We start from the raw sequence: 56,392 nt of genomic DNA on the forward strand, positions 1-56,392 counted from the left end.
TGATCGGCCAAGGCCAGGTCGCCAACTACATTCCAGCCCTGGCCGATGTGCCGGCCAATCAGCTGGGGATTGCCGTGTATGGCAACGACGGCCAGGTGTTCAGCGCCGGTGACGCCGATACGCCGTTTTCAGTGCAGAGTATTTCCAAGGTCTTCAGTCTGGTGCAGGCCATCGGCCATTCCGGCGAGGCGATCTGGGAGCGCCTGGGTCATGAGCCTTCGGGGCAGCCGTTCAATTCCCTGGTGCAGCTGGAGTTCGAGCGTGGTCGGCCACGCAACCCCTTTATCAACGCCGGGGCTCTGGTGATCTGCGACATCAACCAGTCGCGGTTCGCCGCGCCGGCCTTGTCCATGCGCGACTTTGTCCGGCGTCTGTCGGGCAACAGTCAGGTGATGGTGGATGGCCGGGTGGCCGATTCGGAATACCAGCACCGTGCCCGCAACGCGGCCATGGCCTACCTGATGCAGTCCTTCGGCAACTTCCATAACGATGTGGAGGCGGTACTGCGCAGTTATTTCAGTCACTGCGCCTTGCGCATGAGCTGTGTCGATCTGGCCCGAGCGTTCTGCTTTCTGGCCAACGACGGTTTCTGCAAGCACAGCGGCGAGCAGATCCTCAGCCGGCGGCAGACTCAGCAGGTCAACTCGATCATGGCCACCAGCGGGCTCTACGACGAAGCCGGCAATTTCGCCTATCGGGTCGGCTTGCCGGGCAAGAGCGGGGTGGGCGGGGGGATTGTCGCGGTGGTGCCGGGGCAGTTCACGGTCTGCGTCTGGTCACCGGAACTCAACAGCGCCGGCAACTCCCTGGTGGGCATGGCGGCCCTGGAACTGCTCAGCCAGCGCATCGGCTGGTCGGTGTTCTAGGACTTACCAGGCGCCCGGGTTGCTCAGGCTGATCTGCCCGCGATCGATGAAGCGCTGGGTGCCGAACAGGCCGCCGGCCAGCTTGCCTCGTAGTACATAGGGCAGGTTGTCCAAGGTCTGGGTCTGGCTCAGGCCCAGGGTCTGGCGCAGTACGGAAAACGCCGAGACGCTGACTGGAATCACCAGGATGTCCTCCGAGTAACGGCCGATATGCCCGCGCTGGTCGCTGACCCCGGACGCCAGCGGGCGGCCGTTGACTTCCAGGTCCAGGGCGACGCCGTTGTAGTCGATGGCGTTTTCGTTGGGGTTCTGCAGGCGCAGTTTCACCGCGAAGCGCATTTCCAGTTCCTGGCTGGGCAGCGGCTCGATGCCCACCACGTTGATCGCCAGGGGATCGCGGTTGGGCAGCAGGGCACAGGCGCTCAGACTGAGCAGTACCAGGGTCAGGGCGATGAGTTTGCGCATGGAGCACCTGCTTGCAAAAAAAGGGCGGGGTGTACGACGGGCGCCGCGCACGCAGCATAGACGCCCGCCAGCCTCAGGAGTTCGCTTTGCCGCTCATGTCCGGGTCCTGCATGACCTTGAGGGTCGCCGCTTCGGGGTCGAATTCATCCTCCTCCAGCTCGAGGAACTCCTCCGGCAGGAAAATGTTGAGGAAGATCGCGCAGAAGGCGCCCACGGTGATCGGCGATTCGAAGATGTTATGCAGCGCCTTGGGCAGCTCACGCAGGACTTCCGGCACCGCCGCCACCCCCAGGCCCATGCCTAAGGAAATGGCCACGATCAGCACGTTGCGCCGATGCAGGCCGGCTTCGGCGAGGATCTTGATCCCGGCCACGGCCACGGTGCCGAACATGATCAGGGTGGCACCGCCCAGCACCGGCTTGGGCATCAGTTGCAGCACCGCGCCGATCACCGGGAACAGCCCCAGCAACACCAGGAGCCCGGCAATGAAGTAGGCCACGTAGCGGCTGGCCACGCCGGTCAACTGGATCACGCCGTTGTTCTGGGCAAAGGTCACCATCGGCAGGCTGTTGAACACCGCTGCCACCGCCGAGTTGAAACCGTCTGCCAGCAGCCCGGACTTGATGCGTTTGATGTATAGCGGACCCTTGACCGGCTGCTGGGAAATCATCGAGTTGGCAGTCAGATCGCCGGCCGCTTCCAGGGGCGAAATCAGGAAGATCACCGCCAGAGGAATGAAGGCGATCAGGTCGAAGGAAAAACCGTACTTGAACGGCACCGGCACGCTCACCAGCGGCACCTCGGGCATGGCCGCCATGTCCACCCGGCCGAGCATCCACGCCACCACGAAGCCCAGGGTCAGGCCGATGACGATCGAGCCCAGGCGCAGCATCGGGTGGTTGAAGCGGTTGAGCACGACGATGGTCAGCAGCACCAGGGCCGCCAGCCCCAGGTTGCTCGCCGCGCCCAGGTCGCTGGCGCCGTAGCCGCCGGCCATGTCGGTGACCGCTACCTTGATCAGCGACAGGCCCATCAGGGTAATGATGGTGCCGGTGACTACCGGGGTGATCAGCTTGCGCAGCTTGCCGATGAACTGGCTGAGGAACATCTCGATAAAGGCTGCGACAAAGCAGATGCCGAAGATGGTGGAGAGGATCTCGTGGGTGTCGCCGCCACGGCCCTTGACCATGAAGCCGGCGCTGAGCAGCACGCTGATAAAGGAGAAACTGGTGCCCTGCACGCACAACAGGCCGGAACCGATGGGTCCCAGGCGCCGGGCCTGGACGAAGGTGCCCAGGCCGGAGACGAACAGCGCCATGCTGATCAGGTAGGGCAGTTCGCTCTCAAGCCCCAGCACGCCGCCGAAGATCAGGGTCGGGCTGATGATGCCGACGAAACTGGCCAGCACGTGCTGCAGGGCGGCGAAGATCGCCGCGCTGAAATGCGGACGGTCATTGAGGCCGTAGATCAGGTCGGACTTGTAACGGGGAGGGGAACGATCAGGTGCGGTCATGGGAGAAGGCCTGCCAGTGGCGTGCGAATACAGCAAGGCGCACGCCGGAATGTGGACGGGACTTGGGCCGCAACGTCATGTCATCGGACAAGACTTGCGCACCCGGTCAGAAAAAAGGAGGCGCAGGATGCCAGAAAGGTACCGCTGTCAGAAGGGCAAACAGGCGGAAAAGCGCAACTTTGCAGGGATACGAAAGATACTGTTTCTCATTTGCTGTTGTGGAATAATCCGCTTCCCCGATTTGCGGACCTTCCCTCGATGCTGCCCATACCCAGCCTGCTGCGCAGCTTTCAAGAGCACTACGACGACTTGCTGAGGTTTCTCACCCGGCGTATGAGCGATCGCCAACGGGCGGCGGACGTGGCCCAGGAGACCTACCTCAAGCTGCTCAAGGTCGACCAGCAGACAGTGGCGGTGCAGAACGATCGCCGTTTCATTTTTCGCGTTGCCGGCAACCTGGCCATCGATACCCTGCGCCGCGAGCAGCGCCTGGCGGCCAATCTCAGCGACACCCAGGAACACCGTGAAGTGGTGGACCCGGCACCGGCGCCGGAAGCGGTGCTGCTGGCCAAGGAACGCCTGGCAGTGCTCGACGAGGCCCTGCAGCAACTTTCGGAGAATGCCCGTCAGGCCTTGCTGCTCAATCGCCTGGAAGGCCTGACCCAGGCGCAGATTGCGTTACGGCTGGGCGTTTCCGAAAGCATGGTGGCAAAATACATCGGCCAGGCCCTGCGCCATTGCCGCGACTGGTTGCAACAGCATCATGAGTGATTCCCCCTTGCCAGTCGCCGACACCCCCATGACCGAACACCCCGAAAGCCTTGAAGACGCTGCGATCCAATGGCTGGTGTTGCTGCACTCCGGCAGCGCCACGGCGGCCCAGCGCATGGCCTATCAGCAATGGCGCCAGACCAGCCCGGCCCACGCGGCAGCAGCGCAAGCGGCGCAGCAGTTGTGGAGCGACCTGGGCCAGACCCAGGCCGCCCAACAGCACCGGGCGGCGACGCCCCCCCGTTCCTGGCGTGGGTGGCCGGCGCTGGCGGCTTCCCTGGTACTGGCCGTGGCCAGCGGCGTCGGCTGGTTGCAGTGGCCGGCCCTGACCTCGGACTACCACACCGCTGTCGGCCAACAACAGAACATCACCCTGGCGGACGGTTCCAGGGTCACGCTCAATAGCGGCAGCGCATTGTCGGTGGCTTATTCGGCGGGTGAGCGCCGGGTGATCCTGCAAGCTGGCGAGGCGCTGTTCGAGCCCGTTGCCGACCCGCAGCGGCCGTTTGTGGTGCAGGCCGACGCCCAGTCTCTGCACAGTGCCGCCAGCGCCTTCAGCCTGCGCCGCGACGGCAGCCGGTTGACGGTGGTGGTGCGCGAAGGCCAGGTGCAGTTCACTGGCGATCATGCGCCGGTGCTGCTCCAGGCCGATCAGCGTCTGCAGTATCAATCCGGCCAGCCACTGCTGGCCCAGCAAGCCGTGGACGCTGCCAGTCTCACCGCCTGGCAGCGGGGCAAGCTGATTTTCAACGGTCGCCCCCTGGGGGAGGTGATCGGCGAGCTGGAGCGTTATCAGCACGGGCGCATTCTGATCTCCGATAGCCAGCTGGCGGCCCTGGCCATCAGCGGTGTGTTCGATCTGCACGACCCTCAGGGTTCGCTGCAGGCCTTGCAGCAGCGCTATCCGCTGCAGGTGACCTACCTGCCGTGGCTGGCGGTTTTGCACTGAGTCGATTTTTTTTGCTTGGGGCACTGCAAGTTCTTTCCCGGCCAATCGTCGTAGTGAGACTGAGAAGACAATCATTCTCATTGACGTCATTTCAACGGGCTGGGAAGGAACACGTGAAAGCTATGTTCAAGCTGTCGATACTGGGGCGCGGTCAACACATCATGCGCCGCACATTACTGGCCCAGGCGCTGTTCGCCGGCGCCGTGAGCCCGCTGCTGGCCCAGGCACAGGACGCCAGCTCTGCCAGCCAGGGCAGCAGCACCCAGGAGCGCCGGGTGGCGCTCAAGCTGCCGGCCCAGTCCCTGGATCAGGCGCTGACCCGTTTTGCCGATCAGGCCGATCTGCGCCTGCTGTACACCACCGCTGATGTGGACGGCCTGCAAGCGCCGGCCCTGAACGGTGAGGTTACGGTGGCCCAGGCCCTGCAGACGCTGCTGGCCGGCAGCGGCATGAGCTGGTCCTTCAGCGATTCGCGCACGGTGATCCTGCGTCGCGCCACGGCCCCGGCCGCCAGCCTCAACCTCAAGCCGACCCAGGTCAGCGTGGCGTCGCGTACCAGCACCGCCATCAGTGAGATCCCCGGCACGGTGTGGGTGGTGGAGCAGAGCCAGCTGCGTGAGCAACTGAGCACCGGAGTCAGCCTCAAGGAAGCCATCGGCAAGCTGGTGCCGGGCCTCGACCTGGCCCCTGAAGGGCGCACCAACTATGGCCAGAACATGCGCGGGCGCAACGTCCTGGTGATGATCGACGGGGTCAGCCAGAACAGTTCCCGGGGCTTGTCCCGGCAGTTCGACAGCATCTCGCCGTTCAACGTCGAGCGCGTCGAAGTGCTGTCCGGGGCCAGCGCCATCTACGGCGGCGGCGCCACCGGCGGCATCATCAATATCGTCACCAAGAAAGGCGAACCGGGCCCGGCGCGTTTCGAGACCCAGCTGGGGGCCAGCAGTGGCTTCAACAACAGCGACGACCTGAGCACCCGCATTGCTCAGTCGGTGAGCGGCGGCAACCAAGCCATCAGCGGCCGGCTGGCGGTGGCGGGGGAGCAGAACCAGGCGTTCTATGACGGCGCCGGCAAGCAGATCTTCATCGACAACACTCAGACCGACCTGCAGTACAACCGCACCCTGGACCTGATGGGCAGCCTGGCCCTGCAGTTCAACGAAGAGCAGAGCCTGGACCTGCTGGCCCAGTACTACGACTCCGGCAACCACGGCAGCACCGGTATCTATTTCCCCAACCTCAAGTACAAGGCACCGTCCAACCTGGAAGACGCCGAGCTGCGCGGCGGCTATTCCACGGACCTGGAGCCGCGTACCAAGCGCCTGCTGCTCAACGCCAACTATCACCACAGTGATGTGCTGGGCCAGGACTTCTACCTGCAGGCTTCGTACCGCAAGGAAGACAACAACTTCTTTCCGTTCCCCTACTACAACAGCGGCAGTCCGGCGGGCTCCAAAGGCGTGTATTTTGCCGCGTCGCAGCAGAATTTCGAGGTCACCAGCCTCAAGGCGCTGTTCGCCAAGGAGTTCGACGCCTTCAAGCTCACCTACGGCGTGGACCTGGACCGGGAGCGCTTCAACGCCGAGCAGAGCACCTTCGACCAGGGCATCTCATCGGGCAGCGGCGGCCTCGACCTGGTGACCCTGAGCAAGGCGCCGCGCTATCCCAGCTATCGGGTCGACGGCCTGTCCGGCTACGCCCAGCTGGACTGGCATGCCACCGATAACCTGACGGTTTCCGGCGGCTACCGGCGTCAGCAGATGGACGTGGATGTCGGCCGCTTCAAGAACGTGCCCGGTGGCAGCAACGCATACGCGGTCAACCTGTACAACCTGGGCAGCATCTATGACTTCAAGAACGGTCATCAGGTCTGGGTCAATTACGGCGAGGGCTTCGATCTGCCGGACCCGGCCAAGTTCTACGGCAAGCCGGGGCTGAGCGTCGGCGACAACCCCCTGGCCGGGATCAAGAGTCGCCAGGTGGAAACCGGCTGGCGCTTCTCCGATAACGACTGGGAGGCCCAGGCGGCGCTGTACTACATCTGGTCGGACAAGGTGATCACCACCGACCAGGCCACCCTGACCATTGACGTCAAGGACCAGAAAAGCCGCGACTACGGCTTTGAGAGCGCCCTGACCCGGCACTTCCAGAACGGCTGGGAAATGGGCGGCACCCTGCATGCCGTGCGTTCCGAGGAGGAGAACAAGAACGGCGGCTGGAGCAAGCGCGACGCCCGTTACGCCTCGCTGTCGAAACTCACCGCCTTTGTCGGCTGGAAAGGTGACAGCAGCAACGTGCGCCTGCAGGGCAACCACGCCTTCACCCTCAAGGACGATGCAGTCAAGGTCATCGACGCCACTCACAGCGTCGACGCCCCCAACACCATCGACGGTTACACCACCTTCGACCTGCTGGGCAGCCACGACACCGAGTTCGGCACCTTCAGCGGCGGTATCCAGAACCTGCTGGACAAGCAATACAGCACCGTCTGGGGCCAGCGCGCCAAGCTGTTCTACTCACCGACCTATGGGCCGGACTATCTGTACGACTACCAGGGCCGTGGCCGCACCTACACCCTGAGCTGGAGCATGGCCTACTGAGGCGCCCGGGTCTGGGCTCGGCTCAGGCAAAGGCCCGCAGCAGGTCTTCTTCGAAGGCTTGCTGGGCCTCGCCGGGAGCCTGGGCGCGGTGTCGGGCGAGGTAGAAGTCCACCTCGAAACTCAACGCGGGCTGCCCCAGGGGCTTGAGTTGACCGGCGTCCTCCCAGCTGCGGGCAAAGTGGCTGGGCAGGTAGCCGATGTGCTGTCCGGAGAGGATAAAGGCCAGGGTGCTTTCCACCTGTTCGGCCCGGGCCGAGCAACGCGGGTTCTGCAAGGGCTCGTCCGGACCGAGAAAACGGTAGGGATGGTCGACCTGATTGGCCTGGCGCAGGGCGTCGAGGTCCGGCTGCGCCACCTCGAACAGCGGATGGCCGGCCGCGCAATACAGGTGTTGGGTTTCGCTGAACAGGCGGCGGTAGTCAAAGGCGCGCTGAACCTGGGAGAAATAGCCGATGGCCAGGTCCAGGCGCTGCTGCAGGAGCAAACGCTCCATTTCTCCAGGCATGGCGCTCATCAGTTCGATACGCACCGATTCGTCGCGCTGGCGAAAGTCGCGGATCGCCGCGGCAACCTTCTGCAACACCGACCGGTCCAGGGCTTCGGACAGCCCCAGGCGCACCTCGCCGATCAAGCGCCCGGCGACCCCGTTGGATTGATGGCGAAACACTTCGATGGACTGGAACAGCGGGCGGGTGGCGCTCAGCAGCTGTTCGCCCTTGGGGGTCAGCTTGAAGCCGGCCTTGCCTCGGCTGCACAGGCGGTAGCCGAGACGGGTTTCCAGACGGGCCATCTGCTGGCTGATGTTCGACTGGCTCAAGCCCAGCTCACCCTGGGCGGCGCTGAAGCCTCCGCACTCCACCACGCGGACGAACAGCCGCAATAGCTGCAAGTCCAGATCGTGCAATTGACCCAGCATCAAACATTACTCCTGTGGCATGTCAGCGTAACGAAGTGTGTATTTTTCTAATGTATGGGCCCGGGCAAGCTGGCGCCACCGCTTCTTCGCAGGTGCTCCTCACGCGTCGGTCTTGGTCCTCGCGTAGCGGCAGCCTCTTGCGTCAGCGCCACCCCCGAGGAGAGACCCATGGATATCGCCGATCTCAACGATCAGGCCCTGACCCGCGATAGCCTGTACGGCACCCGGGCCGAAGCCACTTACGCCGGCATCACCAGCTTCATGCGCCGGCGCTACAGCCGTGACTTGCGCGGCGTCGACCTGGTGGTCAGTGGCGTGCCCTTCGACACCGCCACCACCAACCGCCCCGGAGCACGCTTCGGGCCTCGTGGCATCCGCGCGGCCTCCGCGGGCATTGCCTGGGAGCGCCACTGGCCCTGGGCTTTCGACCCGTTCGATCATTTGGCGGTGATCGACTACGGCGACTGCGCCTTCGATCACGGCACTCCGCAATCGGTGCCCGAGCGTATCGAGGCCCATGCCCGGCGCATCCTCGATGCCGGCTGCGGGATGTTGACCCTGGGCGGCGATCATTTCATCAGCTACCCGCTGCTCAAGGCCCACCATCGGCGTCACGGGCCCCTGGCGTTGATTCACTTCGATGCCCACAGCGATACCTGGCCCGATGAAGAGGGGCAGCGCATCGATCACGGCACCATGTTCTGGCACGCCGCCCGGGAGGGCCTGGTGGACCCGAGCCGCTCGGTGCAGATCGGTCTGCGCACCACCCATGACGATCATCAGGGTTTCCAGGTGCTGGATGCGCGGCAGGTGCACCGTCAGGGCTGCGAGGCGATTGTCGCGGCGATTCGTCAACGGGTAGGGGATCACCCGGTGTACCTGACCTTTGACATCGACTGCCTGGACCCGGCGTTCGCCCCCGGTACCGGCACCCCGGTCTGTGGTGGCCTGAGCACCACCCAGGCCCTGGAGATCCTTGGCGGGCTGCGGGGGATCAATCTGGTGGGCATGGATCTGGTGGAAGTGGCCCCGGCCTATGACCATGCCGAGATCACCGCCCTGGCGGGGGCGACCCTGGCCATGGAGATGCTCTGTCTGTATGCCGCCCGGCACAAGGTCGACCGCTGATTCGTGGCCTGTCTCGTCCCGCAAGCCTCCTGACACTGACTGTCAGGAGGCTCTGATATTCTGCGCCGGTGTTTTTTCTCCGGAGTCCACCCAAGGTGTCGCGAGCCAGCCGTTTACTCACCCTGTTGCAGATGCTGCGGGGCAAGAGCCGTCCCGTTACCGCGGCCACCCTGGCGGCGGAGCTGGAGGTGTCCGAGCGCACCCTGTATCGCGATATCGCCGAGCTCACTTCACTGGGCGCGCCGATCTACGGTGAGGCGGGCATCGGCTATGTGTTGCGCAGCGGGCTGTTCCTGCCGCCCTTGATGCTCAATGCCGACGAGACCGAGGCCGTGGTCCTGGGGTTGCGTTATGTCGATCAGCGCGGCGATGAGGTGCTGAGCAAGGCCGCTGCCGATGCCATGGCCAAGATTGCCGCGGTGCTGGCCCCGGCGGCCCAGGACGCCTTGCGCAACCCGACTTTGCTGCCGGGGCCGGCGGGTTATGGCTTTCCGGACAATCCGGTGTCGCTGAACGTGTTCCGCCAGGCGATCCGGCATCAGGCCAAGCTGCTGATCGACTATGCCGACGTCAACCGCACCCCCAGCCAGCGGCTGATCTGGCCCCTGGCACTGGGGTTTCTCAACGAGGCCCGAGTGATCGTCGCCTGGTGCGAACTGCGGGAGGACTACCGGACCTTTCGCACCGACCGCATTGCCGCCGCCCAGGAGCAGGGCCAAGCCTACCCGGGACGTCGCAGCGACTGGCTGCGGACCTGGCGCAAGGGCTTGCAAGGGGATGGCCAGGGCAGTCAATTCACTCCTGACAGGAAGTGACGCAGGGGGCTCTTAACATGGCGCGCTCATCGACTCACCAGGAGCTTTTGTCATGTCAGGAATCGACCCTTCGCTGGCCCCGGCCATCCGTGCTTACGTGGTGGCTGCCAATACCGGCGACAGCTCGGCGGCGGCAGCGATCTTCGCCGCCGAGGCCCAGGTGTTCGACGAGCGAGAACACCGCGTAGGGCCGCAGGAGATTGCCCGCTGGATGGACACCAGCCATCGCCAGCGTCCCCGGCTGCAGGTCCTCGGGGTCCAGCAGCGCACCGGTAAGGTGTTGCTGGACAGCCTGGTCTGCGGGGATTTTCCCGGCAGTCCCCAGACGCTGCGCTACACCTTTCGCCTGGACCCGCAGGGGCGGATTGCACGGCTGGACATTTCCCGCTGAAGCTTGTCGGCCAGTGTATTGGCCGCCTCGCCGGCAAGCCGGCTCCTACATGGAACGGGTGGCGATGGCATACTGCGGCTTTTTTGCCGGGAGGCCAGCGGCTCATGCCATTCGATTCCCCCTTGAGCGCCTATCGACAGGCCCTGGAGCAGGACGGCTTTGTCGCCGACGAGGCACAGGCGCGGGCCGTGCAGGCCTTGCAGAACTGCCACGAGGCCCTGCATCAGGGGCGTACAGCGGTGCAAGGGGTCTATCTGTGGGGGGCGGTCGGGCGGGGCAAGACCTGGCTCATGGATCAGTTCTACCAGAGCCTGCGGGTGCCGGCGCGGCGTCAGCACTTTCATCACTTCATGGGCTGGGTGCATCAGCGTTCGTTCCAGCTCACCGGCACCGCCGATCCCTTGCAGGCCCTGGCCCGTGAGCTCGCCGAAGAGGTGCGGGTGCTGTGCTTCGATGAGTTGTTCGTCAACGATATCGGTGACGCAATCATTCTCGGGCGCCTGTTCCAGGTGATGTTCGAGCAGGGCGTGGTCATGGTCTGCACCTCCAACCAGCCCCCCGAGCAGTTGTATGCCGATGGCTTCAATCGTGAACGTTTCCTGCCGGCAATCAGCGCCATCAGCCAGCATATGCAAGTGGTGGCGGTGGACGGCGAGCAGGATCACCGTCTGCACCCGGGGGTCGCGGCGCAGCGCTACTGGCTCAGGGCCGAGGGCCAGCCCAGTGCTCTGGAACCCTTGTTCCGGCAGTTGAGCGAGGGCCAGTCGGTCTCCACTGAGCCGCTGTTGATCGGCTATCGGCCGGTGCAGGTGGTCAAGGCCGCCGGCAGCGTGATCTGGTGTCGTTTTGCCGATCTGTGCGAACAGCCGTTTTCCGCCATGGACTTCATGGCGCTGTGTGACAGGTTCAGCGCGATTCTCCTCAGCGAAGTTCCCAACCTCAGTGCCCAGCAACGCCCGGGGCGCATTGCCCGAGGCACCGAGGATGGCGCCCAGCGGGTGGTGGCCGGTGACCGCGAATTGCCCCAACTGTCGATCCATGACGACAGCGTGCGTCGCTTCATTGCCCTGGTGGATGAATGTTACGACCGCAAGGTGCCGCTCTATCTGGAGGCCCAGGTACCGATGGACCAGCTGTACACCGAGGGTTACCTGGAGTTTCCCTTCCGCCGCACCTTGAGCCGACTGCAGGAAATGCAGCTGCAACGGTTTGCCACGGCGCCTGGCGCTTGAGGGGGAAGGGCTTCCGGCTGCGGTTCATCCTGGCCAATCATTAGGATTTTTCTGCTGCAAGTGGGTGAAAAATCTTCGTTTGGTCAAATCCCCCAGCCTACAATCGAGGCTGCCTGAGCCCTGAGCGCTCACTTTCAATGCGTTGATCGAGGATGAACATGGACGTTGCCGATGTCGTGGTGCTGCAAGCCAGTTACAGCAACCCGGTGCATGCCGAAGCCATAGGCGTGCTGCTCAATCACTATGCCCAGGACCCCATGGGCGGCGGCCAGCCCCTGGCGCCGGACCAGCTTCAGCAACTGCCGGCAGAGCTGGCCAAGCGACCTCAGGCGTTCAGCGTGCTGGCCTTTGCCGGTGGCCAGCCAGTGGGGCTGGTGAACTGCTTCGAGGGTTTTTCCACCTTCGCTTGCCGGCCCCTGGTGAATGTCCATGATGTGGTGGTGCTGGACAGCTTTCGCGGCCAGGGCCTGAGCAGGCGGATGCTGCAGAAGGTTGAGGACATCGCCCGGCAACGGGGTTGCTGCAAGATCACCCTGGAGGTGCTGGAAGGCAACGCCCAGGCCCAGGCCGCTTACCAAGCCTGCGGTTTCGCCAATGCCATGCTCGATCCCGCCCATGGCCGCATGCTGTTCTGGAGCAAAGCCTTGTAATGCCCACGGTCACGCCCCCGGCTGGAATACCCGGTGCCAAGGAAAGCCCCTGGCACATTTTCCTGATTTTCCTGCGCCTGGGGCTGACCTCGTTCGGTGGGCCGGTGGCGCACTTGGGGTATTTCCGCCAGGAGTTCGTCCAGCATCGGCGCTGGCTGGGAGAGGCGGCCTATGCCGAGCTGGTGGCGCTGTGTCAGTTTCTTCCGGGACCGGCCAGCAGCAAGGTCGGCATGGTCCTGGGCCTGTCGCGTGCGGGCCTGTCCGGCGCGGTTTGCGCCTGGGCCGGTTTTACCTTGCCATCGGCGCTGGCCCTGGTCTTGTTGGCGTTGGGTATTGGCAATGGAATCGCTCCCGGGGTGCTCAAGGGCCTGCTGCTGGTGGCGGTCGCGGTGGTTGCCCTGGCGCTTTGGGGAATGGCCCGTAGTCTGTGTCGCGGGCCTTTGCGCATCGCCATTGCGCTGCTCGCCGCCGGGTGGGTGCTGCACTGGCCGGGCCTGGGGGGACAATTGCTGGTGATGCTGCTGGCGGCGGTGGCGGGGGCCGCGCTGATCACCCCGGCGGCCCGGCCCGAGGCGGATGCTCTGGCGCCTTGGGGCAGTCGGCGCCTGGGCTGGCTGTTGCTGGGGACGGCCCTGCTGTTGTTGCTGTTACTGCCCGGGCTGGCGGCGCTGTGGCCAACACCCTGGTTGCGCTGGTTCGACGGTTTTTATCGCATCGGGGCCCTGGTGTTTGGTGGCGGTCATGTGGTGTTGCCGCTGTTGCAGAGCCAGGTCGTGGAGTCGGGCTGGATCAGCGATCAGCTGTTCATGACCGGCTATGCCAGCGCCCAGGCGGTGCCTGGGCCCCTGTTCAGTGTCGCGGCTTTTATCGGAACGGCCCTCGGCGGCTGGCCCGGGGCGCTGATCTGTCTGGTGGCGATCTTCCTGCCGGGCTTCTTGCTGGTGATCGGTGTGCTGCCTTTCTGGCAGACCTTGCGTCATCGTCGCGATATTCAGGCGGCGCTGGGCGGGGTCAACGCCGCTGTGGTGGGTGTCCTGGCCGCCGCGCTGTACCAACCCCTGTGGACCAGCAGCGTGACCGGGCTCCCGGAACTGCTGGCGGTGCTGCTGGCCCTGGTGTTGCTGCACAGCGGCCGGCTGCCGCCCTGGGCCCTGGTGCTGTTGGGTGCGGCGCTGGGCGGCTGGCTGCTCTAAGCGTCGTGCAATGCCGGGTCGAGCTTGGGAAACACCAGACGGAACTCGGTAAGGCTGTCCGGCACGCTGTCGACCTCGGTGCGCCCCTGATGCAGGTTCATGATCGAGCGCACGATCGCCAGGCCCAGTCCGGTGCCGCCTTCGGCTCGGGTGCGACTGCTGTCGACCCGATAGAAACGCTCGAACAGATGGGGCAGGTGGCAGGCGGCGATACCCGGTCCGGGATTGCTCACGGCAAGGCTCACGCTCTGCAGTTGGCGCTCGATCCGCAGGTCGATTCGGCCCCGGTCCGGGCAATGGCGGATGGCATTGGACAGCAGGTTGGAAATGGCCCGCTGGATCATCAGGCGATCCCCCAGCACCCAGGTGTCACCGCGCAGTTCCAGCTTCAGTTGCCTGTCCTCGGCGCTGAGGGCAAACAGGTCCATGACCCGTAGCGCTTCCTCGGCCAGGGATACCCGGGCGAAGCGCGCCTGGGACGCCGGTTGGCTGACCTGGGCCAGGAACAGCATGTCGGCGACGATCCGCGTGACCCGCTCCAGCTCCTCGATGCTGGCTTCCAGCACGGCCTTGTACTCCTCCGGGGGACGCTCCCGGGACAGGGTCACTTGGGCCTTGCCCATCAGGTTGCTGATGGGCGAGCGCAGTTCGTGGGCCAGGTCGTCGGAGAACTGCGACAGGCGCTGCACGCCGCCATCCAGGCGGTGCAGCATGACGTTGATGCCTTGGCCCAGTTCCGCCAGTTCCCGAGGCAGCTTGTCCAGGTTCAGGCGATGGGTCAGGTCCTGGGTGGTGACCTTGGCGGCTACCCGGGTGAACTGCTGCAGCGGGAGCAGACCCCTCTGTACCAGCCACCAGGCGCCGATGCCGATCAGCAACAGCAGCAGGGGCAGGGCAATCACCGTGGAGCGCAGGTAGGCGCTGAGCAGCGCCTGGTCGTTGCTGCGGTCCAGGCTCAATACCACTCGCACCTGCTCGCCGTTGCGCAAATTCATTGGCCGGGTCGCGCTGAGCAGTTGGTTGCCGCGGTTGTCGCGCCAGTCGAGGTAACCCTCGGCGGTGCTCTCCCTCAGGGCCTGGGGCAGCGGTTGCTGAGCCATGCCGCCGACATTGAGCAGGGGCTCGGCCTGGGGATCGCTGCTCAGGATGTTCAATTGCAGATTGTCGTGGCCCATCACCAGGTCCAGCAGGGAGTGGGGGCGGGCGGCCAGGTCACTGCTCTTGAGGTCGCTGGTGAGGCTGTGCTGGATCTGCTCCAGCTTGCTCTCCAGGCCCTTGCGCGCCAGGTTGCCCAACTCGTGGCTCAGGGCCAGATAGGCCAGGGTCGCCAGCAGCAGGACCAGAGCCGCCCCCATCAGGCTGACGGTCAGCCCCAGACGCATGGACAGGCTGCTGTTGGTCGGCGCGGCCGGGTGGGGCGTCATTGGCGCACTTCCAGGACATAACCGACACCGCGCAGGGTGTGGATCAGCTTGACCTCACTGGCATCATCGATCTTGGCCCGCAGGCGGCTGATGGAGACTTCCACCACATTGGTGTCGCAGTCGAAGTTCATGTCCCAGACCAGGGAAATGATTTGCGTGCGGGTCAGCACTTCACCCGAGTGGCGCATCAATACATGCAGCAGGGTGAATTCCTTGGTCGTGAGATCTATCCGTCGGTTGCCGCGATAAGCCCGATGGCGTCGGGGATCAAGTTGCAAGTCAGCCACCTGCAATACTTGCGGTTGGGCCACGGGTTCGCTGCGGCGAATCAAGGTCCGGACCCGAGCCAGCAATTCAGGAAATTGAAAAGGTTTGACCAGATAATCATCGGCGCCCATATCCAGGCCCTTGACCTTGTCTTCCAGGCGTCCGCGAGCGGTCAACATCATGACCCGGGCCGGAGAATGTCCACGCATATGTTCCAATACTTGCCAGCCATCTTTGCCCGGCAGGTTTATATCCAGGATCACCAATTCGTAAGGCTGTTGCTGTATCAGGTGCAGGCCGTCCACACCATTATTGGCGCGGTCCACTACATAACCACTTTCACTTAGGCCCTGATGCAGGTAGTCCGCTGTTTTGGGCTCGTCTTCAACCACCAGAATGCGCATTGCCAGATCCTCTCCAAACCGCTTGGGTACTATCGAATGAGTGCAGGGTGAAGCCTGAAGTAGCTACAGGGTCAACAAAATTAATCAGCTAATTCATGGGATTAGCCAGGTGACCCGATAAGCGGTGAGCGCTCGGGCGCAGGCATGCTAGTTGAACGGGCGCAAGGAAAGTGGCGAATGACAGAGTTGTAATATTCCAGTCATTGTCGTGACAGTGAGTGGTTGCCCGCAGATATAAAAAAGGCGCCCTGGGCGGGCGCCAAACGTCCATCTCTGCCAAAGGAGCACATTGTCCAGAGTGGGTACTGCTTTAAAGATGTGTCAGGCGTCGGGCTGCTGTTGCTTGGCGTCCGAAGCGGAATAGTGCGGGTCGGTTTTCTTCTGTTCGGCCTTGGCGGTGTTCTCGGTCTTATCACCGTGAATCTGTTGCTGGGCGACGCGGAAGTTGTCATAGAAGCGTTGCATATGCTCGGCTCCGCCTTCGGCAAAGGCTGCACTGGAACTGGCCAGAATCAAGCCGCTAAATACCAAAGTTGAAAGTTTCATGCTGTGTTTCCTACTTAAGAGTGTTCGGTAACTTGTTTCGTCCCTGCACAAGAAGTGATGGGAGAAGTTTCACCGAAGTGTATTAAGTGAGGGTTAACGTCAGCCTGAACGGGACATTACATTCTTGACATCATGTGTCCGCGGACAGGAGCCGGCTTGCCAGCGAAGGCGTCTGCGAGGTCGGTGCAGGGCTTGATGGCCTCTTCGCCGGCAAGCCGGCTCCTACGGGGAACTGCACGGTGTATCTGACTGCTGTAGGAGCTGGCTTGCCAGCGAAGGCGTCCGAGAGGTCGGCGCAGGGCTTGATGGCTTCTTCGCCGGCAAGCCGGCTGCTACGGGGAACTGCACGGTGTATCTGACTGCTGTAGGAGCTGGCTTGCCAGCGAAGGCGTCCGAGAGGTCGGCGCAGGGCTTGATGGCTTCTTCGCCGGCAAGCCGGCTGCTACGGGTGTAAGGGGGCTGTTGCGTAGGGACGGGTTTGGGGGCCGTTGCGGCCCCCGAGTCGGATGCTTACTTTTGTACCACGGTGGCGTCCACCGGCGCTTTGGGTTTCATCAGGCTGAAGTCGATCAGCGGCTTGCTCTGGCGTGAGTAGGGGTCGCCAATCAGTAGCGGACGCGGTTTGAAGCTGTCGCTGACCAGACTGCGGCTGTGGTCCAGCTGGTCGAAACTCAAGCCCGCCAGGTCGGCCCAGGTATGAATCAGCTGGGAGCTGCTGTAAGGGCGGCTGAGGTCGGATGCAAAGTTCCAGTCATGGGTTTCTCGCCACTTCGGTGAGGCCCAGGCCATGAACGGGATGGTGTACATCGGCGCCGTGGGCTTGCCTTCGTTGCGCCCCAGGGTGTCGTGGCCGGCGGAGTCGAAGACGTCTTCACCGTGGTCCGACAGATACAGCAGGAAGCCGTTGGGATCGCTCTTGGCGTAGTCCTTGATCAGGCTGGAGACCACGAAGTCGTTGTACAGCACCGCGTTGTCGTAGCTGTTGTAGGTCGGCAGTTGATCGTCACGCACGCCGGCCGGCACTCCCTGGCGATCGGTGAACTTGTCGAAACTCGGCGGGTAGCGGTACTGGTAGCTCATATGGGTGCCCAGCAGGTGCACCACGATGAACTTGCGCGGAGCGCTGTCGGCCAGGGCCTTGGAGAAGGGCTCGAGCACATCGCCGTCGTACTGGCGGGCGTTCTGGTTGCGGTTGTTGTTCAGGTACACCTGCTCGTCCGCCTGCTCGGAGAAGGTGGTGAGCATGGTGTTGCGCTTGGTCATGGTCTGCTGGTTGGTGATCCAGTAGGTCTTGTAGCCGGCCTGCTTCATCACGCTGACCAGGGACGGGGTCTTGAGGTAGAGATCGGGGTTTTCTTCGTCGGCGAAGGTCAGCACCTGTTGCAGCGCCTCGATGGTGTAGGGGCGCGGGGTGATGACGTTGTTGAACACCGCCAACTGGTCCTTGAGCTTGTCCAGTTCCGGGGTGGTCTGGCGTGGGTAGCCGTAGAGGCTCATGCGCTGGCGGTTGGTGGACTCGCCGATCACCAGCACCAGGGTGGCCGGCTGGTTGGCCATGCTGTCCTTGAGGTTGGTCAGCGGCGGGATCTTGCTGACGCTGTCGAGCATGCCCTGCATGCCGTCCAGTTGCTCGCGGTAGCGGCGATAAGCGACCACCATCTGCCACGGCACGGCAGGTTCGATACGGGTTTCGAACTTTTCCAGGCCGTCCGCCAGGGTGTCGGTGCGAGCGAGTTGCTTGACCAGCGGGTAGCCGACAATCGCCACCAGGATCGCCACGGCAGCCACCAGGGCCTGGCCCCGGGGCAGGTAAACCGGGCGCAGGCGGGTCCAGAGGAAGACCGCGAAGGCGGTGTGGGCCAGGAACGCCAGGAGCATCCACCAGGCAAAGTACTGCGTCAGGTATTCACCGGCTTCCGAGGGGTTGGACTCGAACATGATGAAGATGACGCTTTGCGAGAACTCCTGCTGATAGACGAAGAAGTAGCCCAGGCTGGCCATGGAACAGGCCCAGAGCACCACGCCGATCACTGCGGCCATGACTTTGGTGCGTGCCGGGAACAGCAGCATCGGCGCCAGCCAGATGGCGCTCATGAAGAACGCCTGGCGGAAACCGGCGAATCCGGAAGTGTCGGTCAGTTGAATCAGCAGTTGGGTGATGCCGGAGAAATACCAGAAGAACAGGAACAGCCAGAGCAGCCCCATCCAGTCAAAACCTGCCGCAGACGTGCTACTGCGTTTGAACCATGCCATTGAGCGCTCCCCACAATTCCATGATCATTGCGCGCCGGTTCAGCGCCGCGAATGAAGGCCGTCGTCTGTAACAAGACGGCCACAATGGCCGCGAGTATCGATAGGCAAGTGTGAAAAGTTCGTTAGCACAGCGTTGGATTTTTGTTCGGCGTAGCAGGCGCCAGGATCAGGCGTGGCGGGGGATTTGTGGCGGGGAGTGAGTAGAGCTGTGAACGCAGGCGGGGCCTGCGTTCCGGGGCGAGGTTCAGCCTGCGGAGGGAAGGTGCCGCACTGCTGCGGGGGCTTGCCCCTGGTTCTGCAACATCAGGCGCAATTGGGCGAGTTCCCGTTGCAATTGATCGCGCTCGTCTTTGAGTTGGCGTAATTCGTCACGACGAATGGTCACGTAGAGAGTCTGTGCTGGTCGTGCCGGTAGTACTGTGCCCATTGCTTCACCTCGCAACTGGTATGCCTCAACTATGCTTTGCTGGCCGCATCCCTTGCGCAAAGCACCATCGCAGGCAGCGTGAAAACTACTGTGTTCGGCAATACCGCGTTAAAAACAGTCTTGCCTTCACTCGTGACGTTTTCACAGCGCCTGATGGCGGCGATTTTATTTCTTTTTTGGGCAATTGGAACTTTTTTATTTTTCGTGGTCGTTGTGCCTTCCTGGCGTTTTGCGTCGTTATCCCTCCAAGTTTTCAGAAACTTCGTCCCAAGTGTCGGGACTAATCTTCACGCAGTCCGCGCCGGCTGGGGCAGGTGATCGGGCTTGGGTGCGCCGCATTGCGCGCAGGTCGCCGCAAAAACTGGCGTTTTGTCTGAAGATTGCGCTGTCTTGGAGCGTCTCGCCTTGTATAGTTGCGCCCCTCGACGTTTGCACCCAGCCCTTTGGGCTATACATTTTTGATCTGAATTTTTTGCAGTAGGAGCATCAGCACATGCAACTGGGGATTATTGGACTGGGCCGCATGGGCGGCAACATTGCACGGCGCCTGATGCTCAATGGGCACGAGACCGTAGTCTTTGACCGCAACACCGATTTCGTCAGCACCCTGGCCGCCGAAGGCGCCAAGGGCGTCGCCGACCTGCCAGGCCTGGTGGCCGGCCTGGAAAAACCCCGCGCGGTCTGGGTCATGCTGCCCGCCGGCGCACCCACCGAAGAGACCATCGACACCCTGAGCCAGTTGCTGGAGCCGGGTGATGTGATCATCGACGGCGGCAACACCTACTATAAGGACGACATCCGCCGCGCCCGGGATCTGGCGCAAAAAGGCCTGAAGTACATCGACGTCGGCACCTCCGGCGGCGTCTGGGGCCTGGAGCGCGGCTACTGCATGATGATCGGCGGCGATGCTGATGAAGTGCTGCGTCTGGACCCGCTGTTCTCGGCCCTGGCCCCCGGCCTGGGTTCGATTCCACGGACCAAGGATCGCGTTTCCGATGACGACCGTGCCGAGCGTGGCTATATCCATGCCGGTCCTGCCGGTGCCGGGCATTTCGTCAAGATGATCCACAACGGCATCGAGTACGGGATGATGCAGGCCTTCGCCGAGGGCTTTGACATCCTCAAGACCAAGTCTTCGGACATCCTCCCGCAAGACCAGCGCTTTGACCTCAATGTGGCGGACATCGCCGAAGTCTGGCGTCGCGGTAGCGTGGTGTCCTCCTGGCTGCTGGACCTGACCGCCGATGCCCTGGCCGGCGATCCGAAGCTCGACGGTTTTTCCGGTGCCGTGGCCGACAGTGGCGAAGGGCGCTGGACCATCGAAGCGGCCATGGAGCAGGCAGTACCGGTTCCGGTCCTGTCCAACTCGTTGTTCTCCCGCTACCGTTCTCGCGGCCAGGGCACCTATGGCGACAAGCTGCTGTCAGCCATGCGCTTCGGCTTTGGCGGCCATGTGGAGACCGGTAAGAAATGACCTCTACGCGAAAGAAGTCCAAGGCGTTGCCCGCGCCGCCGACCACGCTGTTCCTGTTCGGCGCCCGCGGTGATCTGGTCAAGCGCCTGCTGACTCCGGCGCTGTACAACCTGAGCCGCGACGGCTTGCTGGATGAGGGACTGCGGATTGTCGGCGTCGACCACAACGCGGTGAGCGACGCTGAGTTCGCCACCTTGCTAGAAGACTTCCTTCGCGATGAAGTGCTCAACAAACAAGGCCAGGGGGCGTCCGTGGACGCCGCCGTCTGGGCTCGCCTGACCCGTGGTATCAGCTACGTCCAGGGCGACTTCCTCGACGACTCCACCTATGCCGAACTGGCGGCGCGGATTGCCGCCAGCGGCACCGGCAACGCGGTGTTCTACTTGGCCACCGCGCCGCGCTTCTTCAGTGAAGTGGTGCAGCGCCTGGGGGCTTCGGGGTTGCTGGAGGAGGGGCCGGATGCCTTTCGCCGGGTGGTGATCGAGAAGCCCTTCGGCTCCGATCTGCAGACTGCCGAGGCTCTCAACGCTTGCTTGCTCAAGGTCATGAGCGAGAAACAGATCTATCGCATCGACCATTACCTGGGCAAGGAAACGGTCCAGAACATCCTGGTCAGCCGTTTTTCCAACAGCCTGTTCGAGGCGTTCTGGAACAACCATTACATCGACCACGTGCAGATCACCGCGGCGGAAACCGTCGGGGTCGAAACCCGTGGCAGCTTTTATGAACACACCGGCGCCCTGCGGGACATGGTGCCCAATCACCTGTTCCAGCTTCTGGCGATGGTGGCCATGGAGCCTCCAGCGGCCTTTGGCGCCGATGCAGTGCGCGGCGAGAAGGCCAAAGTGGTGGGGGCGATCCGCCCCTGGTCACTGGAGGAGGCTCGGGCCAACTCGGTGCGCGGCCAGTACCGCGCCGCCACCGTTGCGGGCAAGGCCCTGGCGGGCTACCGCGAAGAAGCCAATGTCGCGCCGCACAGCAATACCGAAACCTATGTCGCGCTGAAGGTGATGATCGACAACTGGCGCTGGGTCGGGGTGCCGTTCTACCTGCGCACCGGCAAGCGCATGAGCGTGCGTGACACCGAAATCGTCATCTGCTTCAAGCCGGCACCCTACGCGCAGTTTCGCGATACCGAAGTTGATCGACTGTCGCCGACCTACCTGCGGATCCAGATCCAGCCCAACGAAGGCATGTGGTTCGACCTGCTGGCGAAGAAGCCCGGGCCAAGCCTGGACATGGCCAATATCGAACTGGGCTTCGCCTACCGGGACTTCTTTGAAATGCAGCCGTCCACCGGCTACGAGACGCTGATCTACGACTGCCTGATCGGTGACCAGACGCTGTTTCAGCGGGCGGACAATATCGAGAACGGTTGGCGCGCCGTGCAGCCTTTCCTCGATGCCTGGAAGCAGGACGCGACGGTGCAGACCTACCCTGCGGGTGAGGATGGCCCGGATGCCGGTGATGAGCTGCTGGCCCGGGACGGTCGCGTGTGGCGGGCTCTCGGATGAAGGGGGGCAAGGTGCGGCCCATCGAGTTCCTGCTCAGCGATATGGACGGCACCCTGTTGCGCCCGGATCACCGCTTCAGCCCTCGAACCCTGGACGCAGTCCGCGCCCTGCGTGAAGCCGGCGTAGCCTTCAGCCTGGCCACCGGGCGTCCGCCGCGGGCCATGCAGCAACAGATCGAGGCCCTGGGTGTGGATCTGCCGACTGCCGGGTTCAATGGTGGCAGTATCGTCAATCCCGATGGCAGCTTCCTGGTTCGCCATCATGTACCGGTGGAGGCGGCGGTCACCGCCTTGCTGCTGTTCCAGCCGTATCCGCAGATCGAAACCTGGGTCTTTGCCGACAACGAGTGGCTGGTGCGCGACCTCGACGGTCCCTTGATGCCCCTTGAGCGCCAGGCGCTGGGCTATGGGCCGAAGGTGGTGGACAGTTTCGCGGATTACCTGCCGCGGATCGACAAGATCGTTGCCGCCAGTAATGACCACCGGCTGCTGCTGGAGCTGGAAGCGCGGTTGCAGGGAAAAACGGCCGGGCTGGCCCAGGCCTCCCGTTCGCAACCACGGTTCCTTGATGTCACTGCCGTGCAGGCGGACAAGGGACAAGCCCTGGTGACCCTGGCCGAGCACCTCGGCGTGCCCCTGGAGCGTACAGCGGCCCTGGGGGATGGCGGTAATGACCCGGCGATGTTTCAGCGTGCCGGGTTGTCGATTGCCATGGGCCAGGCCGAAGAGCAGGTCAAGGACCAGGCCGACGTGATCACCGGCAGCAACCAGGATGATGGTGCTGCCGAAGCGATCGAGCGCTACATCCTCCTGCGTTAAAGCCAGTAACTCACCGCATACCAGCCCAGCAGGCCCATCACCACGGTGTAGGGCAGGGCCATCCACACCATCCGTCCATAGGACAGGCGCACCAGTGGCGCAATTGCCGAAGTCAGCAGAAACAGGAAGGCGGCCTGACCATTGGGGGTGGCGACGCTGGGCAGATTGGTGCCGGTGTTGATGGCGATGGCCAGGGTCTCGAAGTGTTCGCGACTCATCTGCCCGGAGACAAAGGCCTGTTTCACTTCGGTGATGTAGATGGTGGCGACGAACACATTGTCGCTGATGGCCGACAGCAGGCCATTGGCAATGAACAGCATGCCTGGCTGCTGGTCCGCCGGCAGCGCCAGCACCCACTGGATCAGTGGCACGAACAGCTGTTGCTGGTGAATCACCGCCACCACGGCAAAGAACACCACCAGCAGGGCGGTGAAGGGCATGGCGTCCTTGAAGGCGTTGCCCAGCCGGTGTTCGTCGGTAATTCCGGTGAAGGCGGTGATCAGCACAATCACCAACAGACCGATCAGCCCGACTTCCGCCACGTGCAGGGCCAGGCCGACAATCAGGATCAGCGCCGCCAGCCCCTGGACCAGCAAGGCTGCCCGTTGCCGTGCGGTGCGCTGGGCGTCGTCTTCGGCGGCGTAGTTGGCCAGTACCTGGCGCACGTTGTCCGGCAGCAAGGTGCCGTAGCCGAACCAGCGCAGTTTTTCCAGGAGCACACAGGTCACCAGCCCGGCGGCCAGCACCGGCAGGGAAACTGGCGCCACCTTGTGGAAGAATTCGGCAAAGTGCCAGCCCATTTCATGGCCGATCAACAGGTTCTGTGGTTCGCCCACCAGGGTGCATACGCCCCCCAGAGCCGTGCCCACGGCACCGTGCATCAGCAGGCTGCGCAGAAAAGCGCGGAATTGCTCCAGGTCGTCGTGGTGCAGGGAAGGCAGATGCTGATCATCGCCATAGCCGCTGTCCTGGCGTGGGTCATTGCCGGAGGCCACCCGGTGGTACACCGAGTAGAAGCCCACGGCGGCACTGATGATCACTGCGGTAACGGTCAGGGCGTCGAGAAAGGCCGAGAGAAAGGCTGACAGAAAGCAGAACAGCAGCCCCAGCAGCGCCTTGGACCGTACCCCCAGCAGCAGGCGCGAGAACAGGAACAGCAGCAGTTCCTTCATGAAATAGATGCCCGCCACCATGAACATCAGCAGCAGGATCACCGGGAAGTTGTGCACCAGCTCGTCGTACAGCGCCTGGGGCGTGGCCATGCCCAGCAACAGCGCTTGCACCAACAGCAGACCGCCGGGCATCAAGGGGTAGCACTTCAGGGCCATGGCCAGGGTGAAGATGAATTCGATCACCAGGCACCAGCCGGCCGCTGCCGGGCTGACACAGAAGAACAGCAGGGGGTTGAGCAGCAGAAAGGCGATGATGCTTGCCTTGTACCAGCGGGGTGAGTGGCCGAGAAAATTGTGCGCGAACGCCTGGGCCATTGAGCCGGACATGGGCTGCTCCTAGTAGTGAGAAGCGCGCAACTTGCCGCAAGCCGGATCGAGAATCAAGAATCCATGAAATCTTTTGCCACAATCTCCCCTCACCTGTAGGAGCCAGCTTGCTGGCGAAGGCCTTCCCAAGGTCGACATCGTCGTGAGCGCCATTCGCCGGCAAGCCGGCTCCTACGGTGGGTGGTGTTGCGGCCGGCTCCTACGGTGGTCGGTGCTGCGGCCAGCTCTTGTAGGAGCCAGCTTGCTGGCGAAGGCAACCTCAAGGTCGACCTCGTCGTGAGGGCCTGTTCGCCGGCAAACCGGCTCCTGCGGTCAGGTGGTGCGTTTGGCGACCAGGGTCAGGATGTCGTAGCTGGCCACCAGTTCACCCAGTTGATTGGTCACTTCCACGTCCCAGGCCACCACCCCTTGCGGGGTGCCCTGGGGGCTCTGTTTGCCCTGGTCGATCTTGCGCTTGCAGGTCAGGCGCGCCTGGAGGGTGTCGCCAATGCCCACCGGGCTGATGAAGCGCAAGGTATCCAGGCCATAGTTGGCCAGCACCGGGCCCGGTGCCGGGGACACGAACAGCCCGGCCGCCGCAGAGAGCACGAAGTAGCCGTGGGCAATACGCTTGCCGAATTGCGACTCCTTGGCGGCGATCTCGTCGAAGTGCATATAGAAGTGGTCCCCTGACAGGCACCCGAAGTTCACCAGATCGGCCTCGGTGACAGTGCGCCGGTGGGTCAGCAGGGATTCGCCGATCTGCAGGTCCTGGAAGTGCCGGCGAAACGGGTGGACCTGCGTCTCGATAACCTTGGCGCCACGCACGTGTTCGCCGGTTACCGCGGCCAACATGCTCGGGGAGCCCTGGACGGCTGCACGCTGCAGGTAGTGCTTGACCGCCCGCAGGCCGCCCAGCTCTTCGCCGCCGCCGGCGCGGCCCGGGCCACCATGCTTGAGTTGCGGCAGCGGCGAACCGTGGCCAGTGGATTCGCCGGCGCATTCGCGGTCCAGCACCAGCAGCCGGCCATGCCAGGCTGCGGCCCGGGGAATGACCTGGGCAGCGATGCCCGGGTCCTTGGTCACCAGGCTGGCCACCAGGCTGCCCTTGCCGCGAGCGGCCAGGTCCAGGGCCTGGTCCAGATCGTCGTAGGCCATCAAGGTGCTGACCGGGCCAAAGGCCTCGATATCGTGGGCACCACCCTGTGCCAGGGGATCACGGGACAGCAGCAGGGTCGGGGCAAAGAACGCGCCCTGGCTGACATTTCCCCCCCGGGGTTCGAAGCCGTCCCGGGCGCCGAACAGCAGATCGCTGCTGTGCAGCAGGCTTTCCAGGCGCGCGGTCACGTCCCGCTGTTGCTCATGGGAGGCCAGGGGGCCCATGCGCACGCCTTCCACCGACGGATCGCCCACCACCACCCTGGACAAGCGCTCGCGCAATCCCGTGGCCACGGCATCCAGGTGTTGTGTCGGGACCATGGCGCGGCGGATGGCGGTGCATTTCTGACCGGCCTTGACCGTCATCTCTCGCACCACTTCCTTGATGAACAGCTCGAACTCCGGGTCGTCCGGGGTCACGTCCGGCGCCAGGATCGCGCAGTTCAGGGAGTCGGCTTCGGCATTGAAGGGCACCGAGTGGCGGATCAGGTTGGGGTTGGATCGCAGTTTGCCGGCGGTGACGGCGGAACCGGTGAACGTCACCAGGTCCTGGCCTTGCAGGCGATCCAGCAGGTCGCCGGTGCCGCCGATCACCAGTTGCAGGCTGCCTTCTGGCAGCAAGCCGGATTCATGCATCAGGCGCACGGTGGCTTCGGTCAGGTAGCTGGTGGCGCTGGCGGGTTTGACGATGCACGGCATGCCGGCGAGGAAGCACGGGGCGAACTTCTCCAGCATGCCCCAGATGGGAAAGTTGAACGCGTTGATGTGCACCGCCACGCCGCCACGGGGCACCAGGATGTGGGTGCCGGCAAAGCTGCCGAGCTTGCTCAAGGATTGCGCCGGGCCTTCATGCAGCAGGTTGCCCGACGGCAGCTCCCGAGAGCCGAGTCCGGCGTAGCTGAACAGGGTGCTGTTGCCGCCTTCAATATCGATCCAGCTGTCGGCCCGGGTCGCGCCGCTGTGGTGGGACAGGGCGTACAGCTGTTCCTTGCGTTCGCTGAGGTACAGCGCCAGGGCCTTGAGACGCTGGGCCCGCTGCTGGAAATCCAGGGCCAGCAAGGCGCGGCCACCCTGTTGGCGCCCGTGCTCCAGGGCCTCGGCGAAGTCCAGGGGCTCTTCGTGGGTGCGGGCCACTTCATGGCCATCGATGGCGCTGCGCAGTGCCTGGGCCGGGTGTTGGCCAACCCAGCGGCCGGCGATAAAACTTTGCAGGGTAGGAGGCTGTGACATGGAAGAACGCTCCGAACGGTGAATTAAGGCCGGCGCGGAGTGCTCCGTGCCGGTGAGTGGACCCAGTGACTGCTGGCACCGGAGGCACCAGTGCCAATCCGGGATCTTCGTGAGGGCAGGGTTCAGAGCTGGTCGAAGTCCAGCACCACCTTGGCGCTGACCGGGAACGACTGGCAGGAAAGCACGTACCCGGCCGCCACTTCGTAGTCTTCCAGCGCGTGGTTGCTGTCCATTTCCACTTCACCTTCGATGACCTTGCATTTACAGGTGGAGCAGACTCCGGCCTTGCACGAATAGGGCAGTTCGGCGCCTTGGGCATTGCCGGCGTCCAGCAGGCTCAGGCTGTTGCGCGGCAGGTCGAAGGCCAGGGCCCGGCCATCGCTGATCACGGTGATCCGGCTGACCTGGGCGTCCAGCACTCGGGCGGCTTCACGGGCCTGGCGTTTGTGTCCGTCGCCGGTTGCATGAAACAGCTCGAAGTGGATTCGCTCGGCGTCCATGCCCGCGGCCTTGAGACTGTCGCGCACGCTCTCGGTCATGGCCTGGGGGCCACAGATAAAGGCCGCGTCCAATTGCCGGACATCGAGCCAGCGGGCAAACAACTGCTGGCATTTGTCCTGGTTGATATGGCCGTTGTAGAGGTCGATGTCCTGCTGCTCGCGGCTGAAGACGAACACCAGGTTGAGGCGCTGCAGGTAGCGGTTCTTCAGGTCCTCCAATTGTTCGCGAAACAGCGCCGAGGCGCTGGAACGGTTGCCGTAGAGCAAGGTGATGCGGCTGTGGGGCTCGGTTTCCAGGGTGCTCTTGATGATCGACAGGATTGGCGTGATGCCGCTGCCTGCGGCCACCGCCAGGTAATGGCCGCGACGCTGGGGGTCGAGCTCTACATGGAAACGCCCGGCGGGGGGCATCACTTCAAGAGACTGTCCGGCTTGCAGCCGCTCATTGGCGAAGGCGGAGAAACGCCCACCATTGACGCGCTTCACCGCGATGCGCAGTTCACCGTCATTGACCCCGGTGCAAATGGAGTAGGAACGGCGCACTTCCTCGCCATCCAGCTCGGTACGCAATACCAGATGCTGGCCCTGGGTGAAGTGGAACTGCTGCTGCAGGTGCTGGGGAATCTCGAAGGCAATGGACACCGCGTCGCGGGTTTCGCTGCGTACGTCCTTGATGGTGAGGCGGTGGAACTGGCTCATGGCGGTTCTCCTCTGAGGCGGCTGGCGGCTCAGATGCACTTGAAGTAGTCGAAGGGTTCCAGGCAGTCACGGCAGCGATACAGGGCCTTGCACGCGGTGGAACCAAACTCGCTGAGGCGTTCGCTGTGGGCGCTGCCGCACTGCGGGCAGTGCACCGCAGGCGCCTCCCCCAGCAGGCTGCGCTTGCTGCTGCCCGAAGGTGGCGCGATGCCGTAGGCCTGCAGGCGCTGGCGGCCACGCTCGGTGATCCAGTCGGTGGTCCAGGCCGGGGTCAGCTGGCGCAATAGTCTGGGTGCCGCGAAGCCTGCCTGTTCCAGGGCCTGGCGAATGTCGCTCTCGATCACTTCGGTGGCTGGGCAGCCGGAATAGGTCGGAGTGACCGACACCCGCAGGTGGCCCTGTTGCCAGCCGAGGTCGCGAACGATGCCCAGGTCCAGCACGCTGACCACCGGCACCTCGGGGTCCATCACCCGATCCAGGGTGGCCCAGGCCAGGTCCAGGTCCCCAGGCCGCATCGGCCGCGCGCCCTGGTCGCTGCCGATCAACTCACCAGACCGCATCGGGGTAGGCCCTCGGCAGGAATTGCATCTGGGCCAGCAGCGGGCCCAGGTGTTCGCTGTGCAGGCCCCGGCGCGCGTCCAGGTAGAAAGGGCTCGGGGCCTCGGGCACGGGCAGGGTCGCCCGGCAGAACACGGCTTCTACGGTGGCGCGCCAGGCTTCGGCAACCCGGGCCGGGTCCGCCCACAGACCCGCCTGATGCAGCTGGATCTCACCGGCGTGGTGCTCAATCAGCTCGCCAGTGAAGCGCCACAGCCGCGGGGTCGCCTGCAGCATGCGCTGGTGGCTTTCCTCGGTGCCGTCCCCCAGGCGCTCGACCCATTCGCTGGAGCGGCGCAGGTGGTAGGTGACTTCCTTGAGCGCCTTGGCGGCGATTCCGGCTAGGCGCGGGTCGCTGGACTGGCTCAGGCCCTGGAGGGTTTCCAGGTGCCAGGCGTCATAGAAGAACTGCTTGAGCATGGTAAGCGCAAAATCACCGTTGGGCTGCTCCACCAGCAGCAGGTTGCGGTAGGCCCGCTCGTCCCGGCGGAATGCCAGATGGTCGGCGTCGCGCCCATCGGCCAGCAGCTCGGCGGCATAGTCCAGCCAGTTGCGGGCCTGGCCCACCAGGTCGAGGCCGACATTCATCAGCGCCAGTTCTTCTTCCAGGGCCGGCGCCCGGCCGCACCATTCGCACAGGCGCTGGCCCTGGATCAGGGCGCTGTCGCCCAGGCGCAGCAGGTGGTCGATCAGATCGTTTGTAGGGTTCATGGCCGGCCTCACATGTGTCCGACTTCGGGGGGCAGCTGATAAAAGCTGGCGTGGCGGTAGACCTTGTCGTCCGCAGGGTCGAACAGCGGGTCCTTGTCATCGGGGGAGGAGGCGACTATCTGCGCCGAGGGCACCACCCACAGGCTTACGCCTTCGCTGCGCCGGGTGTACAGGTCCCGGGCGTTGTTCATGGCCATGGCGTCGTCGGCGGCATGCACGCTGCCGACATGCTTGTGATTGAGGCCGTGCTTGCTGCGCACGAAGACTTCGTAGAGGGTCCATTCAGACATTGCATTGACTCCGGATCAGGCTGGGCGCGCGCTCAGGCGGCGTTCTTGTTGGCTTTCTTCTGTGCATGGGCCACGGCGGCGGCCCGTACCCAGGCGCCGTCGTCGATGGCGTTGCGGCGAGTCTCCAGGCGTTCCTGATTGCACGGGCCATTGCCCTTGAGCACCTCGTAGAACTCTTGCCACTGAATTTCGCCGAAGTCGTAATGGCCGCGCTCGGCGTTCCATTTCAGCTCCGGGTCGGGGCAGGTGCAGCCCAGCAGCTCCAGCTGCGGGATGGTCTGGTCGATGAAGCGCTGGCGCAGTTCGTCATTGCTCTGGCGCTTGATTTTCCAGGCCATGGACTGGGCACTGTTGGGGGAGTGTTCGTCGCTGGGGCCGAACATCATCAGGGCCGGCCACCAGAGGCGGTTGATGGCGTCCTGGACCATCTCCCGTTGTGCCTGGTTGCCCTCGCGCATCATGGTCAGGAGGATTTCGTAGCCCTGGCGCTGGTGGAAGCTCTCTTCCTTGCAGATGCGCACCATGGCCCGGGAGTAGGGGCCGTAGGAGGTGCGCTGCAGCACCACCTGATTGACGATGGCGGCGCCGTCCACCAGCCAGCCCACGGCGCCCATGTCGGCCCAGTTCAGGGTTGGGTAGTTGAAGATGCTGGAATACTTGGCCCGGCCGCTGTGGAGTTTGGCGACTTCTTCGTCGCGATCGGCGCCGAGGGTTTCCATGGCGCTGTACAGGTACAGGCCGTGGCCGGCTTCGTCCTGGATCTTGGCCATCAGTTGCAGCTTGCGCTTGAGGGTCGGCGCGCGGGTGACCCAGTTGCCTTCGGGCAGCATGCCGACGATTTCCGAGTGGGCATGCTGGGAAATCTGCCGGATCAGGGTCTGGCGGTAGGCATCGGGCATCCAGTTCTTGGCCTCGATCTTGATTTCCCCGTCGATCTTTTCCTGGAAGGTGCGCTCCTGCTCGGACATTTCTGCCAGCGGCTTGATGCGCTTGACCCCCGTCTCTACCAGCTGTGCGTACATGCAGTGTCTCCCGGGTTGCAGGTGTGGGTGAGGCTGTGAATGTTTATATGCGATACATAAATAAATATCAAACACAAAATAACGTGTCATGTTTTGTTTCTGTATCGTTTTGCCTCCATACCCGAATGACAGACGAAAAAAAGCCCCGTCATCACGGGGCTCCAATGCTTGCGCTAAAGCTATTTACGGCTGTCGACCACCCGGCAGGCCTTGCCTTCCGAGCGCTTGATGCTGAAAGGGGGCTGCAAAACGATACGTGAGCTGATGCCAATATGGGTTTTTATGTGGCGACTCAGTTCGCTGCAGATGGCCCTTTGCTGCTCATCCCCCAGCTGCTGGTACTCGCTCTTGAGCTCGACGTGGATGTCGACGCTGTCGAGGTTGCCGTGTCGATACAGATGGATCTCGTAACAGGGGGCCAGGTGTACGGCTTTGAGCACTTGCTCCTCTACCTGAGTCGGAAACACATTGACCCCGCGAATGATCAGCATGTCGTCGCTGCGTCCGGTGATCTTGTCGATGCGCCGCATGGGCCGCGCCGTGCCCGGCAGCAGGCGGGTCAGGTCGCGGGTACGGTAGCGGATCATCGGCAGTGCCTCCTTGGTCAGGGAGGTGAGCACCAGCTCGCCCAGTTCACCATCGGGCAGTACCTGACCAGTCAATGGGTCGATGATCTCGGGATAGAAATGATCCTCCCAGAGGGTCGGTCCGTCGCGGGTCTCGGCGCATTCCATGGCCACTCCCGGGCCGATGATCTCCGACAGCCCGTAGATATCCAGGGCTTTGATGCCCAGGCGCTGCTCGATGGCGTCGCGCAGTTCGTCGGTCCAGGGTTCGGCGCCGAAGATTCCCAGGCGCAGGGCCAGCTTGTGGGGATCAAGGCCCTGGCGTTCGATCTCGTCGGCGATGTTGAGCATGTAGGACGGCGTGACCATGATGATGTCCGGCTGGAAATCCTTGATCAGTTGCACCTGTTTCTCGGTCTGGCCGCCGGACATGGGAATCACGGTGCATCCCAGGCGTTCGGCACCGTAGTGTGCCCCCAGGCCGCCGGTGAACAGGCCGTAGCCATAGGAGACATGCACCTTGTCTCCGGGCCGGCCGCCGCCGGCGCGGATCGACCGGGCCACCACCTGGGCCCAGGTGTCGATGTCGTTGCGGGTATAGCCCACCACGGTGGGCTTGCCGGTGGTGCCGCTGGAGGCATGCAGGCGCACCACCTCCTGCATGGGCACCGCGAACATGCCGTAGGGGTAGTTGTCCCGCAGGTCGGACTTGGTGGTGAAGGGCAGTTGGGCAAGGTCCTCCAGGCGCTGGATGTCCTGGGGATGCACGCCCAGGGCGTCGAAGCGCTGGCGATACAGGGGCACCTTGGCGTAGGCGTGGTTCAGGCTCCAGCGCAGGCGCTCCAGCTGATGCTGGCGCAGGTGGTCGATGCTGGCGGTTTCCATCGGGTCCAGCGGCACTTCGGGCACGGTTCGGGCTATCGGCATGTTCATGGTGTCACTCGTATTGTTGTTGTCTTTCAACCCGCCGCTGCGGGTTCTGAGTGCATGACCCGGGAGCGCCACGGCTGGCTCCCGGGAGAGTCCTGCAGGCGCGGGTTAGCGCCTCTGAATGATCAGGGTGATGGACGCTCGTGCCCCGGCAACGACTGCGGCAGTCTCTGCGATATCGGGCAGCGGGGCCATTTCAGCGTCCCTTGAACACGGGAGCGCGTTTCTCCATGAAGGCACTGACGCCTTCTCGGTAGTCGTCGCTGCGCCCTGCCAGGCGTTGCAGATCGCGCTCCAGCTCCAGTTGCTGATCGAAGCTGTTGTGCAGGCTGGCATTCAGGCTGCGCTTGATCAGCGCCAGGCCATAGGTAGGTTGGGTCGCCAGGTGCCGGGCCAGGCTCAGGGCTTCATCGCGCAGCAAGGCGTCGTCCACGCACTGGTAGATCAACCCCCATTGCTCGGCCTGTTCGGCGCTCAGGCGGTTGCCGAGCAGGGCCAGGGCCTTGGCCCGGGCCATGCCCACCAGGCGTGGCAGCAGCCAGGTGCCGCCGGAATCGGGAATCAGTCCGAGTTTGCAGAAGGCCTGGATAAAGCTCGCGGAGCGCGCCGCCAGCACCAGATCGCAGGCCAGGGGCAGGTTGGCGCCGGCGCCGGCGGCCACACCATTGACTGCACAGATCACCGGTAACGGCAGGTCGCGCAGCTCGCGCACCAGCGGGTTGTAGAACTGTTCGATGGATGCACCCAGGTCCGGCGCTGCGTCGCCGGGTGCGACGTTTCGCTCGCCCAGGTCCTGCCCCGCGCAGAAGCCGCGGCCTTCGCCGGTCAGGAGCAGGACTCGCACCTCGGGGTTGTTGCGCACGTGTTTGAGGGCCGCTTGCACCTCGCCATGCATCTGCGGGTTGAAACTGTTGAGCTGTTCGGGGCGGTTGAGGCTGAGGAGGGCGACGCCCTCGCTGATGGAGAACAGGATGGTGGCGAAGTTCATGGTCGGGACACTCTGTTCAGGGTTTTGACGGCAAGGTATTGAGGCATGGTGGATGTCCTCGGCGTGATGCGGCCGTTTGCCGGCTCGATTGTTGGGTCGGCCCGGGAGCCGGTTTTCGCCGAGTATATCGCTAATGCGATACATAAAATCAAGATTAAAAGATTATTAATGTGTCCTATTATTCGCTCTCGACTGCGACCTGTTCGGGACGGAAGGTCGACGGGATGCTGCCTGGCGCCCTTGATTCAGGCTACATCCTTTATAGTTTGCCGGTTGTGGGGTTAGTGGCGGAGCAGGCCAGTGTTTTTCAAGGGCTGTTGTGTGCCGAGAATAATCTGATACAAAATGCCGTCCGCGTTGTATCGGTATCCTGGGGGGACTGGTGTCGTGCATTCTCGGCGGTGTATTCGCGGGTAAGTGGACCGCCTCCCCGGTCGCTCCAACAACAGCAGCTCCTGTTGATCAGAGAGAGAAACAGCATGACGTGCTACAGCCTTGACGGATTGACTCCGGTGGTCGATCCCAGTGCCTATGTACACCCTTCGGCGGTGCTGATCGGCGATGTGATAGTCGGCCCCCACTGCTATGTCGGCCCCCTGGCCAGCCTGCGGGGGGATTTCGGCCGGATTGTCCTCGAAGAGGGGGCCAATCTGCAGGACACCTGCGTCATGCACGGCTTCCCCGATAGCGACACGGTGGTGGAGCGCAATGGTCATATCGGTCATGGCGCTGTGTTGCACGGCTGCCGGATTGGCGCCGATGCGCTGGTGGGCATGAATGCGGTGGTGATGGACAACGCCTTTATTGCGCCACGCTCCTTCGTCTCGGCAGCAGCGTTGGTCAAGGCCGGCTTCGAATGCGCACCGCAATCGCTGGTCATGGGCGCGCCGGCGCGGGTCACGCGTCAGTTGAGCGACGAGGAAGTGGCCTGGAAACTGGCCGGCACCCGGGAGTACCAGCATTTGACCCGTCGCTGCCTGGAGCGGATGCAAGCCTGTGAGCCGCTGTCTCGGGTCGAGGTCGATCGGCCGCGAATCGCTGACGGCGGCTTTCGTCCCAAGGCAGGCCAATGAACCCCCATGAATACGCCGGGCCGCTGCAACGGCCTTAAACCGGCTATATTCCTTCCTTTTTTTCCGGTATGTCCATGTCGTCCCTAGCGCCACTGAATCACCTGATCAAACGCTTTCAGGAGCAGACCCCGATCCGCGCCAGTTCGCTGATCATCACCCTGTACGGCGATGCCATCGAGCCCCATGGCGGCACCGTCTGGTTGGGCAGCCTGATTCAACTGCTGGAGCCCATGGGGATCAACGAGCGGCTGATCCGTACCTCGATTTTCCGCCTGAGCAAGGAGGGCTGGCTGACTGCCGAAAAGGTCGGTCGCCGCAGTTACTACAGCCTGACCCTGGCCGGTCGCCGTCGTTTCGACAAGGCCTTCAAGCGGGTCTACAGCGCCGGTGTGCCGGCCTGGGACGGTTCCTGGTGCCTGGTGATGCTCGGGCAACTGCAGCCGGAGTTGCGCAAGCAAGTGCGTGAAGAGTTGGAGTGGCAAGGGTTTGCCGCGATGTCGCCGCTGATGCTGGCATGCCCGCGCAGCGATCGCGCCGATATCAATGCCACCTTGCTGGAGCTTGGCGCCCAGGACGATACCATCGTCTTTGCCACCACGCCCGAGGATGCGCTCGGTTCCAGAGCCCTGCGCCAGCAAGTGCGCGAGAGCTGGAACATTGATGAGCTGGCGGCCCATTACAGTGAATTCATCCAACTGTTTCGCCCCCTCTGGCAGGCCCTGCGGGAACAGGAGCAACTGCAGCCGTCCGACTGTTTCCTGGCTCGCCTGCTGCTGATTCATGAGTACCGCAAGCTGTTGCTGCGCGACCCGCAACTGCCGGATGAACTGCTTCCCGGCGATTGGGAGGGCCGGGCAGCACGCCAGCTGTGTCGCAACATCTATCGCTTGATCCAGGCCAAGGCCGAGGAGTGGCTGGCCACGGCTCTGGAGAGCGCCGATGGTCCACTACCGGATGTAGGCGAGAGCTTCTATCGGCGCTTCGGCGGATTGCTCTAGTTTAAATAAGGATTGACCTTGGAAATTGACCTGTTTTAGGGTCGCCAGGGGCTGCTGGGCAACTAAGTTTGAAATGTTTAGGCGTTGTTGCAGTTGGATGAAGTTCAGGTGATTGGCAGTAAGAGGGGCACGGCCGTGAGGGAGTATTCGGTCATGCAGGGAACGCAGGTAGATAAAGGACTTATCAATGAGATCGATACGCAAGGTGGCAGTGCAACTGTGTTTGGCCGGTCTGTTCATTACTAGCGGGAGTCTGGCTGGTGCCTCGCAACTTGTTCCGGCGCTGGGGCTGGCCAATGATCAATATGCCAAGTCGCCGGGGCCCTACAAGGTAACTACCAATGCGGTCCTGAGTGATTGTCGTGGTTTGTTGGGGGTGTTGGCGAAGATCATGCTGTTGGACAACAGCGTTCAATGTAACTCGTCCTTTCCATATGGTTTTTCCAGTCCGATTTCCACCAGCGTTTATTACCCGAGCAATATAAAGAATCTGGACAAGTTGCCGGCGGTCAACTTTGTTGGCGGCATCCTTTCCAATCAGGGGCAATACACCGATCTGCTGAGGCTGTGGGCGAGTTACGGCTTTATCGTGATCATCTCCTCCGACTTCATCAATACCGCGCCCAGCATGCATGTACTCGGCGCTCTTGAGTTGAGCAAGCTCAACCAGGACCCAACCTCACCGTTGTTCGGCAAGGTCGACCTGTCCCGCACCATAGTAGCGGGGCATTCCGCCGGCGGCGGGGCGTCGATCCTGTCGTCGAGTCTGCTGCCTGGCACCTTGAAGGACATCGATCCACAGCTGCGCTACATCGGCTCGCTGCCCATCGAGCCCGGGCCCATAGGCCTTGGCTCTACCGTCAAGACTCCGACCCTGGTGCTCACCGGGGCCGCGGATGTGGTGGTGCCGGCCTGGGCCTGGCCGCGGCTCTGGCAGGGTGGGTTGATCAAGGCCGTGCCGGGATGGAGTGCCACGGCCCATAACGCCACCCATTTCAGTCCGGTGCGAAGTGTCCGGGAAAACGAGTTCGCCGGTATTACAACGGCCTGGATTCTATATCTTGGCCAGAATGATCCGGAGGCCAAGGAGTACTTTGTCGGTCCGGACTACAAACTCGCACGGGACCCGCAGTTTATCCGGCTGGTATTCAATCCGTTGCGGGTTCAACGCAATGAAGTGGCGGACAATCTTCAATAAGGCCACGGGTCGATATTGTTCCTGGGTCTGGTTGTTCAAGACGGCTTTGCAAGCTCGGGTGTTTTATTCATGAAATATTCTTCTGCAATCTTGAGAACGTGGAATGTTTGTGAGGCAGCAGGCCTGAGCAATATCGACTTGATGCAAGTGCAATGACAATGTCACTGCATTGTTACTTGAGGTGAATACTTTTATTGCAGCGTCATATATCGCGCTGCAACCATAAGGATTCAATCACCCATGCCCAGTCTTTCACGCAGGAAGCTATTGCAAGCGGCCGCTATCGGTTCATTCTTTTCATCCTTGCCAGTGGCTATTCGCCAAGCCCTGGCAATACCGGCGAATAACCGTACGGGGACGATCAAGGACGTCGAACACGTAGTGATCCTGATGCAGGAAAATCGCTCTTTCGATCATTACTTCGGTACTTTTCCCGGGGTGCGGGGTTTCAGTGACCGCTTTACCATTCCGCTGCCCGGTCAGCGCGAGGTTTGGGAACAACAGGGCAAGGGCCGGTTGGTGATGCCGTATCACCTGGACAGCACCAAAGGCAACGCCCAGCGCGTCAGTGGCACGCCCCATTCGTGGGCAGATGCACATGCGGCCTGGGGCAACGGCCGCATGAATGCCTGGCCGACCCACAAGACCACCACGTCCATGGGTTATTACCGTGAGCAGGAATTGCCGTTCCAGTTCGCCCTGGCCAACACCTTCACCCTGTGCGACGCCTATCACTGTTCGGTGCACGCTGGCACCAACCCCAATCGGCTGTTTCTCTGGACCGGTTGCAACGGCCCGACAGCGGCAAAGGTCGCCGCGGTGGTCAACGAATGGGATGGTCCGGGCGCGGTAAACGTCGGCTATAGCTGGAAGACCTATCCTGAACGCCTGGAAGAGCAGGGCGTCAGCTGGAAGGTCTACCAGCACCTGCCGGACAATTTTGGCGACAACCCCCTGGCCGGCTTCCGTCAGTACCGTGCCGCCAGCGTGCAGGTGGGCAATCCAGCCCAGCCGCCCAAGGACTTCAATGCCTTTATGCCCTACAGCGATGCCTTGAACGCCGTGGCTCCGCTGTACAAGGGCAATGGCAATACCTTGCCGGCCAGCAGCGGCAGCAATCTGGAGACCATCATTGGTGGATTTCGCAATGACGTGCAGGCCGGCAAGTTGCCCCAGGTCAGCTGGATTGTTGCGCCGGCCGCCTATTCCGAGCATCCCGGCCCATCGAGTCCGGTCCAGGGCGGCTGGTTCACCCAGGAGATCCTCCTGGCGCTGACCAGCAATCCCGAGGTCTGGAGCAAGACTGTGCTGTTGCTCACCTACGATGAAAACGATGGCTTCTTCGACCATGTGCCGTCGCCGTCGGCACCTTCCCAGCGCCAGGATGGCAGCTTTGCCGGCAAGTCCACGCTGGGTTTCGACAGCGAACTGTTCAAGCATCCGGCGCCACCCGGCTCGACCCAGCAACCACTGCCCGATGGCGGCGTGTATGGCCCTGGACCGCGGGTGCCGATGTTGGTGCTGTCTCCCTGGAGCCGGGGAGGCTGGGTCAACTCCCAGGTGTTCGATCACACCTCGGTGCTGCAATTTCTGGAGAAACGCTTTGGTGTGCGGGAGCCGAATATCAGTGCATGGCGGCGTGCGGTATGTGGCGACCTGACGTCGGCGTTGAATTTCGTCGACCCTAACCATGAGCCATTGCCGGCGCTGCAGACCACCACCCGCCAGGCCGCCGATGGTTTGCGCCAGCGCCAGGAAAAACTGCTTCAGGTGCCGGTGCCATTGGCCAGCCAGCAGCTGCCACCGCACCAGCCGCGGCTGGCCCGACCTTCACGGGCATTGCCATATCGTCTGCATGTCGACAGCCAGGTAGACCCCAAGGCCAAGACGCTGTCACTGAGCCTGCAGAACACCGGCGGACAGGGCGCAGTGTTCCATGTCTATGACGGCCTGCACCTGAGCGATATTCCGCGTCGTTACACAGTGGAGGCCGGCAAGGCGCTGCAGGACAGCTGGCCGGTGGTGGAGCGCTATCAGCTGTGGGTATTGGGTCCCAATGGCTTCCACCGCAGTTTCAGCGGTCAACTGCAACAGTTGCAGCCGGAGCTGTTGGTGACGTCCAGCAATAACCAGCTGCAGCTGACGCTGAGCAATCCGGGGACGCATGGGGTATCGGTCACTGTCGATCGCTGTCCCTACACTCAACAGGGCCCCTGGACCCTGGCCGTACCTGGGGGAGCAGAGGTGCGCCAGGTCTTTGCCTGTGAATCCAGCGGTGGCTGGTATGACTTGACGCTGCGCAGTGACGCAGGCTGGTTGCGCCGGGTGGCCGGACGGTTGGAAACCGGGGCGCACAGCATCAGTGACCCACTGATGGGGCGGCCCTGAGAGGCCATCGGAGAGGCAAAGGGCACAACAGCTGGAAACAGCGAAGAGGTGTCGCTTCTGCAACAGCCAAAACAACCACTACCCTGAAGGTAAAAGTTGTAGCGAAGGGGAAATAGATAGCGTGCTTAGTTGTTTTGCTTAAATAGCGGATCACCTGTTCGGGTGATCCGCTAACAGCATCGCTTACTTGGGCATGGCCCAAGACTGCAAGATATAACCTTCCTGGCTCAGTTCAGCGCGGGCTTGTTTGAGCAGGTCTTCCAGCTGGGCTGGATCAGAGTAGGCACTGCTGGGAATCCGGGTTTGACCGATACGGGTACTGGTACGGTCGATGACGGTCAGGCTCAGCTCGCCGTTCCCGTCCTGTGGGGCCCAGGCCACGCATTGAAAAGGCTTGAATGCGCGGTCGGCGATCAAAAGTGCTTCGTTTCTACGGAGCGGGGCGTTCATGGGGTCTTCTCTCTATGTGCCCAATCAGATGATGTGCCGTCGGTTGGGCTTACCGTTCGGCTGGTCACTTGTACTGATGCACTGAGGTAGTGATCGGGTCACACGGAAAAACAAGTTTTTACAACTTTCGCGTCTGAGCCCTGTGACAGGGCCATTAGTTACGGGGTTTCTAAAAAACAACTGCGACAATCAGTCACTCTGGGCGAAGTTCTGGCGGCACCTTAGTTCCTTTGGGAAGAAGCGCTATAAGCAATTGGTACATTCACGCGTCAAGTTCTTGCTAGTGTTACAGCCAGGTTAGCCAAACCACTGTTTCTAATAACTTTTCCATCCTCTTGGCGCCAAGGTACAGTCATGCTCGAAGCTCCCGTGCAGCGCCGCTTGCTGGTGGTCGATCCCTGTGACGACTGCCATCGCCTTCTACCCGGTCTGCGCGCCATTGGCTGGGATGTGGATAGCTGTGACCTGGAGTCTGCCCGTGAGCGTTCCTGCGATGTCGGCTTGCTGCGCCTGCAACCCTTTCACCTGGAGCGCCCGGAAGCGGTCAAGGACCTGATCAGCCACAGCGGCACCGAGTGGATTGCGGTGCTGAGTCCGGAAGTCCTGCGCCTGCAAAAGGTCGGTGACTTTGTCTGCGAATGGTTTTTCGACTTCCATACCTTGCCGTTCGACGTATCCCGGGTTCAGGTGACTCTGGGCCGGGCCTTCGGCATGGCCCGCCTGAGGGGCCAGGGCTCGATCCATGTGGACCAGCCCGAGCACGAGTTGCTGGGGAACAGCCGGCCGATCCGCGACCTGCGCAAGCTGCTGAGCAAACTGGCGCCCACCGAGTCACCGGTCCTGATCCGTGGCGAGAGCGGCACCGGCAAGGAGCTGGTGGCGCGGACTCTGCATCGCCAGTCCCAGCGTCACGACAAGCCCTTTGTGGCGATCAACTGCGGGGCGATTCCCGAACACCTGATCCAGTCCGAGCTTTTCGGCCATGAAAAGGGCGCTTTTACCGGGGCACACCAACGCAAGGTCGGGCGCATCGAGGCGGCCCATGGCGGCACCTTGTTCCTCGATGAGATCGGTGATTTGCCGCTGGAACTGCAAGCCAATCTGCTGCGCTTCCTGCAGGAAAAGCACATCGAGCGGGTAGGCGGCAGCCAGCCGATACCCGTGGATGTACGGGTGCTGGCTGCGACCCACGTGGACCTGGAGGCGGCCATCACCAGTGGTCGTTTTCGCGAGGATCTGTATTACCGGTTGAACGTGCTGCAGGTGATCACGGCGCCGCTGCGTGAGCGTCACGGCGACCTGGGGATGCTGGCCAGCCACTTTGCTCACTTCTACAGCCAGGAAACCGGGCGCCGGCCTCGCAGTTTCAGTGAGGACGCTCTGGTGGCCATGGGCAAACATGACTGGCCGGGCAATGTCCGCGAACTGGCCAACCGGGTGCGCCGGGGCCTGGTGCTGGCCGAGGGGCGGCAGATCCAGGCCAGTGACCTGGGATTGCAGGGCCTGCAAGCCCAGGATCTGCCCATGGGCACCCTGGAAGACTACAAGCACCGCGCCGAGCGTCAGGCCCTGTGCGACGTGCTCAACCGGCACAGCGACAACCTCAGCGTGGCTGCCCGGGTGCTGGGCATCTCGCGTCCGACTTTTTACCGTTTGTTGCACAAACACCAGATCCGCTAGGGCGGCGAAAACGCCAAGGCCCGCTGCGATTGGGCAATCGCAGCGGGCCTTGGCGTTTTTGCCGATGGATCAGAAGTAGTAGGGGAACTTCAGGCTGAAAGTGAAGGCCGGAGCGTCCTCGGTCATGCCGATGGACAGGTTGGGCACAATGGTCAGGTTTTCGGTGGCCGCGATGGTCATGCCGACGTTGAAGTAACCGGCGTTGGCGTCACTGGAGACCACCGATTGCCAATCGCCACCGTCCTGCTTGAGTTTGCTCTTGCGCTGCACCAGGTCGGACACCGAGAAGGACATGCTCATCTTCTCGTTGAGGGCGAAGGCCACACCGGCACCGATCTGGAAGCTGTCACCCAGGCGGACCTTGCCGGGGGTCTTGCTGCCAACCGTGGAGCTGATGTCATCGAACGACTCTTCCAGGTTGTGGGTGTAGGCCAGGGTCCCGAACAGCACGGCCGGATCGAAGGTCTTGACCAGGGAGATCCCGGGGGTGACCGACCAGACGCCGTTACCGGTGGGCAGGCTTTCAGGCACGTACAGGTTGTTGTTGCCTGCGGATCGAACCAGCTTGATGCCAAACGGTTCCTTGCCGGTGGGTGCCTTGACTCGCAGGGTGGCCACGGCGTCGGGCCAGAACTCCGATTCGTCGAGGAACTTGTAAGCCACGCCGAAGTTCACGTCCCCCAATGTCGGGTCACGGGTCACCGATTCCTCGGTGGTCTGGGTGCCGGAGCCGCCGCCACCACCGGACTGGAAGGTGGACTCGCGATACAGCACGGGTGCGTTGATGTCGAATTGCCAACGGTTGTTGAGGTTGTAGCGCGCGGTCAGGTCCAGGGTCCAGGTATCGGATTTGATCCGGTCCAGGTTGATGTTGCCGAGAAAGATCGAGTCCAGCGCGAGGAAGCCGTTGACCGTGAGTTGTCGGGCGTCGTAGCGGGCGTAGGTCAAGCCGGTCTCGACGCTGAACTTGCCGCCGCCGAAGAAGCCACTGGCTTCGTCGTAAAGGTTGCTGACGCTTTGTGCCGGAGCCGAATCATCCTTGAGCGACTGACCATAGGAAGCGCCCCCGGCTGCTCCTCCGGACGCCGCTCCGGCGCCTGTGCCGGCAACCTGTTGATTGCCTTTGAGGTCCGCCGGCGACTTGGCCAGGCGCTTGGGCGGTGGCGCTGCTGGCTGATCCTCTACCTGACGCACCCGTTGCTCAAGTACCGCCAAGGCCTTCTGCTGTACTTCGTAACGTTGCTTGAGCTCCAGAAGTTCGCGTTTCAGGGTCTCTACATCGGCATCCGGCGCTGCTTGGACCAGCGCCGCCGGTAATAGAGTGCTTAAACACATTACTGCGCGCAGTGAAACCGATCGATACATGAAATAAACCGTCCCTTGTGAACCCCAATGGTCGAGAATCAGCGTAGTTCAAGATCAGAATTTGCGTAGAGCGTCGAGCGTAGTCAGGTTGCAGTCCAAAGCACCGTTGCTGGGACCGTTGTTTCTGAGTACCACATTGAGTTGAGTCAGGTTGTTGACCAGGTTGCTGTTACCCATCAACTGGGTGTTTTGCAGCAGATTGCCCTGGGCCACCTGCTGCAGTGCATTGCCCTGATTGCCGTTGGCCTGTATCGCCATCTGGATACCGCCATTGAGGGCCGATACCGCCACGCTGCCGGCGGCGTTGCTGCCGGTGATGGTCTGGCCGCTCATCAAGGCCTGGCCGACCCCGGCGGCCAAGGCGGGTGCCTGGTTGGCCTCTGTGACATTGATGCTGATGTTGTTGTAGGCAGAGTTGCCGTCGCCGGCAGCCCTCACGCTCTGGGTCACGCCCTGGCTACTGGCCAGGCCTGCACCGCCGATCACGTTGCCGGTGCCTGGGGGCGGCGTAGTTCCGTTACCGGTCTGGGTGATGGTGGAAACGTAGAATTCCGGTTTGATGGTGGCTTGCTGGATCTGCAGCGAGGTGGTCGCACCGATCAGGTCACCGCTGGCGTTGCGCCAGGTACTGCTCATGACAATGCCGAAGCTGATAATCCGCCCCGGCATTACGTAACGGCCCCGTAACTGCGATAACTCCTGATCCTGGATGAGTTCGGGCTTGAAACCAGCATGGGCTGGAAGAGCTGCTGCCAGGCAGGCGGCTGCCAGCCAGTATGAAGTCTTCATCTGCTTGCTGCTCCCGGAGCGTCCTGCCCCTTTATGATTGTTCGGGCTTCTAGAACTGCTAGAAGAAGTCACTCTGGATAAAACCGAAGTCCATCAGGTCCGCGTCTTTGACCGGGTAGAAACCATCGAACTTGTTCTTCGCGGTCAGCGGGGCAGGTGGTTCGAGCAAGGCGTTAGTCTTGTCGTAGCCGGGGCCGATGATGGCGAACACGATTCCATTCCAGCCTTTGACGAAGTCTTCGTGGGAGTAACGCTTGTGGCCCAACACCGGGTCACCGATGTAGACCCAGTCTTTCTGGGCCCGCTGCATCACCACGAAGTGCTTGTAGCCGCGAATTTCCATCAGTACCACCACCGGAATGGTCACCGCTTCGAGCTTGTCGGGCGGAATCCGGTAGCCTCGGGCGCGCATGCCGATGCTTTCCACGTAGCGCTTCATATCGAGCATGGAAAAGCCCTGGGTGCGAACCAGGCCCTGATCCGAATTGACCAGCATGCCCTTGATGACGTGCTCCTCATCGACATCAAGCCAGTAGGCTTGACGCAGAATGGTCGCCAGTGCGGCGGCACCGCAGCTGAAGTCGGTCTTCTGTTCGACGATGTCGCTGAACTTGCGCTCACGCACGCTCTGCACCTGTTTGAAGATCAGGTTGCCACCGGGCAGGCCGGCGACGGCCATCTGCGCAGCCTGGACGGGAGCACAGAGGCAAAGCAAGAGAGAGAGGATCGCAGTACGCATGATCGTTACGCCTGAGTCGGACTGTGGAAAAGCCCCGTTTCCGGGGCTTTCGTTACGATCGCGATTACATGCAGGCTTTGCAGCCAGCAGCGATGGACAGCGAGTTGCTTTGTTGGTTGCCCACACCGGCCGAGACGTTGGCGCCGCCGTTGCCGGAGAAGCCGTTCATCGAGTTGGTCATGCTGGCGTTGTTGACCACTGGGTTTTTCCAGCCGTCTTTGGTCAGCACTTGCTGGGTCCAGTAGCCAGCCAGTTCGATGGTGCCTTGTTCCTTGAAGGTGAATTTTTGATCGTCGTTGTCATGACCACCTTTGTTGTCGTGGCCATGGCCGCCGCCATGATCGTCGCCTTCGATTTTGCCGCTGCCGGTACCTTTGTAGCTGCCATGGGCTACGAAGCCGCCAGTGAGGGTGTCTTTTTTGTAGGCTTGGACACCTTTGTTATCCACGACCAGATTGGTCGACTGCTGGTTGGCTGCAGCGGCGGCAGTGGCTACACGGCCACCGGACACGGCGATTGCCAGGTTGTTTTTCTGTTGGTTGAAGTCGCCGGCGGTAACGTTGATGCCGATGTTGCCGGAACCGTTGTTGCCGGAGTTGTTCAACACAGCGTTGTTCTGTGTCGAAGAGTTTTTCACATAGTTATTGTTGTTGACCTGGGTGGCGCTGGAAGCAGCCACGGCGCTGCCGAAGATGAAGCTTTCGTCAGCGGTTGCCAGGGCGGCGGCGTTGTCTTGTTGGTTGCCGTCGCCGGCGGCGACGTTGGCACCCATGTTGCCGTTGGAATTGTTGAGGGAGTTGTCCATCTTGGCGTTGTTGTTGGTGCCTTGGTTTTTCACCACGTTGGTGTTGCTGTTCTGCACGTCGATCACTGCAGCACCGGCCCCGGCGGTGATTTGCAGCAGGGTGCTGAGGTCTGGACCTTGATCATGATCGCCATGGCCATTGCCATGACCGCCGTTGTGACCGTTGTTATTTCCACCTGCCTGGGCGGCCATTGCCATGACTGCGGCCAGTGCGAAAACCAGTGGTTTGAGAGCCATTGTAGGTTTCATGGTGTTTCTCCGGTGCTTATTAGTTGGTTAAGTGTTGGTACTTTCTAATTGCACTACGAGGGGTCAATCTGCGACCCGGATACTCAGGGTGTTAGCCATGCGGTTCCCCACCCCGGCACTCTGGTTCACCTGAATCACTCCGCGGCTGCCGGTGAAGGCCTGGTCGCTGGTAACGACCTGGCGGCTGCCTTGTTGAGTGCCAGTTGCTCCCGAGTTTGGTAACAGCGCCACGTTCTGTTGGGACAGGGCGCTGTCGTCAATGCTTTGCGGATTGGCACTGATGCTGATCCGCAGGGCATTGGCCATCTGGTTGTTGGCCCCGGCCGACTGGTTCACGCCCAGTGCGCCGCTGCCGTTGCTGAAAGAGTTGCCGCCGATGGTGCTGCTGGCATTGACCGAGCGGTCGGCTGGCGTGGTGATGCGTTGGGTGATGCTGGTGGTGGCCGTGGCGTTGGTGCCGATGGCAATGGCCCGCACGTTGGTCTGTTGTTGCTGGTCGCCGGCTGCCTGGTTGACGTTGAAGTTGCCGGTGTAGCCGGCGCCGGAGTTCTGGATGCTGGAGGTGTCGGCGACTTGACTGGCAGAGTCGGCCATGGCCCCGGAGCAGGCGAGCAAGGCAAGGAGCAGGACTGAGCGATTCATCTTATTGGCCCCCGATATTGTTCAAGGGAGCCATGCCGGCGTTGATGCTCCGATTGATCGAGCCGGAAATGCTGGCCCCGGCGCCGCCACCATGACCGACCGCCATGCCGGGCAGGCCATTGCTATTGCTGTTGCTCAGGACATTCATCCCCGGTACACCGTTGTTGCCGGACAGCACGGTGCCGCGGATCAGCGAGCCGGTCCTGATCCCGGCGAAATCGCCATCGGTCATTTCATTGCCGGTCATTTGATTGACCAAAGCCGAAGGGTTGGTATTGACCGATATGGGATTGGGATCTTTTTGCAGAGGCGCACGGCCAATGGGCTGTGCCTGTACGGTGCGCTGGATGATGATCTCGCCATTCCCCGCCGCCAGAACCGGAAGGCTGGACACCGCGCTGACGGCACAGCCGATCAGCAGTAGGCGGGTGAAACTTTGGTTCAGAGTCCCCACGGCGGTATTCCTTCTTCTCAGTGCTGGCCCTAGTCAGCGTTGAGAGGGAGAGAGCAGAAGCCGTGCCGCTTTTGATTTCTTTTGCAGAATCAAGGGCTTGTGAAAATGCAGAGGGGAAGGGCGCAGCAGGTGTTTCAGGATTGAGACAGACGCCGCCGACGGCCATTGGCCATAACCGGGACAATGCTCTGGAACGGGGGTTGCTGCGGGGGTGTATCAGTAGCGCAACAGTTTCGCCGACAGTTGGCCGGGCCCCGGAAAATGGCGGCCTGATCGCCAGGGAGGTGTTTCAGGAATGGACACGTTGGGGGGCGCACGCGCCCGCTACGGGATCAGTCCAGCAGCAGTTGCTGGACCAGGGCGAAGGCCTGCTGCCGGCGCTCCTGCCAATCACCGCGAATGACTCGGTAAGGTTGCGCGTGCAGGTCCAGCCATTGCCGTGTGGCTTCGAAGAAGGCCTGGCGTTGCGCCAGTTGCGGCTGGCAGCGCTGGCCGTCGTCGCTCCAGGCCACATCCTCCGGGGACAGCAACAGGTGCAGGTGGTAATGCCGGGCCAGCAACTGGGGCTCCAGCCACGACGGGCAATCGCCGAACAGGGTCCGGCTCCACAGCAGGTTGCTCAGCAGGTGCGTGTCGAGAATCAGTAGGGCGGGTTGCCGGGCCCGGGCCTGGTCCTCCCATGCCAACTGGCCACGGGCGATCTCGGGGATGTCCGCCAGGCAGGTATCGCGGCGCTCCTGCTCAATGAAGTGGCGCACGTACTCACCCACCTGGATGCCGCCGAAGTGCTTTTGCAGCTCGGCCGCCAGCCAGCTTTTGCCACTGGATTCGGGGCCGGTCAGTACCAGTACCTTCACGACTGCAACGCCGGGTCGGCGCGCCAGGTGCGCCAGCCCTGGACTGCCAGCAGGGTGAACAGGGCATAGAGCGCCGCGGTCAGGTACAGCTCCTTGTAGAGGAACAGACCGACGAAGATCACATCCACGGCGATCCACAGCGGCCAGCACTGCACGCGCTTCTGTGCCATCCACCATTGGGCCACCAGGCTGAAGGCGGTCAGGGCGGCGTCGAGCCAGGGTTGCGCGGCATCGGTCCAGTGGGCCATGGCCGCCCCCAATAACAGGCTGCCCAGCGCGCCGAGGGCCAGGCCCTGGAGCAAGCCAACGGCCTGCAGCTGGCTGACCGGGCGCCCCTGATGCTGCTCGCCGCCCCGGGTCCACTGCCACCAGCCATAAAGCTGCAGCACGGCGTAGACCACCTGCAGCAGCATGTCGGAATAGAGTTTGACCTCGTAGAAGATCCAGCTGTAGAGCAACACCATGACCAGGCCGATGGGCCAGCACCAGGGATTCTGTTTGACCGTCAGCCAGACGGCGATGACGCCTAGCGCAGCGGCAAACAGTTCAAGCCCGGACATGGCGGTTCCTTGGGGAAGTGGAGGAGGGGGCAGATTGTACCCAGTCTGGGCCCTGGGCGTTAGCCCGGGGCCATGACCCTGAGGTGACTCAGACGCGGAACTGGCGCAGCAGGTTATTGAGCTGTTCCGACAGCTCCTTGAGGTGGCGGCTGGCGGCGCTGGAGTGTTGGGCCGCCAGAGCCGTGCCCTGGGACAGGCCAGCTGCCTGACCGACGTTGTGGTTGATGTCTTCCACCACATGGGCCTGTTGCAGGGTGGCGCTGGCAATCGAGGCGTTCAGGCCGTTGAGGGTGCGCAGGGCCTGGCCGATGGCGTTGAGGCTGGCCCCGGCCAGGCCCGCCTGCTCGATGGTCAACTGGGACGCGCGGCTGCTGTCGCCAATCACCTTGACCGCCGCTTCCGAGTGATTCTGCAGGCGCTCGATCATGCCCTGGATTTCCGCGGTCGATTGCTGGGTGCGCTGGGCCAGCAGGCGCACCTCGTCGGCCACCACGGCAAAACCCCGGCCTTGCTCCCCGGCCCGGGCCGCTTCGATGGCGGCGTTCAGGGCCAGCAGGTTGGTCTGTTCGGCAATGGAGCGGATCACTTCCAGCACGGTGCCGATCTGGGTGCTTTCTGCCGCCAGGGTGCGGATCACTTCCACCGCCTGGTCGATGGTGCCCGAGAGTTGTTCGATCTGTTGCAGGCTGCCGTCGATATTGACCTGGCCTTGCTGGGCCTGGGCTTCGGCCTCGCGCACTTCACCGGCGGCGTGCTCGGCGTTCTTCGCGACATCTTGAACGCCACTGGTGACCTGACTGATGGCCGCGGCCACCTGTTCCATCTGCTGGGACTGTTGCTGGCTACGCTCCTGGGCCTCGGTGGCATTGCTGCCCAACTCGCTGGAGGATTGTTCCAGAGCGGCGGCGCTGGTCTGTAACTGCGTGACCACGCCACGCAATTTGGCGGTGAAACCGTTGAAGTGCCGGGCCAGCTCGGTGACTTCATCCTGGCCGTGGGTATCCAGGCTGCGGGTCAGGTCGCTTTCGCCGCTGGCGATATTGGCCATGGCGTGTACGGTTTCGCGCAGTGGGCTGACGATGCTGCGCACTATCAGTACCACCAGCCCGGCCATCAGCAGGGCAATCACCAGGCCGATGGAAGAGGCCCGCACTACCTGGGCATAGAACTCCTGTTGCAGGTCATCGATGTAGACCCCGGAACCGATGATCCAGCCCCAGGGCTGGAACAGCTGGATATAGGAGGTCTTCTGCACCGGCTGCTCGGCCCCGGGCTTGGGCCAGCGGTAGTCCACCATGCCGGCGCCCTTGCTTTTGGCCAGGGCCACCATTTCGTTGAACACCTCGAAGCCGTCCGGGTCCTTGACTGCCGCCAGGTTTTGTCCGTCGAGCTTGGGGTTGGCCGGGTGCATGATCATCACCGGCGTCAGATCGTTGATCCAGAAGTAGTCGTTCTGGTTGTAGCGCAGCCCGCGAATCACCTGCAGTGCCTGCTTCTGCGCCTGTTCGCGGCTCAGGCTGCCGGCGGCTTCCAGGCCCTGGTAGTAGTTCAATACACCGGCGGCGGTCTGTACCACGTGTTGGGTTTTCTGCGCCTTGGCCTGGTACAGGTCACCATGAATCTGCTTGAGCATCATCACGCCCAGGGTCACCAGGGTCAGCACCGCCACGATCAGGATCAGCCACAAGCGCTGACTGATGGACATCTTGCGTAAGCTATTCATCATCCGGTCACTCCAGATTCTTGTTCTTGTCATAAAAGGCCGTGAGCATCCAAGCACGCCTGCCTTCGAGCGCCAACCCTACGGAAGTCCAATAACATCGCGGCGCATTTTGCGCCTGTCTGTTAGGATTTCGGCGCCTTCGCGCAAAACCTGAACCTTTCTGAAGTTTTCACAGAATTTTCATGGGTTTGTGTTGATCTTATGGGCGCCGAAATCTCGGCTACGCTCGTCGCAGTGAACGCTTTGAATACTTAAAAAAGAGGCATGCCTGGTGCATCGCCTTATGGGGGATTGATGGATCTTTGGACCGCCGCGCAGGCATTGATACTTGGGATTGTCGAAGGCCTGACCGAGTTTTTACCCATCAGCAGCACCGGGCACCAGATCATCGTCGCCGACTTGCTCGACTTCGGGGGCGAGCGGGCGATGGCTTTCAACATCATCATTCAGCTGGGGGCAATTCTCGCGGTTGTCTGGGAATTTCGCCGCAAGATCTTCGATGTGGTGCTGGGCTTGCCCACACAACCCAAGGCCCAGCGCTTCACCGTCAACTTGTTGATCGCCTTCCTGCCGGCGGTGGTGCTGGGGGTGATCTTCGCCGACCTGATCCACGCCTACCTGTTCAACCCCATCACCGTGGCCACGGCCCTGGTGGTCGGCGGCATCATCATGTTGTGGGCCGAGCGCCGGCAGCATCAGGTACACGCCGAAACGGTGGACGAAATCACTTGGAAGGACGCGCTCAAGGTAGGCTGTGCCCAGTGCCTGGCGATGATCCCGGGCACCTCGCGTTCCGGCTCGACCATCATTGGCGGGCTGCTGTTCGGCTTGTCGCGCAAGACCGCCACCGAGTTTTCGTTCTTCCTGGCCATGCCCACCATGGTGGGGGCCGCGGTCTACTCCGGCTACAAGTACCGCCACCTGTTCCAGCCGGATGATTTCCCGGTGTTCGCCATCGGCTTCGTCACCGCCTTCATCTTCGCCATGATCGCGGTCAAGGGCTTGCTGAAATTCATTGCCAGCCACAGTTATGCGGCGTTTGCCTGGTATCGCATCGCCTTCGGCCTGCTGATCCTGGCGACCTGGCAGTTCGGCTGGGTTGACTGGACGGCGGTCAAGCCGTGACGACGGGCCGTAGCGAACCGCGTGCCGGCAGCGGCGCGCGTGTCCACAACCTGAAGCTCAAGTTGCTGGTCTTTGTCCTGCTGTGTGCACTGCCGTTGTTCGGCTCGTTGTCTCTATGGTGGCGAGGGATCTCGATCATCCCCCTGGTCGCCTATGCCGCCGTCAGCCTGCTGACCTTCCTGCTGTACTGGCACGACAAGCGTCGGGCCAGGGCCGAGGGGCAGCGCACGCCGGAGAAGGTCCTGCACGCTCTGGAACTGGCCGGTGGCTGGCCCGGCGCCTTGCTGGCTCAGCAGCTGTTGCGGCACAAGACCCGCAAGGTGTCCTACCAGACGCTGTTCTGGCTGATCGTCGCCCTGCATCAGGTCTATTGGATTGATCGGCTGTTCCTGGAAAACCGCCTGCTGAGCCTGTTCTAGAGCAGCAGGCCGACCTGGGTGCGCTTGGGCAGCTTGCTCACCACTAATTGATGGGACGTTTGCAGCAAGGCCTTGAGTTCCTCGGCCCCCAGCGGGTAGGGGCTGTGCATGATGATCCAGTGAGCCCGGGCCAGATAGGGCGCCGGGGCAATGCCCGGACGGTCGACATGGCCAAGAAACAGTTCCCGGTCGACCTTGAAAGCCAGGGAGTCGCCCCGCAGGTTCTGCAGCGCAAACATCTTGTTGCCGGCAATCGAGAACACTCGCACGCCGCCCCATTTGTAGTCTTCCCGCGCGCCTGGCAGGCCCAGGCAGAATTGCGCCACTTGCTCTTCATTAAGGGTTGCGGCTTTCACAGGGCACGTTCTCCACAGCGTTCGAAGGATTCACTCAGGTGTTCGATCCAGGCCCGCACGGCCGGCAGCACACCCCGGCGGTGAGGATACACCGCTTGCAGCCAGCCGCCGGGCAGTGACCACTGGGGCAGTAGTTGCACCAGCTGACCGCTGGCCAGTTCCGCCTCGCAGTACAGCATTGGCAGTACGGTGCAGCCCAGGCCGGCGAGGGCACAGGCGCGACGGACGATGAAGTCATCGATGCCCAGGCGCGCTTCCAGGGCCAGGTCGCAGGCGTTGCCCTGTTGATCCAGCAACCGCAGGTGCACCAAGCGGTCGGCCTCAAGGGCGCCCAGTATCGGCAGGCGCCTCAGGTCTTGCGGGTGGGTCACCGGGTTGTCCCGCAGGAAGGCCGGGGAGGCGACCACCGCTGTCTGTGCCGGGCGCAGGCGTCGGGTGACCAACAAAGGATCTTCGTCGCCTTGCTCGCGCACCCGCAACGCCACATCTATGCCTTCGGTCACCAGATCGACACGGCGGTTGAGCAACAGCATCTCCAGCTGCACCTGAGGGTATTTCTCCAGAAAACTGCTCACCAGTGGCGTCAGCAATTCATGGGCCAGGCCCACCGGGCTCGACACCCGCAGGCGTCCTCGGGGCTCGCTGGCCATGCTGGCCACGGCCTCGTCGGCCATTTCCGCTTCCAGCAACATGGCTTGGCAATGGCGCAGGTAGCGTTCGCCCACGGCTGTGAGCTTGAGCTGCCGGGTTGTGCGCTGCAGCAGCCGGGCCTTGAGACGCTCTTCCAGTTCGGCGATGCGCCGCGACAGGCGCGACTTGGGAATGCCCAATTGGCGTCCGGCGGCGGCGAAGCCACCGGCTTCCACCACCTTGGCGAAGTAATAGAGATCGTTGAGGTCTTGCATGGGGAAGGGCTCGATTGTCCTGCTGATGGGACGAACTATCGCATTTATGCCGACTAATCAGCTATTGAATTCATCTGTAGGATTGCCAGCATCCGATCGCCCAGTGGCGGTCCTCACTTGGAGATCCCACATGAAACTTTTGCATATCGATTCCAGCATCCTGGGTGACAACTCGGCATCGCGCCAACTGAGCCACAGCGTGGTCCAGGCGTGGAAAGCCGCCCAGCCTGACCTGGCAGTGACCTATCGTGACCTGGCCGGCGATGCCATCAGCCACTTCTCGGCTGCGACCCTGGTGGCCGCCGGCACCGCCGCGGAACTGCGTGATGCCGCGCAAAAACACGAGGCCGAGCTCAGCGCCCAGGCCCTGGCCGAATTCCAGGCCGCCGACGCGGTGGTGATCGCGGCGCCCATGTACAACTTCACCATCCCGACCCAGCTCAAGGCCTGGATCGACCGCATCGCCGTGGCCGGCCAGACCTTCCGCTACACCGAAGCCGGTCCACAAGGCCTGTGCGGCGGCAAGAAGGTCATAGTGGTCTCGACCTCCGGCGGCCTGCACGTTGGCCAGGCCACAGGGGCGGCTCATGAGGACTACCTCAAGGTGCTGTTCGGCTTCCTCGGTATCACCGATATCGAATTCGTTCGTGCCCACGGCCTGGCCTACGGTGAAGATGTGCGCAACAAAGCCATGAGCGACGCTCAGGCTCAGATCAGCGAGCAGCTCTTCGCCGCGGCGTAAGACTTGTGTAAAGACGCTTTCCTGCACGGCAAGCGCCACTAGACTCTGTATTCTGATCACTGTTTGAAGTGATCGGAATGCGGAGTTTTTTTGTTGGCGGTTTTCAATGTTTCTGGCCCAGGTTATGCAAGTTTTTCGCGGCGGGGAGTCCTGCTCCCTGGCGGTGCATCCGGAGTGACGGGCCAATCTCGCTTCAAGGCCTTGGCGGCAAGGGATGGCAGGGGCAACGGGCTTTCTCGATCCAGCGGCAAAGGTGGGCGTGTGATGAAACGTCTTTGTGCAATGTTACTGATCTGCCTGCTCAGCAGCCTGATTTCGGTGCAGGCCGCCCCTGCGCCACATCCGCACTGGAGCGTTGGCTTTCATGAGATGAGCTTTCTCGATCCCCTGGACCAGCAGCCGATGCGCGCCATCGCCTTTTACCCGTCCACCGGCATCGAGCACCCCAGCCAGGTCGAGGGTTATCAGATTGCCGCATCCCGGGACGCCAAGATCGCCATCGGCCGCTTCCCGATGCTGATGCTGTCCCACGGCAATACCGGCACGCCCCTGGCCCTGCACGACCTGGCCACGTCCCTGGCGCGCAAGGGCTTTGTCGTGGTGGCGGTGATTCATCCCGGTGACAACTCCAAGGACCACAGCCGCCTGGGCACCTTGAGCAACCTCTATGGGCGGCCGATTCAGATTTCCGAAGCCATAACTGCCACCCTCGGCGACCCTATGCTGTCGCCCTTCGTCAATGCCGATCAGGTCGGGGTCATCGGCTATTCCGCCGGTGGCGAGACCGCCTTGATCCTGTCCGGCGCCACGCCTGACCTGGACCGTCTGCGGCGTTACTGCCAGGAACGTCCCGATGATCGCGATGCCTGCAATACCCAGGGCGAACTGATTGTCGACCGCGACGATCTGCAACCGGTGGCCGACCCGCGGGTGCATGCGCTGATGCTGATGGCGCCCCTGAGCCTGAAGTTCGGTCGCCAGACCCTGGCCGGGGTGCATGTGCCCGTGCTGCTCTACAGCGGCGATGGCGACAAGCTCGTGGCCCTGGACAAGAATGCTGCGGCCCTGGCGCGCAAGTTGCCCGTGGCCCCGGACTTCAAGCTGCTGGCCGGTGCCGGACACTTCGTATTCATGGCGCCGTGCACCGCCCAACAGTTGGCGGCCATGCCGGCCCTGTGTACCGACGCCGACGGTGTCGACCGCGAGGATATCCATCGCAACCTGATTGCCGAAGCCGGCAAGTTCTTCGCCCATACCCTGGGCCGGCCGAGCCGGGCAGGGATGCAGACCGCCGACCAGTGATTCAGGCGCCGGCCCGGCGCTTGAGCAGCAAGGTCAGTCCCAGGCCCGTGATCGAGAGCAGGGCGGCGCAGAAGAAGATCCACGAGTACCCCAGGTTCAAGGCCACCGCTCCCATCAAGGGGCCGGCGATGGCCAGGGCCAGATCGAAAAACACCGCATAGGCACTCAAGCCGGCACCGCGGCTGCTGTTGGGCACTTGCTTGATGGCTTCCACCCCCAGCGCCGGATACACCAGCGACAAGCCGAAGCCGGTGAGCCCGGCACCGATCAGCGCCCAGGCAGTGGAGGGCGCCAGCCATAGCAGGGTCAGCCCCAGGGTTTCGACGCACATGCAGACAATGGCCGAGCGAAAGCCGCCAAAGCGGCTGATGCTGGAGATGAACAGCAGCCGCGAGCAGATGAAGCACACCCCGAACACCGTCAGGCAATAGGCGGCGCCGGTCCAGCCGCGGCTCAGGTAGAACAGGGTGATGAAGGTCGTCAGGGTGCCGTAGCCGATGGAGGCGAGGCTGAGGCTGGCCCCGAAGGGAGCAATGCGTCCGAAGACTGCCCAGAATGGCAGGCGCTCGCCGCGAATCACCGGCACCGAGGGTTTGTTGCGGATCAGCAGCAGGGCCAGCACTGCCAGAATCGACAGGGCGAAGCCGAGGCTGGTGAAACCGTATTGCTGAACCATCACCACCCCCAGCGGCGCGCCAATGGCAATGGCGCCGTAGGAGGCGATGCCGTTCCAGGAAATCGAGCGGGCGGTGTGTTCCACGCCGACCTGGCCCATGCACCAGCTGATGGTCCCGACCCCGATCAAACCTTGGGCCACGCCCAACAGCAGGCGCCCGCACAGGAGGATGGTCAGGCTCAGCAGGGGCAGTTGTTCCAGCAGTACCGACAGCAGCGTCAGCACCCCGCTGAGCAGAATCCCCACCAGTCCGTAGATGATCGAGCGTTTGGTGCCGACCGTGTCCGACATGCGCCCGGCCATGGGGCGGCTGAGTAGGGTGGCCAGGTATTGCGAGCCAATGGTCAAGCCGGCGACCACGGCACTGAAGCCCAGTTGTTCGTGCACATACCCGGGCAATACGGCAATCGGCAAGCCGATGCAGAGGAAGGCGATGAAGGTATAGATGACGATGGAGACGATCTGCAGGGTGATCGCCATGGAGCTTTGAGCGGGGCTGTGTGGCTCGGGCATGAAGGCTCGTTCGCGTGCGGCGGTTAGAGAACCGCATCATCGCGTGCCGCGATAATAAAAGGAAGCAGGCTAACGATATCTCCCCACCGTCCCGTAGGAGCTGGCTTGCCAGCGAAGGCGTTCTCAGGGGCAATGCCGACTTAAGGGCCTTTTCGCCGGCAAGCCGGCTCCTACAGAGGCCCGTGAATCCGTGTAGGAGCTGGCTTGCCAGCGAAGGCGCCGGCAGGGGCAATGCCGACTCAAGGGCTTTTTCGCCGGCAAGCCGGCTCCTGCGAGAGGAGGGGCAAACGAAAAAGCCCCGTCACAACGGACGGGGCTTTGCTTGACGCTTGTCGCTTGAAACGGCCTGCTGCTTTAGAACATCACGCCCTGGCTACGCAGGTAATCGTCGTAGGTGCCGCTGAAGTCGGTCACGCCACTTGGGCTCAACTCGATGATGCGAGTGGCCAGGGACGATACGAACTCACGGTCGTGGCTGACGAAGATCAGGGTGCCCGGGTAGTTTTCCAGGGCCAGGTTCAAGGCCTCGATGGATTCCATGTCCAAGTGGTTGGTCGGTTCGTCCATCACCAGTACGTTGGGCTTTTGCAGGATCAGCTTGCCGAACAGCATGCGGCCTTGCTCACCACCGGAAATCACCTTGACCGACTTGAGGATCTCGTCGTTGGAGAACAGCATGCGGCCCAGGGTGCCACGGATCATCTGCTCGCCCTGGGTCCACTGGCCCATCCAGTCGAACAGGCTGACGTCGTCTTCGAAGTCATGGGCGTGGTCCTGGGCGTAGTAGCCGAGTTCCGCGCTTTCGGTCCACTTGACGGTACCGGCGTCCGGGGTCAGTTCGCCCACCAGGGTGCGCAGCAGGGTGGTCTTGCCGATACCGTTGGGACCGATGATCGCCACGCGCTCGCCGGCTTCGACGGTGAAGCTGAAGTTCTGGAACAGGGTCTTGCCATCGAAACCCTTGGACATGCGCTCCAGGGTCACCGCCTGGCGGTGCAGCTTCTTGGTCTGTTCGAAGCGGATGAACGGGCTGACCCGGCTCGACGGCTTGACTTCAGCCAGCTGGATCTTGTCGATCTGCTTGGCCCGGGACGTGGCCTGCTTGGCTTTCGAGGCGTTGGCCGAGAAGCGGCTGACGAAGGTCTGCAGCTCGGCGATCTGGGCTTTCTTCTTGGCGTTGTCCGACAGCAGCTGCTCGCGGGACTGGGTCGCGGCGATCATGTACTCGTCGTAGTTGCCCGGGAACAGACGCAGTTCGCCGTAGTCCAGGTCGGCCATGTGGGTGCAGACGCTGTTGAGGAAGTGACGGTCGTGGGAAATGATGATCATGGTGCTGTTACGCGCCGTGAGAATGTTTTCCAGCCAGCGGATGGTGTTGATGTCCAGGTGGTTGGTCGGTTCGTCCAGCAGCAGGACTTCCGGATCGGAGAACAGCGCCTGGGCCAGCAGCACCCGCAGCTTCCAGCCTGGAGCGACTTCGGTCATCGGGCCGAAATGCTGTTCCAGGGGAATACCCAGGCCCAGCAGCAATTCACCGGCGCGGGATTCGGCGGTGTAGCCGTCCATCTCGGCGAATTCGGTTTCCAGCTCGGCCACAGC

52 protein-coding genes and 1 pseudogene (2 of these 53 running past the window's edge) are annotated in these 56,392 nt (G+C 62.6%); 22 read left to right on the forward strand and 31 right to left on the reverse strand.

The annotated features are described in order from the left end of the window. On the forward strand, nt 1-866 hold the 3' portion of the coding sequence (gene glsB, locus FW796_RS29090; protein WP_268561460.1) for a glutaminase B. The gene continues 43 nt to the left of window position 1, outside the view; the window shows 866 of its 909 coding nt (coding positions 44-909); its start codon lies beyond the left edge, outside the window; the stop codon is at nt 864-866. A 3-nt stretch (nt 867-869) separates the two neighbouring features. Here the strand turns inward: glsB and FW796_RS29095 are convergent, their stop codons facing one another. Next, nucleotides 870-1,331, reverse strand: a complete 462-nt coding sequence (locus FW796_RS29095; protein ID WP_346634340.1) for an LEA type 2 family protein — start codon at nt 1,329-1,331, stop codon at nt 870-872. A 73-nt stretch (nt 1,332-1,404) separates the two neighbouring features. Next, nucleotides 1,405-2,844, reverse strand: a complete 1,440-nt coding sequence (locus tag FW796_RS29100) for a nucleobase:cation symporter-2 family protein (RefSeq protein ID WP_346634341.1) — start codon at nt 2,842-2,844, stop codon at nt 1,405-1,407. Nucleotides 2,845-3,102: 258 nt separating this feature from the next. Here FW796_RS29100 and FW796_RS29105 point away from each other — a divergent pair. From FW796_RS29105 to FW796_RS29115, 3 genes and pseudogenes are all read left to right on the forward strand, one after another. Next, nucleotides 3,103-3,603 (forward strand): annotated as a pseudogene (locus FW796_RS29105) (RNA polymerase sigma factor); the annotation flags it as partial. 4 nt (nt 3,604-3,607) lie between these two features. After that, nucleotides 3,608-4,564, forward strand: a complete 957-nt coding sequence (locus tag FW796_RS29110; RefSeq protein ID WP_446440507.1) for a FecR family protein — start codon at nt 3,608-3,610, stop codon at nt 4,562-4,564. A gap of 161 nt (nt 4,565-4,725) precedes the next feature. Continuing rightward, nucleotides 4,726-7,164, forward strand: a complete 2,439-nt coding sequence (locus FW796_RS29115; protein WP_446440528.1) for a TonB-dependent receptor — start codon at nt 4,726-4,728, stop codon at nt 7,162-7,164. Nucleotides 7,165-7,186: 22 nt separating this feature from the next. On the opposite strand, the gene FW796_RS29120 is transcribed toward FW796_RS29115, so the two are convergent. Continuing rightward, a complete protein-coding gene (locus FW796_RS29120; protein ID WP_346634344.1) occupies nt 7,187-8,080 on the reverse strand; it encodes a LysR family transcriptional regulator in 894 nt (297 codons plus the stop codon). A 168-nt stretch (nt 8,081-8,248) separates the two neighbouring features. Here FW796_RS29120 and speB point away from each other — a divergent pair, with 168 nt between their 5' ends. From speB to chrA, 6 genes are all read left to right on the forward strand, one after another. Beyond that, complete coding sequence (speB, locus tag FW796_RS29125) at nt 8,249-9,208, forward strand: agmatinase (protein WP_346634345.1); 960 nt, start codon at nt 8,249-8,251, stop codon at nt 9,206-9,208. A 95-nt stretch (nt 9,209-9,303) separates the two neighbouring features. Further along, complete coding sequence (locus FW796_RS29130; RefSeq protein WP_346634346.1) at nt 9,304-10,023, forward strand: helix-turn-helix transcriptional regulator; 720 nt, start codon at nt 9,304-9,306, stop codon at nt 10,021-10,023. Between the two features lie 52 nt (nt 10,024-10,075). Further along, nucleotides 10,076-10,414: a nuclear transport factor 2 family protein gene (locus FW796_RS29135; protein WP_346634347.1), complete on the forward strand. Its 339-nt coding sequence runs from the start codon at nt 10,076-10,078 to the stop codon at nt 10,412-10,414. A gap of 104 nt (nt 10,415-10,518) precedes the next feature. Beyond that, nucleotides 10,519-11,646, forward strand: coding sequence for a cell division protein ZapE (gene zapE, locus FW796_RS29140; protein WP_446440508.1), 1,128 nt, complete (start codon nt 10,519-10,521; stop codon nt 11,644-11,646). 158 nt (nt 11,647-11,804) lie between these two features. Then, the gene (locus tag FW796_RS29145) at nt 11,805-12,296 is read left to right on the forward strand and encodes a GNAT family N-acetyltransferase (RefSeq protein ID WP_346634349.1); all 492 of its coding nucleotides are present in this window, start codon (nt 11,805-11,807) and stop codon (nt 12,294-12,296) included. Continuing rightward, on the forward strand, nt 12,296-13,489 hold the full coding sequence (chrA, locus tag FW796_RS29150; protein ID WP_446440509.1) for a chromate efflux transporter: 1,194 nt from the start codon (nt 12,296-12,298) through the stop codon (nt 13,487-13,489). Before FW796_RS29145 ends, chrA begins: the two co-directional genes overlap by 1 nt. Here the strand turns inward: chrA and FW796_RS29155 are convergent. The 5 genes from FW796_RS29155 to FW796_RS29175 all read right to left on the reverse strand — a co-directional run bounded on the left by FW796_RS29155 (nt 13,486) and on the right by FW796_RS29175 (nt 18,810). After that, complete coding sequence (locus tag FW796_RS29155; protein ID WP_446440510.1) at nt 13,486-14,913, reverse strand: heavy metal sensor histidine kinase; 1,428 nt, start codon at nt 14,911-14,913, stop codon at nt 13,486-13,488. The genes chrA and FW796_RS29155 overlap by 4 nt on opposite strands. Further along, nucleotides 14,910-15,584, reverse strand: a complete 675-nt coding sequence (locus FW796_RS29160; RefSeq protein ID WP_346634352.1) for a heavy metal response regulator transcription factor — start codon at nt 15,582-15,584, stop codon at nt 14,910-14,912. The genes FW796_RS29155 and FW796_RS29160 overlap by 4 nt, the downstream gene beginning before the upstream one ends. 321 nt (nt 15,585-15,905) lie before the next feature. Continuing rightward, nucleotides 15,906-16,130 carry a hypothetical protein gene (locus FW796_RS29165; RefSeq protein WP_346634353.1) on the reverse strand — a complete coding sequence of 75 codons (225 nt, stop codon included), beginning with the start codon at nt 16,128-16,130 and terminating at the stop codon, nt 15,906-15,908. A gap of 510 nt (nt 16,131-16,640) precedes the next feature. Continuing rightward, nucleotides 16,641-18,383 (reverse strand): phosphoethanolamine transferase CptA, encoded by a 1,743-nt coding sequence (locus FW796_RS29170; protein WP_346634354.1) that lies wholly within the window; start codon nt 18,381-18,383, stop codon nt 16,641-16,643. 244 nt (nt 18,384-18,627) lie between these two features. Further along, complete coding sequence (locus FW796_RS29175) at nt 18,628-18,810, reverse strand: DUF6026 family protein (protein WP_404936913.1); 183 nt, start codon at nt 18,808-18,810, stop codon at nt 18,628-18,630. Between the two features lie 493 nt (nt 18,811-19,303). Between FW796_RS29175 and gnd the strand changes: the two genes are divergently transcribed. From gnd to FW796_RS29190, 3 genes are read left to right on the forward strand one after another with little or no spacing between them, the layout of a single operon-like run. After that, nucleotides 19,304-20,284, forward strand: coding sequence for a phosphogluconate dehydrogenase (NAD(+)-dependent, decarboxylating) (gnd, locus tag FW796_RS29180; RefSeq protein WP_346634356.1), 981 nt, complete (start codon nt 19,304-19,306; stop codon nt 20,282-20,284). Next, nucleotides 20,281-21,798, forward strand: a complete 1,518-nt coding sequence (zwf, locus tag FW796_RS29185; protein WP_346634357.1) for a glucose-6-phosphate dehydrogenase — start codon at nt 20,281-20,283, stop codon at nt 21,796-21,798. The genes gnd and zwf overlap by 4 nt, the downstream gene beginning before the upstream one ends. Further along, nucleotides 21,795-22,616 (forward strand): Cof-type HAD-IIB family hydrolase, encoded by an 822-nt coding sequence (locus FW796_RS29190; protein WP_346634358.1) that lies wholly within the window; start codon nt 21,795-21,797, stop codon nt 22,614-22,616. The genes zwf and FW796_RS29190 overlap by 4 nt, the downstream gene beginning before the upstream one ends. On the opposite strand, the gene nhaB is transcribed toward FW796_RS29190, so the two are convergent. From nhaB to paaG, 9 genes are all read right to left on the reverse strand, one after another. Further along, complete coding sequence (nhaB, locus tag FW796_RS29195; protein WP_404936912.1) at nt 22,613-24,115, reverse strand: sodium/proton antiporter NhaB; 1,503 nt, start codon at nt 24,113-24,115, stop codon at nt 22,613-22,615. The two genes, FW796_RS29190 and nhaB, sit on opposite strands and share 4 nt — an antisense overlap. 312 nt (nt 24,116-24,427) lie before the next feature. Beyond that, complete coding sequence (gene paaZ / locus FW796_RS29200) at nt 24,428-26,482, reverse strand: phenylacetic acid degradation bifunctional protein PaaZ (RefSeq protein ID WP_446440511.1); 2,055 nt, start codon at nt 26,480-26,482, stop codon at nt 24,428-24,430. A 122-nt stretch (nt 26,483-26,604) separates the two neighbouring features. Further along, a complete protein-coding gene (gene paaE / locus FW796_RS29205; RefSeq protein ID WP_446440512.1) occupies nt 26,605-27,681 on the reverse strand; it encodes a 1,2-phenylacetyl-CoA epoxidase subunit PaaE in 1,077 nt (358 codons plus the stop codon). A 29-nt stretch (nt 27,682-27,710) separates the two neighbouring features. Next, nucleotides 27,711-28,241 carry a 1,2-phenylacetyl-CoA epoxidase subunit PaaD gene (gene paaD, locus FW796_RS29210; protein ID WP_346634362.1) on the reverse strand — a complete coding sequence of 177 codons (531 nt, stop codon included), beginning with the start codon at nt 28,239-28,241 and terminating at the stop codon, nt 27,711-27,713. Next, the gene (paaC, locus tag FW796_RS29215; protein ID WP_346634363.1) at nt 28,228-28,989 is read right to left on the reverse strand and encodes a 1,2-phenylacetyl-CoA epoxidase subunit PaaC; all 762 of its coding nucleotides are present in this window, start codon (nt 28,987-28,989) and stop codon (nt 28,228-28,230) included. Before paaC ends, paaD begins: the two co-directional genes overlap by 14 nt. An 8-nt stretch (nt 28,990-28,997) precedes the next feature. After that, nucleotides 28,998-29,279, reverse strand: coding sequence for a 1,2-phenylacetyl-CoA epoxidase subunit PaaB (gene paaB / locus FW796_RS29220; protein WP_110597045.1), 282 nt, complete (start codon nt 29,277-29,279; stop codon nt 28,998-29,000). 32 nt (nt 29,280-29,311) lie between these two features. Next, complete coding sequence (gene paaA, locus FW796_RS29225) at nt 29,312-30,301, reverse strand: 1,2-phenylacetyl-CoA epoxidase subunit PaaA (RefSeq protein WP_123725264.1); 990 nt, start codon at nt 30,299-30,301, stop codon at nt 29,312-29,314. A 179-nt stretch (nt 30,302-30,480) separates the two neighbouring features. Then, a complete protein-coding gene (gene paaK / locus FW796_RS29230) occupies nt 30,481-31,800 on the reverse strand; it encodes a phenylacetate--CoA ligase PaaK (RefSeq protein ID WP_446440513.1) in 1,320 nt (439 codons plus the stop codon). 193 nt (nt 31,801-31,993) lie between these two features. Beyond that, nucleotides 31,994-32,785: a 2-(1,2-epoxy-1,2-dihydrophenyl)acetyl-CoA isomerase PaaG gene (gene paaG / locus FW796_RS29235; RefSeq protein ID WP_346634365.1), complete on the reverse strand. Its 792-nt coding sequence runs from the start codon at nt 32,783-32,785 to the stop codon at nt 31,994-31,996. Nucleotides 32,786-33,264: 479 nt separating this feature from the next. On the opposite strand from paaG, the gene paaY reads away from it, so the two are divergent. The 4 genes from paaY to FW796_RS29255 all read left to right on the forward strand — a co-directional run bounded on the left by paaY (nt 33,265) and on the right by FW796_RS29255 (nt 38,442). Further along, entirely contained in the window at nt 33,265-33,858 is a 594-nt protein-coding gene (gene paaY / locus FW796_RS29240) for a phenylacetic acid degradation protein PaaY (RefSeq protein ID WP_346634366.1), read from the forward strand. 74 nt (nt 33,859-33,932) lie between these two features. Next, on the forward strand, nt 33,933-34,856 hold the full coding sequence (gene paaX, locus FW796_RS29245; protein ID WP_346634367.1) for a phenylacetic acid degradation operon negative regulatory protein PaaX: 924 nt from the start codon (nt 33,933-33,935) through the stop codon (nt 34,854-34,856). 187 nt (nt 34,857-35,043) lie between these two features. Beyond that, complete coding sequence (locus FW796_RS29250; protein ID WP_446440514.1) at nt 35,044-36,054, forward strand: poly(ethylene terephthalate) hydrolase family protein; 1,011 nt, start codon at nt 35,044-35,046, stop codon at nt 36,052-36,054. A gap of 240 nt (nt 36,055-36,294) precedes the next feature. Further along, complete coding sequence (locus tag FW796_RS29255) at nt 36,295-38,442, forward strand: phosphocholine-specific phospholipase C (RefSeq protein ID WP_446440515.1); 2,148 nt, start codon at nt 36,295-36,297, stop codon at nt 38,440-38,442. Between the two features lie 183 nt (nt 38,443-38,625). Here the strand turns inward: FW796_RS29255 and FW796_RS29260 are convergent, their stop codons facing one another. Then, complete coding sequence (locus FW796_RS29260) at nt 38,626-38,892, reverse strand: hypothetical protein (protein WP_346634370.1); 267 nt, start codon at nt 38,890-38,892, stop codon at nt 38,626-38,628. Nucleotides 38,893-39,246: 354 nt separating this feature from the next. Here FW796_RS29260 and FW796_RS29265 point away from each other — a divergent pair, with 354 nt between their 5' ends. Continuing rightward, nucleotides 39,247-40,572 (forward strand): sigma-54 dependent transcriptional regulator, encoded by a 1,326-nt coding sequence (locus FW796_RS29265; protein WP_346634371.1) that lies wholly within the window; start codon nt 39,247-39,249, stop codon nt 40,570-40,572. A 69-nt stretch (nt 40,573-40,641) separates the two neighbouring features. Here FW796_RS29265 and FW796_RS29270 read toward each other — a convergent pair whose 3' ends face one another. The 9 genes from FW796_RS29270 to FW796_RS29310 all read right to left on the reverse strand — a co-directional run bounded on the left by FW796_RS29270 (nt 40,642) and on the right by FW796_RS29310 (nt 48,755). Continuing rightward, entirely contained in the window at nt 40,642-41,937 is a 1,296-nt protein-coding gene (locus FW796_RS29270; RefSeq protein WP_346634372.1) for a hypothetical protein, read from the reverse strand. A 54-nt stretch (nt 41,938-41,991) separates the two neighbouring features. Further along, nucleotides 41,992-42,726, reverse strand: coding sequence for a hypothetical protein (locus FW796_RS29275; RefSeq protein WP_346634373.1), 735 nt, complete (start codon nt 42,724-42,726; stop codon nt 41,992-41,994). A 58-nt stretch (nt 42,727-42,784) separates the two neighbouring features. Further along, complete coding sequence (locus FW796_RS29280) at nt 42,785-43,465, reverse strand: C39 family peptidase (RefSeq protein WP_346634374.1); 681 nt, start codon at nt 43,463-43,465, stop codon at nt 42,785-42,787. A gap of 64 nt (nt 43,466-43,529) precedes the next feature. After that, entirely contained in the window at nt 43,530-44,519 is a 990-nt protein-coding gene (locus FW796_RS29285; RefSeq protein ID WP_346634375.1) for a heme utilization protein, read from the reverse strand. A gap of 63 nt (nt 44,520-44,582) precedes the next feature. Then, complete coding sequence (locus FW796_RS29290; protein ID WP_346634376.1) at nt 44,583-45,161, reverse strand: adhesin; 579 nt, start codon at nt 45,159-45,161, stop codon at nt 44,583-44,585. Nucleotide 45,162: 1 nt separating this feature from the next. Next, the gene (locus FW796_RS29295) at nt 45,163-45,615 is read right to left on the reverse strand and encodes a hypothetical protein (protein WP_346634377.1); all 453 of its coding nucleotides are present in this window, start codon (nt 45,613-45,615) and stop codon (nt 45,163-45,165) included. Between the two features lie 332 nt (nt 45,616-45,947). Then, nucleotides 45,948-46,472, reverse strand: a complete 525-nt coding sequence (locus FW796_RS29300; RefSeq protein ID WP_346634378.1) for an AAA family ATPase — start codon at nt 46,470-46,472, stop codon at nt 45,948-45,950. Continuing rightward, entirely contained in the window at nt 46,469-47,032 is a 564-nt protein-coding gene (gene pnuC, locus FW796_RS29305; RefSeq protein ID WP_346634379.1) for a nicotinamide riboside transporter PnuC, read from the reverse strand. The genes FW796_RS29300 and pnuC overlap by 4 nt, the downstream gene beginning before the upstream one ends. 88 nt (nt 47,033-47,120) lie before the next feature. Further along, a complete protein-coding gene (locus FW796_RS29310; protein WP_446440529.1) occupies nt 47,121-48,755 on the reverse strand; it encodes a methyl-accepting chemotaxis protein in 1,635 nt (544 codons plus the stop codon). A 294-nt stretch (nt 48,756-49,049) separates the two neighbouring features. Here FW796_RS29310 and FW796_RS29315 point away from each other — a divergent pair, with 294 nt between their 5' ends. Next, nucleotides 49,050-49,880 (forward strand): undecaprenyl-diphosphate phosphatase, encoded by an 831-nt coding sequence (locus FW796_RS29315; protein ID WP_346634380.1) that lies wholly within the window; start codon nt 49,050-49,052, stop codon nt 49,878-49,880. Next, a complete protein-coding gene (locus tag FW796_RS29320; protein WP_404936905.1) occupies nt 49,877-50,299 on the forward strand; it encodes a DUF1294 domain-containing protein in 423 nt (140 codons plus the stop codon). Before FW796_RS29315 ends, FW796_RS29320 begins: the two co-directional genes overlap by 4 nt. Here the strand turns inward: FW796_RS29320 and FW796_RS29325 are convergent. Together FW796_RS29325 and FW796_RS29330 are read right to left on the reverse strand one after the other, a co-directional pair. Then, on the reverse strand, nt 50,296-50,655 hold the full coding sequence (locus FW796_RS29325; RefSeq protein ID WP_346634382.1) for an MmcQ/YjbR family DNA-binding protein: 360 nt from the start codon (nt 50,653-50,655) through the stop codon (nt 50,296-50,298). The two genes, FW796_RS29320 and FW796_RS29325, sit on opposite strands and share 4 nt — an antisense overlap. Beyond that, complete coding sequence (locus FW796_RS29330; protein WP_346634383.1) at nt 50,652-51,560, reverse strand: LysR substrate-binding domain-containing protein; 909 nt, start codon at nt 51,558-51,560, stop codon at nt 50,652-50,654. The genes FW796_RS29325 and FW796_RS29330 overlap by 4 nt, the downstream gene beginning before the upstream one ends. 130 nt (nt 51,561-51,690) lie before the next feature. Here FW796_RS29330 and FW796_RS29335 point away from each other — a divergent pair, with 130 nt between their 5' ends. Both FW796_RS29335 and FW796_RS29340 read left to right on the forward strand, forming a co-directional pair. Then, complete coding sequence (locus FW796_RS29335) at nt 51,691-52,302, forward strand: FMN-dependent NADH-azoreductase (protein WP_346634384.1); 612 nt, start codon at nt 51,691-51,693, stop codon at nt 52,300-52,302. 264 nt (nt 52,303-52,566) lie between these two features. After that, on the forward strand, nt 52,567-53,604 hold the full coding sequence (locus FW796_RS29340) for an alpha/beta hydrolase family protein (protein ID WP_346634385.1): 1,038 nt from the start codon (nt 52,567-52,569) through the stop codon (nt 53,602-53,604). 1 nt (nt 53,605) lies between these two features. Here FW796_RS29340 and FW796_RS29345 read toward each other — a convergent pair whose 3' ends face one another. Next, on the reverse strand, nt 53,606-54,793 hold the full coding sequence (locus FW796_RS29345) for an MFS transporter (protein ID WP_346634386.1): 1,188 nt from the start codon (nt 54,791-54,793) through the stop codon (nt 53,606-53,608). A 354-nt stretch (nt 54,794-55,147) separates the two neighbouring features. Continuing rightward, a protein-coding gene (locus tag FW796_RS29350) for an ABC-F family ATPase (protein WP_159890447.1) crosses the window boundary here: on the reverse strand, nt 55,148-56,392 show its 3' portion. 342 nt of this gene lie beyond the right edge of the window; only the last 1,245 of its 1,587 coding nucleotides appear in the window; its start codon lies beyond the right edge, outside the window — the gene reads right to left on this strand; it ends in the stop codon at nt 55,148-55,150.

This window comes from Pseudomonas sp. 910_21 (assembly GCF_052850735.1).

Bases quoted from the DNA above. Each gene is read 5' to 3' on its own strand.
- FW796_RS29190 (WP_346634358.1), top strand. From the start codon at position 21,795: ATGAAGGGGGGCAAGGTGCGGCCCATCGAGTTCCTGCTCAGCGATATG.
- FW796_RS29100 (WP_346634341.1), bottom strand. From the start codon at position 2,844: ATGACCGCACCTGATCGTTCCCCTCCCCGTTACAAGTCCGACCTGATC.
- FW796_RS29095 (WP_346634340.1), bottom strand. From the start codon at position 1,331: ATGCGCAAACTCATCGCCCTGACCCTGGTACTGCTCAGTCTGAGCGCC.
- FW796_RS29110 (WP_446440507.1), top strand. From the start codon at position 3,608: ATGAGTGATTCCCCCTTGCCAGTCGCCGACACCCCCATGACCGAACAC.
- paaC (WP_346634363.1), bottom strand. From the start codon at position 28,989: ATGAACCCTACAAACGATCTGATCGACCACCTGCTGCGCCTGGGCGAC.
- FW796_RS29165 (WP_346634353.1), bottom strand. From the start codon at position 16,130: ATGAAACTTTCAACTTTGGTATTTAGCGGCTTGATTCTGGCCAGTTCC.
- FW796_RS29335 (WP_346634384.1), top strand. From the start codon at position 51,691: ATGAAACTTTTGCATATCGATTCCAGCATCCTGGGTGACAACTCGGCA.
- FW796_RS29170 (WP_346634354.1), bottom strand. From the start codon at position 18,383: ATGGCATGGTTCAAACGCAGTAGCACGTCTGCGGCAGGTTTTGACTGG.
- FW796_RS29285 (WP_346634375.1), bottom strand. From the start codon at position 44,519: ATGAAACCTACAATGGCTCTCAAACCACTGGTTTTCGCACTGGCCGCA.
- FW796_RS29280 (WP_346634374.1), bottom strand. From the start codon at position 43,465: ATGCGTACTGCGATCCTCTCTCTCTTGCTTTGCCTCTGTGCTCCCGTC.
- paaY (WP_346634366.1), top strand. From the start codon at position 33,265: ATGACGTGCTACAGCCTTGACGGATTGACTCCGGTGGTCGATCCCAGT.
- FW796_RS29275 (WP_346634373.1), bottom strand. From the start codon at position 42,726: ATGAAGACTTCATACTGGCTGGCAGCCGCCTGCCTGGCAGCAGCTCTT.
- FW796_RS29160 (WP_346634352.1), bottom strand. From the start codon at position 15,584: ATGCGCATTCTGGTGGTTGAAGACGAGCCCAAAACAGCGGACTACCTG.
- paaE (WP_446440512.1), bottom strand. From the start codon at position 27,681: ATGAGCCAGTTCCACCGCCTCACCATCAAGGACGTACGCAGCGAAACC.
- paaK (WP_446440513.1), bottom strand. From the start codon at position 31,800: ATGAACATGCCGATAGCCCGAACCGTGCCCGAAGTGCCGCTGGACCCG.
- FW796_RS29270 (WP_346634372.1), bottom strand. From the start codon at position 41,937: ATGTATCGATCGGTTTCACTGCGCGCAGTAATGTGTTTAAGCACTCTA.
- speB (WP_346634345.1), top strand. From the start codon at position 8,249: ATGGATATCGCCGATCTCAACGATCAGGCCCTGACCCGCGATAGCCTG.
- FW796_RS29120 (WP_346634344.1), bottom strand. From the start codon at position 8,080: ATGCTGGGTCAATTGCACGATCTGGACTTGCAGCTATTGCGGCTGTTC.
- FW796_RS29290 (WP_346634376.1), bottom strand. From the start codon at position 45,161: ATGAATCGCTCAGTCCTGCTCCTTGCCTTGCTCGCCTGCTCCGGGGCC.
- FW796_RS29315 (WP_346634380.1), top strand. From the start codon at position 49,050: ATGGATCTTTGGACCGCCGCGCAGGCATTGATACTTGGGATTGTCGAA.
- FW796_RS29340 (WP_346634385.1), top strand. From the start codon at position 52,567: ATGAAACGTCTTTGTGCAATGTTACTGATCTGCCTGCTCAGCAGCCTG.
- paaZ (WP_446440511.1), bottom strand. From the start codon at position 26,482: ATGTCACAGCCTCCTACCCTGCAAAGTTTTATCGCCGGCCGCTGGGTT.
- gnd (WP_346634356.1), top strand. From the start codon at position 19,304: ATGCAACTGGGGATTATTGGACTGGGCCGCATGGGCGGCAACATTGCA.
- FW796_RS29250 (WP_446440514.1), top strand. From the start codon at position 35,044: ATGAGATCGATACGCAAGGTGGCAGTGCAACTGTGTTTGGCCGGTCTG.
- paaD (WP_346634362.1), bottom strand. From the start codon at position 28,241: ATGCGGTCTGGTGAGTTGATCGGCAGCGACCAGGGCGCGCGGCCGATG.
- FW796_RS29175 (WP_404936913.1), bottom strand. From the start codon at position 18,810: ATGGGCACAGTACTACCGGCACGACCAGCACAGACTCTCTACGTGACC.
- FW796_RS29155 (WP_446440510.1), bottom strand. From the start codon at position 14,913: ATGACGCCCCACCCGGCCGCGCCGACCAACAGCAGCCTGTCCATGCGT.
- paaG (WP_346634365.1), bottom strand. From the start codon at position 32,785: ATGAACTTCGCCACCATCCTGTTCTCCATCAGCGAGGGCGTCGCCCTC.
- FW796_RS29255 (WP_446440515.1), top strand. From the start codon at position 36,295: ATGCCCAGTCTTTCACGCAGGAAGCTATTGCAAGCGGCCGCTATCGGT.
- FW796_RS29135 (WP_346634347.1), top strand. From the start codon at position 10,076: ATGTCAGGAATCGACCCTTCGCTGGCCCCGGCCATCCGTGCTTACGTG.
- FW796_RS29265 (WP_346634371.1), top strand. From the start codon at position 39,247: ATGCTCGAAGCTCCCGTGCAGCGCCGCTTGCTGGTGGTCGATCCCTGT.
- FW796_RS29345 (WP_346634386.1), bottom strand. From the start codon at position 54,793: ATGCCCGAGCCACACAGCCCCGCTCAAAGCTCCATGGCGATCACCCTG.
- FW796_RS29145 (WP_346634349.1), top strand. From the start codon at position 11,805: ATGGACGTTGCCGATGTCGTGGTGCTGCAAGCCAGTTACAGCAACCCG.
- zwf (WP_346634357.1), top strand. From the start codon at position 20,281: ATGACCTCTACGCGAAAGAAGTCCAAGGCGTTGCCCGCGCCGCCGACC.
- paaA (WP_123725264.1), bottom strand. From the start codon at position 30,301: ATGTACGCACAGCTGGTAGAGACGGGGGTCAAGCGCATCAAGCCGCTG.
- chrA (WP_446440509.1), top strand. From the start codon at position 12,296: ATGCCCACGGTCACGCCCCCGGCTGGAATACCCGGTGCCAAGGAAAGC.
- FW796_RS29260 (WP_346634370.1), bottom strand. From the start codon at position 38,892: ATGAACGCCCCGCTCCGTAGAAACGAAGCACTTTTGATCGCCGACCGC.
- zapE (WP_446440508.1), top strand. From the start codon at position 10,519: ATGCCATTCGATTCCCCCTTGAGCGCCTATCGACAGGCCCTGGAGCAG.
- FW796_RS29310 (WP_446440529.1), bottom strand. From the start codon at position 48,755: ATGAATAGCTTACGCAAGATGTCCATCAGTCAGCGCTTGTGGCTGATC.
- pnuC (WP_346634379.1), bottom strand. From the start codon at position 47,032: ATGTCCGGGCTTGAACTGTTTGCCGCTGCGCTAGGCGTCATCGCCGTC.
- paaB (WP_110597045.1), bottom strand. From the start codon at position 29,279: ATGTCTGAATGGACCCTCTACGAAGTCTTCGTGCGCAGCAAGCACGGC.
- FW796_RS29115 (WP_446440528.1), top strand. From the start codon at position 4,726: ATGCGCCGCACATTACTGGCCCAGGCGCTGTTCGCCGGCGCCGTGAGC.
- paaX (WP_346634367.1), top strand. From the start codon at position 33,933: ATGTCGTCCCTAGCGCCACTGAATCACCTGATCAAACGCTTTCAGGAG.
- nhaB (WP_404936912.1), bottom strand. From the start codon at position 24,115: ATGTCCGGCTCAATGGCCCAGGCGTTCGCGCACAATTTTCTCGGCCAC.
- FW796_RS29330 (WP_346634383.1), bottom strand. From the start codon at position 51,560: ATGCAAGACCTCAACGATCTCTATTACTTCGCCAAGGTGGTGGAAGCC.